At 71.9% G+C, this 56,515-nt stretch carries 49 protein-coding genes and 1 tRNA gene (1 of these 50 running past the window's edge); 14 read left to right on the top strand and 36 right to left on the bottom strand.

The window, feature by feature from the left end:
* A protein-coding gene (locus tag ACFXDJ_RS09880) for an exodeoxyribonuclease III (protein WP_384848695.1) crosses the window boundary here: on the bottom strand, nt 1-322 show its beginning. The gene continues 482 nt to the left of window position 1, outside the view; 322 of the gene's 804 nt are visible here — the first part of the coding sequence; its start codon is at nt 320-322; its stop codon lies off the left edge, out of view.
* 38 nt (nt 323-360) lie between these two features.
* On the opposite strand from ACFXDJ_RS09880, the gene ACFXDJ_RS09875 reads away from it, so the two are divergent.
* Together ACFXDJ_RS09875 and ACFXDJ_RS09870 are read left to right on the top strand one after the other, a co-directional pair.
* Complete coding sequence (locus ACFXDJ_RS09875) at nt 361-861, top strand: GNAT family N-acetyltransferase (protein WP_384848692.1); 501 nt, start codon at nt 361-363, stop codon at nt 859-861.
* A 50-nt stretch (nt 862-911) separates the two neighbouring features.
* Nucleotides 912-1,643, top strand: a complete 732-nt coding sequence (locus ACFXDJ_RS09870) for a hypothetical protein (protein ID WP_384848689.1) — start codon at nt 912-914, stop codon at nt 1,641-1,643.
* Between the two features lie 138 nt (nt 1,644-1,781).
* On the opposite strand, the gene ACFXDJ_RS09865 is transcribed toward ACFXDJ_RS09870, so the two are convergent.
* The 7 genes from ACFXDJ_RS09865 to galU all read right to left on the bottom strand — a co-directional run bounded on the left by ACFXDJ_RS09865 (nt 1,782) and on the right by galU (nt 7,223).
* Nucleotides 1,782-1,855, bottom strand: a tRNA-Ala gene (locus ACFXDJ_RS09865).
* A gap of 84 nt (nt 1,856-1,939) precedes the next feature.
* A complete protein-coding gene (locus ACFXDJ_RS09860) occupies nt 1,940-2,956 on the bottom strand; it encodes a hypothetical protein (protein WP_384848686.1) in 1,017 nt (338 codons plus the stop codon).
* A gap of 169 nt (nt 2,957-3,125) precedes the next feature.
* The gene (locus tag ACFXDJ_RS09855; RefSeq protein ID WP_384653889.1) at nt 3,126-3,746 is read right to left on the bottom strand and encodes a GNAT family N-acetyltransferase; all 621 of its coding nucleotides are present in this window, start codon (nt 3,744-3,746) and stop codon (nt 3,126-3,128) included.
* Between the two features lie 17 nt (nt 3,747-3,763).
* The gene (locus tag ACFXDJ_RS09850) at nt 3,764-4,369 is read right to left on the bottom strand and encodes a molybdenum cofactor biosynthesis protein B (RefSeq protein ID WP_384848683.1); all 606 of its coding nucleotides are present in this window, start codon (nt 4,367-4,369) and stop codon (nt 3,764-3,766) included.
* Complete coding sequence (moaC, locus tag ACFXDJ_RS09845; protein WP_384653893.1) at nt 4,366-4,902, bottom strand: cyclic pyranopterin monophosphate synthase MoaC; 537 nt, start codon at nt 4,900-4,902, stop codon at nt 4,366-4,368. The genes ACFXDJ_RS09850 and moaC overlap by 4 nt, the downstream gene beginning before the upstream one ends.
* Before the next feature lie 73 nt (nt 4,903-4,975).
* A complete protein-coding gene (gene glp, locus ACFXDJ_RS09840; protein WP_384653895.1) occupies nt 4,976-6,316 on the bottom strand; it encodes a gephyrin-like molybdotransferase Glp in 1,341 nt (446 codons plus the stop codon).
* Nucleotides 6,317-6,320: 4 nt separating this feature from the next.
* The gene (galU, locus tag ACFXDJ_RS09835; protein WP_384848680.1) at nt 6,321-7,223 is read right to left on the bottom strand and encodes a UTP--glucose-1-phosphate uridylyltransferase GalU; all 903 of its coding nucleotides are present in this window, start codon (nt 7,221-7,223) and stop codon (nt 6,321-6,323) included.
* 91 nt (nt 7,224-7,314) lie between these two features.
* Here galU and ACFXDJ_RS09830 point away from each other — a divergent pair, with 91 nt between their 5' ends.
* Nucleotides 7,315-7,965, top strand: coding sequence for a 5-formyltetrahydrofolate cyclo-ligase (locus ACFXDJ_RS09830; protein ID WP_384653899.1), 651 nt, complete (start codon nt 7,315-7,317; stop codon nt 7,963-7,965).
* Between the two features lie 42 nt (nt 7,966-8,007).
* Here ACFXDJ_RS09830 and ACFXDJ_RS09825 read toward each other — a convergent pair whose 3' ends face one another.
* Nucleotides 8,008-10,869: a penicillin acylase family protein gene (locus ACFXDJ_RS09825; RefSeq protein WP_384653900.1), complete on the bottom strand. Its 2,862-nt coding sequence runs from the start codon at nt 10,867-10,869 to the stop codon at nt 8,008-8,010.
* A 190-nt stretch (nt 10,870-11,059) separates the two neighbouring features.
* Here ACFXDJ_RS09825 and ACFXDJ_RS09820 point away from each other — a divergent pair, with 190 nt between their 5' ends.
* The 6 genes from ACFXDJ_RS09820 (at nt 11,060) to mscL (ending at nt 17,075) form a co-directional block, all read left to right on the top strand.
* Nucleotides 11,060-12,646 carry a potassium/proton antiporter gene (locus ACFXDJ_RS09820; protein WP_384848677.1) on the top strand — a complete coding sequence of 529 codons (1,587 nt, stop codon included), beginning with the start codon at nt 11,060-11,062 and terminating at the stop codon, nt 12,644-12,646.
* A gap of 366 nt (nt 12,647-13,012) precedes the next feature.
* A complete protein-coding gene (locus tag ACFXDJ_RS09815) occupies nt 13,013-14,368 on the top strand; it encodes an MFS transporter (protein ID WP_384653904.1) in 1,356 nt (451 codons plus the stop codon).
* 67 nt (nt 14,369-14,435) lie between these two features.
* Nucleotides 14,436-14,744 carry an FmdB family zinc ribbon protein gene (locus ACFXDJ_RS09810; protein ID WP_384848674.1) on the top strand — a complete coding sequence of 103 codons (309 nt, stop codon included), beginning with the start codon at nt 14,436-14,438 and terminating at the stop codon, nt 14,742-14,744.
* A 108-nt stretch (nt 14,745-14,852) separates the two neighbouring features.
* A complete protein-coding gene (locus ACFXDJ_RS09805) occupies nt 14,853-15,686 on the top strand; it encodes an S-methyl-5'-thioadenosine phosphorylase (RefSeq protein WP_384848671.1) in 834 nt (277 codons plus the stop codon).
* Between the two features lie 138 nt (nt 15,687-15,824).
* Complete coding sequence (locus tag ACFXDJ_RS09800) at nt 15,825-16,451, top strand: hypothetical protein (protein WP_384848668.1); 627 nt, start codon at nt 15,825-15,827, stop codon at nt 16,449-16,451.
* A 123-nt stretch (nt 16,452-16,574) separates the two neighbouring features.
* A complete protein-coding gene (mscL, locus tag ACFXDJ_RS09795; protein WP_384848665.1) occupies nt 16,575-17,075 on the top strand; it encodes a large conductance mechanosensitive channel protein MscL in 501 nt (166 codons plus the stop codon).
* A 73-nt stretch (nt 17,076-17,148) separates the two neighbouring features.
* Here mscL and ACFXDJ_RS09790 read toward each other — a convergent pair whose 3' ends face one another.
* The 12 genes from ACFXDJ_RS09790 to nirB form a co-directional block, all read right to left on the bottom strand.
* The gene (locus ACFXDJ_RS09790; RefSeq protein ID WP_384653913.1) at nt 17,149-17,379 is read right to left on the bottom strand and encodes a hypothetical protein; all 231 of its coding nucleotides are present in this window, start codon (nt 17,377-17,379) and stop codon (nt 17,149-17,151) included.
* 37 nt (nt 17,380-17,416) lie between these two features.
* Entirely contained in the window at nt 17,417-18,844 is a 1,428-nt protein-coding gene (locus ACFXDJ_RS09785) for a NarK family nitrate/nitrite MFS transporter (RefSeq protein WP_384848662.1), read from the bottom strand.
* A 2-nt stretch (nt 18,845-18,846) separates the two neighbouring features.
* On the bottom strand, nt 18,847-19,215 hold the full coding sequence (locus tag ACFXDJ_RS09780) for a DUF6755 family protein (protein WP_384848659.1): 369 nt from the start codon (nt 19,213-19,215) through the stop codon (nt 18,847-18,849).
* The gene (locus tag ACFXDJ_RS09775; protein ID WP_384653919.1) at nt 19,212-19,874 is read right to left on the bottom strand and encodes a ubiquinol-cytochrome c reductase iron-sulfur subunit; all 663 of its coding nucleotides are present in this window, start codon (nt 19,872-19,874) and stop codon (nt 19,212-19,214) included. The genes ACFXDJ_RS09780 and ACFXDJ_RS09775 overlap by 4 nt, the downstream gene beginning before the upstream one ends.
* Complete coding sequence (locus tag ACFXDJ_RS09770; protein WP_384653921.1) at nt 19,871-20,470, bottom strand: 4Fe-4S dicluster domain-containing protein; 600 nt, start codon at nt 20,468-20,470, stop codon at nt 19,871-19,873. Before ACFXDJ_RS09770 ends, ACFXDJ_RS09775 begins: the two co-directional genes overlap by 4 nt.
* A gap of 6 nt (nt 20,471-20,476) precedes the next feature.
* Nucleotides 20,477-22,801: a molybdopterin oxidoreductase family protein gene (locus tag ACFXDJ_RS09765; protein ID WP_384653922.1), complete on the bottom strand. Its 2,325-nt coding sequence runs from the start codon at nt 22,799-22,801 to the stop codon at nt 20,477-20,479.
* Entirely contained in the window at nt 22,798-23,892 is a 1,095-nt protein-coding gene (locus tag ACFXDJ_RS09760) for an MFS transporter (protein WP_384653924.1), read from the bottom strand. Before ACFXDJ_RS09760 ends, ACFXDJ_RS09765 begins: the two co-directional genes overlap by 4 nt.
* A gap of 104 nt (nt 23,893-23,996) precedes the next feature.
* Nucleotides 23,997-24,824 carry a pyruvate formate-lyase-activating protein gene (gene pflA, locus ACFXDJ_RS09755; RefSeq protein ID WP_384653926.1) on the bottom strand — a complete coding sequence of 276 codons (828 nt, stop codon included), beginning with the start codon at nt 24,822-24,824 and terminating at the stop codon, nt 23,997-23,999.
* Between the two features lie 109 nt (nt 24,825-24,933).
* A complete protein-coding gene (gene pflB, locus ACFXDJ_RS09750; protein ID WP_384653928.1) occupies nt 24,934-27,204 on the bottom strand; it encodes a formate C-acetyltransferase in 2,271 nt (756 codons plus the stop codon).
* Nucleotides 27,205-27,432: 228 nt separating this feature from the next.
* Nucleotides 27,433-28,737, bottom strand: a complete 1,305-nt coding sequence (locus ACFXDJ_RS09745; protein WP_384653930.1) for an anaerobic C4-dicarboxylate transporter family protein — start codon at nt 28,735-28,737, stop codon at nt 27,433-27,435.
* Nucleotides 28,738-29,050: 313 nt separating this feature from the next.
* Entirely contained in the window at nt 29,051-30,472 is a 1,422-nt protein-coding gene (locus ACFXDJ_RS09740) for an MFS transporter (protein WP_384656729.1), read from the bottom strand.
* A 163-nt stretch (nt 30,473-30,635) separates the two neighbouring features.
* The gene (gene nirB, locus ACFXDJ_RS09735) at nt 30,636-33,425 is read right to left on the bottom strand and encodes a nitrite reductase large subunit NirB (RefSeq protein WP_384656726.1); all 2,790 of its coding nucleotides are present in this window, start codon (nt 33,423-33,425) and stop codon (nt 30,636-30,638) included.
* Nucleotides 33,426-33,708: 283 nt separating this feature from the next.
* On the opposite strand from nirB, the gene ACFXDJ_RS09730 reads away from it, so the two are divergent.
* The 3 genes from ACFXDJ_RS09730 (at nt 33,709) to ACFXDJ_RS09720 (ending at nt 37,025) form a co-directional block, all read left to right on the top strand.
* Nucleotides 33,709-34,431, top strand: coding sequence for a sirohydrochlorin chelatase (locus ACFXDJ_RS09730; RefSeq protein WP_384848656.1), 723 nt, complete (start codon nt 33,709-33,711; stop codon nt 34,429-34,431).
* Nucleotides 34,432-34,459: 28 nt separating this feature from the next.
* Complete coding sequence (locus ACFXDJ_RS09725; protein WP_384848653.1) at nt 34,460-35,650, top strand: low temperature requirement protein A; 1,191 nt, start codon at nt 34,460-34,462, stop codon at nt 35,648-35,650.
* Between the two features lie 115 nt (nt 35,651-35,765).
* Nucleotides 35,766-37,025: a cytochrome P450 gene (locus tag ACFXDJ_RS09720; protein ID WP_384657583.1), complete on the top strand. Its 1,260-nt coding sequence runs from the start codon at nt 35,766-35,768 to the stop codon at nt 37,023-37,025.
* Nucleotides 37,026-37,061: 36 nt separating this feature from the next.
* Here ACFXDJ_RS09720 and ACFXDJ_RS09715 read toward each other — a convergent pair whose 3' ends face one another.
* The 4 genes from ACFXDJ_RS09715 to ACFXDJ_RS09700 all read right to left on the bottom strand — a co-directional run bounded on the left by ACFXDJ_RS09715 (nt 37,062) and on the right by ACFXDJ_RS09700 (nt 42,513).
* Nucleotides 37,062-39,032: a WD40 repeat domain-containing serine/threonine protein kinase gene (locus ACFXDJ_RS09715; protein ID WP_384848649.1), complete on the bottom strand. Its 1,971-nt coding sequence runs from the start codon at nt 39,030-39,032 to the stop codon at nt 37,062-37,064.
* Between the two features lie 36 nt (nt 39,033-39,068).
* Complete coding sequence (locus ACFXDJ_RS09710; RefSeq protein ID WP_384848646.1) at nt 39,069-41,150, bottom strand: WD40 repeat domain-containing serine/threonine protein kinase; 2,082 nt, start codon at nt 41,148-41,150, stop codon at nt 39,069-39,071.
* 136 nt (nt 41,151-41,286) lie between these two features.
* Nucleotides 41,287-41,781, bottom strand: a complete 495-nt coding sequence (locus ACFXDJ_RS09705; RefSeq protein WP_371616292.1) for a DUF5949 family protein — start codon at nt 41,779-41,781, stop codon at nt 41,287-41,289.
* A gap of 57 nt (nt 41,782-41,838) precedes the next feature.
* Nucleotides 41,839-42,513, bottom strand: coding sequence for a DUF4352 domain-containing protein (locus ACFXDJ_RS09700; RefSeq protein ID WP_384848643.1), 675 nt, complete (start codon nt 42,511-42,513; stop codon nt 41,839-41,841).
* A 174-nt stretch (nt 42,514-42,687) separates the two neighbouring features.
* Here ACFXDJ_RS09700 and ACFXDJ_RS09695 point away from each other — a divergent pair, with 174 nt between their 5' ends.
* Nucleotides 42,688-43,134 (top strand): DUF6299 family protein, encoded by a 447-nt coding sequence (locus ACFXDJ_RS09695; protein ID WP_384657572.1) that lies wholly within the window; start codon nt 42,688-42,690, stop codon nt 43,132-43,134.
* A 128-nt stretch (nt 43,135-43,262) separates the two neighbouring features.
* Here ACFXDJ_RS09695 and ACFXDJ_RS09690 read toward each other — a convergent pair whose 3' ends face one another.
* The 6 genes from ACFXDJ_RS09690 to ACFXDJ_RS09665 form a co-directional block, all read right to left on the bottom strand.
* On the bottom strand, nt 43,263-43,430 hold the full coding sequence (locus ACFXDJ_RS09690) for a hypothetical protein (protein ID WP_384657569.1): 168 nt from the start codon (nt 43,428-43,430) through the stop codon (nt 43,263-43,265).
* Between the two features lie 80 nt (nt 43,431-43,510).
* On the bottom strand, nt 43,511-45,517 hold the full coding sequence (locus ACFXDJ_RS09685; protein WP_384848640.1) for a SpoIIE family protein phosphatase: 2,007 nt from the start codon (nt 45,515-45,517) through the stop codon (nt 43,511-43,513).
* A 107-nt stretch (nt 45,518-45,624) separates the two neighbouring features.
* A complete protein-coding gene (locus ACFXDJ_RS09680) occupies nt 45,625-45,966 on the bottom strand; it encodes a hypothetical protein (RefSeq protein ID WP_384848637.1) in 342 nt (113 codons plus the stop codon).
* Nucleotides 45,967-45,997: 31 nt separating this feature from the next.
* Nucleotides 45,998-47,263, bottom strand: a complete 1,266-nt coding sequence (locus ACFXDJ_RS09675; RefSeq protein ID WP_384657561.1) for an NAD(P)-binding domain-containing protein — start codon at nt 47,261-47,263, stop codon at nt 45,998-46,000.
* A 108-nt stretch (nt 47,264-47,371) separates the two neighbouring features.
* On the bottom strand, nt 47,372-47,632 hold the full coding sequence (locus ACFXDJ_RS09670) for a hypothetical protein (protein WP_384848634.1): 261 nt from the start codon (nt 47,630-47,632) through the stop codon (nt 47,372-47,374).
* Nucleotides 47,599-48,801, bottom strand: coding sequence for an ATP-grasp domain-containing protein (locus tag ACFXDJ_RS09665; RefSeq protein WP_384848631.1), 1,203 nt, complete (start codon nt 48,799-48,801; stop codon nt 47,599-47,601). The genes ACFXDJ_RS09670 and ACFXDJ_RS09665 overlap by 34 nt, the downstream gene beginning before the upstream one ends.
* Nucleotides 48,802-49,095: 294 nt before the next feature.
* Between ACFXDJ_RS09665 and ACFXDJ_RS09660 the strand changes: the two genes are divergently transcribed.
* On the top strand, nt 49,096-50,700 hold the full coding sequence (locus tag ACFXDJ_RS09660; protein ID WP_384657553.1) for a glycoside hydrolase family 26 protein: 1,605 nt from the start codon (nt 49,096-49,098) through the stop codon (nt 50,698-50,700).
* A 14-nt stretch (nt 50,701-50,714) separates the two neighbouring features.
* Here the strand turns inward: ACFXDJ_RS09660 and ACFXDJ_RS09655 are convergent, their stop codons facing one another.
* The 5 genes from ACFXDJ_RS09655 to murJ form a co-directional block, all read right to left on the bottom strand.
* The gene (locus ACFXDJ_RS09655; protein ID WP_384657550.1) at nt 50,715-51,857 is read right to left on the bottom strand and encodes a GNAT family N-acetyltransferase; all 1,143 of its coding nucleotides are present in this window, start codon (nt 51,855-51,857) and stop codon (nt 50,715-50,717) included.
* Nucleotides 51,854-52,570: a lipopolysaccharide biosynthesis protein gene (locus ACFXDJ_RS09650; protein ID WP_384657548.1), complete on the bottom strand. Its 717-nt coding sequence runs from the start codon at nt 52,568-52,570 to the stop codon at nt 51,854-51,856. The genes ACFXDJ_RS09655 and ACFXDJ_RS09650 overlap by 4 nt, the downstream gene beginning before the upstream one ends.
* Nucleotides 52,571-52,641: 71 nt before the next feature.
* Complete coding sequence (locus ACFXDJ_RS09645; protein ID WP_384848718.1) at nt 52,642-53,949, bottom strand: glycosyltransferase; 1,308 nt, start codon at nt 53,947-53,949, stop codon at nt 52,642-52,644.
* Between the two features lie 11 nt (nt 53,950-53,960).
* Nucleotides 53,961-54,737: a polysaccharide deacetylase family protein gene (locus ACFXDJ_RS09640; protein ID WP_384663837.1), complete on the bottom strand. Its 777-nt coding sequence runs from the start codon at nt 54,735-54,737 to the stop codon at nt 53,961-53,963.
* A complete protein-coding gene (gene murJ, locus ACFXDJ_RS09635) occupies nt 54,727-56,439 on the bottom strand; it encodes a murein biosynthesis integral membrane protein MurJ (RefSeq protein ID WP_384848715.1) in 1,713 nt (570 codons plus the stop codon). The genes ACFXDJ_RS09640 and murJ overlap by 11 nt, the downstream gene beginning before the upstream one ends.
* Between the last annotated feature and the right edge of the window lie 76 nt (nt 56,440-56,515).

Raw genomic sequence — 56,515 nt, 5'->3', positions numbered from 1 at the left:
GACTGGCCACGGTCACACCGGGCAGGTCGATCTCCAGGTACCGCCCGGAGTCGTCGAACTCCTCGCTCCCGAATCCGACCTGCACCCGCTCCGGCTCCCGGCGCGTGTACACCGCGACCCCGGCCCGCCCCTTGGCGGCGGCCGGCGCGAACACGGTGTGCCACCCCTCGGGTGCCCGCACCTCCTCCGGAATCTGCCCCTCCTCGGCCCGCACTTCCTGCAGGCAGACGACGTCGGCGTCCGACCCGGCGAGCCACGGGGAGAAGCCCTTCTTGGCGGCGGCGCGGATCCCATTCACATTCACGGAGGTCACAGTGAGCATCCCTGCACGATAGCCCGAGCGTTCCGTAGGCTGTTCGGATGTCTCAGGAGATCCAGCTCCGCGCCGTGTCGTACGACCACCCGGACGCGGTCAAGCTCAACGACCAAGTGCAGATCGAATACCAGGAGCGCTACGACGGCGAGGGCGATGTCACATTCCTCGACCCGGCGATGTTCGCCCCGCCGAACGGCCTCTACCTCCTCGCCTACGACGCCTCGGGCACCCCGATAGCCAGCGGCGGCTGGCGCGGGCACGAGGCGAACGACGAGGGCTACGCGGACGGCGACGCCGAGCTGAAGCGCATGTACGTGATCCCCGAGGCCCGCGGCCTGGGCCTGGCCCGCCGCATCCTGGCCGCCCTCGAAGCCGACGCCCGCGCGGCGGGCCGCCTGCGCATGGTCCTGGAAACCGGTGACCAGCAGCCGGAGGCCATCGCCCTCTACCTCTCCGAGGGCTACACCCTGGCGGCCGCCAAGTTCGGCCACTACCGCTTCCACGACTCCAGCCGCTGCATGACCAAGCCCCTCCTCCCCGCCTGACGCGATCCGTCCACGCCCACCGTGGCGAACCCCGAAACCGGATGAGGTAAATGAGCAGCGAGGATTCCGGGGCGCGGCAGTGGCCGGGCTACCGCTCGAAGCCGTCCTGCGAGCCCGGCCGGAGCCTGGTCTTCCCCGCCCCGGTCCCCGCGGAGCTTCGGGCGCTCGGGCAAGAGGTCCGGGCGGCCGACTGGCCGGTGCGGCTGGGCTTCCGCGCCTCGCGGATCGCCCTGCTGGGCACCCTCTGCCGCTGGCAGACCCTGCGCGCGCTGGCCTACGTACACCTCCTGGCCGCCCGCCCCGCGCAGGCCACGGGGCTGCTCGACGACCTCCGGGTGGCCCCGGGCCCGCAGACGGCCGCGGACCCGTCCCTCCCCGAACTCCTGGCGCGCCTGCGGCACTACGCCCTGGCCCTCCCTCCGGACCTCGTGGACGCGGTCGTCAGCGACGCCGGCGGCCTCCTCGCGGACAACCGCTTCGCCGCGTCGGTCCTGTCCGCCGGCCTCACCGCCGACTCCCTCCCCACCGACACGGACGAGGCGGTCTCCCGCGCGGTGGTGCTCACCAGCTACTGGTACGAGACCCCGGACCAGCGCGGCGCCCTCGCCCTGGCGTGGAGCGCCGCCCTGTTCGTCCGCTCCTGGCTCGGCTGGTCGGCCCACTTCACCTACGGCGACCCGGCGGGCGGCATCGGCATCACCACGGACCCCCGCCCCACCCGCCCGTCCCCGTCCACCCTCCCGCCCTGGGCGGCCCCCCTGCTGGACCGGGCGGCCGGATAACCGCCGAGGCATGCGCCCGCGACCACTCGACCGGTGGGCGGGGCAGGGAAGTTGGGAAACGACGAAGATCCCGCCCGATCTTTCGATCGGACGGGATCTCGTCACCGTTCTCGGGAGCAACCCGTGAACTGTCGTTTGTGGACCTGTGGGGATTTGAACCCCAGACCCCCTCGATGCGAACGAGGTGCGCTACCAGACTGCGCCACAGGCCCTTGCGACGTGTGAAACATTAGCATCCCCTCGCGGGTGCTCCAAAACCGGTATCGGGGAGCGTCCGCGCAGGTCATCGATCTCGGTCATTCGTTCGCGGCGCGCGGGCGCTCGTCGCCCTCGTACTGGTCGAACAGCGGTGTGCGCGCCGCGTCGCGGGCGCGCGGGCGGGACTGCTGGGGGGCTGCGGGCTGGGCGCGCAGGCGGGGTTCCGTCGGCTCGGCCGTGCTGGAGCGGGTCGCGCTCCAGGAGTCCGGGGTCGCGGGGCCGCCGGTGGCGCGGGGGGCGACCGGGGCCGTCACGTACGTCGGCAGCGGGACCGGTACGGGCTCCCAGCTGTCACCGCGGGCCGGGCCGCGCTCGCGCTCGCGCTGCTGGTCCACCCATTCGGCGTGGTCGGTCTGCTCGACCAGGGCGCGCCGGCCGGCCTCCTGCGGGGAGACGGGTGGCGCGGGGTCCGGGTCGGAGCCCGCCGCCGCCTCGGGCTCACGGCGGCGGGGCCGGTTCTCGCGGAGCCGCCGGGCGGCCGCTTCGGCGCGCCGCCGGTCCATGGTGAACTCGTAGCGCCGCCGCTCCTGGACCCGCAGGTGCACGATGTACGTGCTCAGCAGCAGGGCGGGGACGGCGGGGGCCCACAGGTACTGGAGCCCGCCGACGGCGGCGACGACCGCGCCGAGGGTGAAGATCAGGAAGAGGAGCGCCGTGGTGCGCCGGCGGCGGGCCAGGACGACGAGGCGCTGCTCGCGGCGGGCCCGCTCGGCGCGGTCGGCCCGCTCGGAGGCGGCCGATCTCGGCTCGGCGCGGGTCGGCGGGGGCACGACGACGGCCCGGGCGTCGTCGACGTCCACGGAATTCACCGTTTCGGTCGCCGCGTCCGGGTCCGCGGGGGGCTGGGATCCCGCCTCCTCGTCACCGCGCTCACGCAGTCCCTTGGCGTAACGGCGCTCCATTCCCGCCCGGCCGGAAAGCAGCCGGATGGCGGTGGAGAAGCGTTCCGTCGGACGGGCTTCGTTCAGCTCGTCCTGCCTCCGGAGCCACATGGGCACCAAGTAGGCGGCCCAGGCCCCGACGATGACTGCATAGATGAGGCCGCTGCTGCTCACACCCCACACCGTAGAGGGGTACGGCCGGGGGCATCCGCCAATTGGGACGGCGTGTCGCGCGATCTCGCTGATATCACGGACTTTTTTTGTGATTCTTCGGATCAGGTTATGGGCGAATCGGTCACCGCTCGAAAGAATTCGAACAGATATCTGATTTCCGGGATTTCCGTTAAACCTGCGACGTAGGTCCGTGACCGTGCGGATGGTGCTCCCGGTGCCAGCGGTGCAGCAGCCCCTCCCGCACCTCCTCCACCGTCAGCGCGTACACGAGGTGGTCCCGCCACGCGCCGTCGATGTGCAGATAGCGCGGCCTCAGCCCTTCCTCGCGGAAACCGAGCTTCTCCACCACCCGCCGGCTCGGACCGTTCTCCGGACGGATGCAGACCTCGATCCGGTGCAGCCCGACCTTCGCGAAACAGTGGTCCACCGCGAGCGCGACCGCCGTGGGCATCACCCCGCGGCCCGCCACCTCGCGGTCCACCCAGTAGCCGACGTGGCCCGCGCACATCGAGCCCCAGGTGATCCCGGCGACCGTCAGCTGGCCCACCAGGCGCCCCTGGTACTCGATGACGAAGGGCAGCATGCGCCCCGCGTTCGCCTCCGCCCGCAGATGGCGGACCATCTGGCGGTACGTCGGCCGCTGGACCACCGGTCCCCAGGGCGCGGGCGGCGGAATCGTCGCCTCCCACGGGCGCAGCCAGTCGCGGTTGCGCCGGTTGACCTCGCGCCAGGCGGCCTGGTCCCGCAGCTTTATCGGCCGGAGCGTGACATCGCCGTCCGCCAGCACCACCGGCCAGGAGGGGCCGTTCAGCTCGTGCTCCCGGAAGGTCTGCCGGTGCCGGGGGGCGCCGGATGGTCGCCGCCCCGGATCTGGTCGACGGCGTGGAGCAGCATCCGGGACAGGACCGCGATCCCGTCGCGGACCCCGCCCGTGGAACCCGGCAGGTTCACGATCAGGGTGCGGCCCGCCACGCCCGCGAGGCCACGCGACAGCGCCGCGGTCGGCACCTTCGCCAGCGACTCGGCGCGAACGGCCTGCGGGATGCCCGGGATCTCGTAGTCCAGCACCCGGGCGGTGGCGTCCGGGGTCCGGTCGGTCGGCGAGATGCCGGTGCCGCCGGTGGTGAGGATGACGTCGTACCCGGCGGCCACTCCCTCGCGCAGGGCCGCCTCGACGGGGTCCCCGTCGGGAACCACGCGCGGACCGTCCACCGCGAAGCCGAGCGAGCGCAGCCCCTCGGCGAGCACCGGGCCGCCCCGGTCCTCGTACACGCCCGCGGAGGCCCGGTTCGAGGCAGTGACCACCAGCGCGCGCAGCTCGGGCCTGGCCGCCGGTGCCGGTGCCGGCGGGACGGAAGCGGACTCGGGCCCGTGGCTGTGGCTGTGGACCTCGCCGCCGCGCGGGGCGTTCACGAGCGCGCCCAGTCGCCGGACTTGCCGCCCGTCTTCTCCTCGACCCGCACGTCCGTGATGACCGCGCCCTTGTCGACGGCCTTCACCATGTCGATGACGGTGAGCCCGGCGACCGCGACGGCGGTCAGCGCCTCCATCTCGACACCCGTCCGGTCGGCCGTCTTGACGGTCGCGAGGATCTCGACGGCGTCGTCGGTGACCGTCAGGTCCACCTTCACGCCGGAGACCGCCAGCGGGTGGCACAGCGGGATCAGGTCGGGGGTCTTCTTCGCGCCCATGATCCCGGCGATCCGCGCGGTGGCGAGAGCATCCCCCTTGGGCACGCCCTCGCCGCGCAGCAGCTCGATCACCCGCGGGGAGACGAGCACGCGTCCGCTGGCCCGTGCCGTCCGCGTGGTGACGGCCTTCTCCGAGACGTCGACCATCCGAGCCGCGCCGGCCTCGTCGATGTGCGTCAGCTTGGTGCCACCGGCGCCGTTGGCGCCGCTCTGCTCAGGGGGTCCGGGGGTTTCCCCCCGGGAGATCGCTGCCATAAGTGCGTGCCGCTCCCGTCCGGGCCCCGCAAGGGCCTGTGTGGTGCAACACGCTACCCGCATCCGCCGGACCTCAGCCGAGCAGGACCACTTCGAGCTCGGCCCCGGGCTCCACCGAGGTGACGTCCTCCGGTACGACCATCAGGGAGTCGGCGTGTGCCAGCGCGGCGATCAGGTGCGAGCCCGATCCGCCGACCGGGCTGACCGTGCCGCTCCGGGCGTCGTACTTGCCGCGCAGGAACTGCCGGCGGCCGGCCGGGGAGCCGAGCGCCTTGTCGGCCTTCAGGACCGCGCGCACGCTCGGCCGGCTGACCTCGGAGGCCGGCAGGCCCATGAGGGCGCGGATCGCGGGGCGCACGAACAGCTCGAAGGAGACGTACGAGGACACCGGGTTGCCGGGCAGGGCCAGCAGGGGGGTGTGGTCGGGGCCGATGGTGCCGAAGCCCTGGGGCTTGCCGGGCTGCATGGCGAGCTTGCGGAAGTCGATCCCGGCGCCGTCCACCCCCTCCTCCCCGGTGGAGACGGCCGTGAGGGCCTCCTTGACCACGTCGTACGCGCCGACGCTGACCCCGCCCGTGGTGACCAGGAGGTCGGCCCGGATGAGCTGGTCCTCGATCGTGGAGCGCAGGGTCTCGGCGTCGTCGGCCACGGCGCCGACGCGGTAGGCGATGGCGCCGGCGTCCCGCGCGGCGGCGGCCAGCGCGAAGCTGTTGGAGTCGTAGATCGTGCCGGCCGTCAGCGCCTCGCCGGGCTGGACCAGCTCGCTGCCGGTGGACATCACGACGACGCGCGGCCGCGGCCGCACCCGTACGGCGGCGCGCCCGATGGCGGCCAGCAGGGCGATCTGCGGCGGGCCGAGCACGGTGCCCGCGGCGAGCGCGAGGTCCCCGGCCTGGACGTCGCTTCCGCGCGAGCGGACGTGCGCCCGCGCCTCGGCGGCGCGGTGGACCCGTACCTCGCCGGCGGCGCCCTCGGGCGACGCGCTGGCCGGGGTCATACCGGAGGCCGCGCCCCCGCCCGTACCGCCGTCGGTCCACTCGACCGGTACGACGGCTTCGGCGCCGGGCGGCAGCGGGGCGCCGGTCATGATGCGGGCGGCCTGGCCGGGGCCGACGGTCGGCAGGTCTCCGCTGCCGGCCGCCACGTCCCCGATGACCGTCAGCACCGCGGGGAACTCCTCGCTCGCGCCCTGGACATCGGCGGTCCGGACGGCGTAGCCGTCCATCGAGCTGTTGTCGAAGGGCGGGAGGGCGACGGGCACGGTGACGTCCTCGACCAGGACACACCCCTGGGCGTCCAGCAGCTGGAGCTCGATGGGCTCCAGCGGCCGGACGGTGGCGAGGACGTCCGCGAGGTGCTCGTCCACCGACCAGAGGCGTCGGCCAGTGTCCTGCGGTGCGTCGGGCTTGCTCAAGGTGCTACATCTCCTCCGTGACGTAACGGTGAAGCCAGGTGCGGAACTCCGGGCCCAGGTCCTCGCGCTCGCAGGCGAGTCGGACGATGGCCCGCAGGTAGTCCCCGCGGTCCCCGGTGTCGTAGCGGCGGCCCCGGAAGACCACGCCGTGCACCGGGCCTCCGACGGTCTCGTCGGCGGCCAGCTTCTGCAGGGCGTCGGTCAGCTGGATCTCACCGCCGCGGCCCGGCTCGGTCTCCCGCAGTATGCCGAAGATCGCGGGATTGAGGACGTACCGTCCGATCACGGCGAAGTTGCTGGGCGCGTCCGCCGCGTCCGGCTTCTCGACGAGACCCGTGACGCGGACGACCCCGTCCTCGTCGGTGGGCTCGACGGCGGCGCAGCCGTAGAGGTGCACCTGGGAGCGCTCGACCTCCATCAGCGCGACGACGGTGCCGCCGGTGCGCGCCTGGATCTCCACCATCTGACGCAGCAGCGGGTCGCGCGGGTCGATGAGGTCGTCGCCGAGGAGGACCGCGAAGGGCTCCTTGCCGACGTGCGGTTCGGCGCACAGCACGGCGTGGCCGAGGCCTCGCGGATCGCCCTGGCGGACGTAGTGCATGGTGGCCAGGTCGCTGGATTCCTGGACCTTCTTCAGCCGGTCCTCGTCGCCCTTGGCGATGAGCGCCGACTCCAGCTCGTAGTTCCGGTCGAAGTGGTCTTCCAGAGCACGCTTGTTACGCCCCGTGATCATGAGAACGTCGTCCAGGCCCGCCGAAACGGCTTCCTCGACCACGTACTGGATCGCCGGCTTGTCCACGACCGGAAGCATTTCCTTGGGCGTTGCCTTGGTTGCGGGGAGGAACCGAGTACCGAGTCCCGCGGCCGGAATGACCGCCTTCTTGATCACGGGGCGCAACTGAGTCATGGCCGAACGATAGTCGGTTACGGATCGCCTCAGATGAGATTCAGGTGAACATGATCAGGTATGCACCAATGGAAAGGGATACCAGCCAGCCGTGGTAGAGAACCAGCCGCCCGCACCCCCGCCCACCCCGTCTCCGGCGCCCCCGCCCGGCCCCTCGGCCGCCAAATCGGCCCTGCGCCGGGAACTCCTGGCCGCCCGCCGCGCCTTGTCCCCCGACATCCTTCGTACGTCGGCACGCGCACTCTCCCGCTCCGCCTGTGAACTGCCCGAACTGTCCGACGCGCACACGGTGGCGGCGTACGTCTCCATCGGAACCGAACCCGGCACCCGCGAACTGCTCGACGCGCTCCGGGCGGCCGGGAAGCGGGTGCTACTGCCCGTCCTGCTGCCCGACAACGACCTCGACTGGGCCGTGTACGAAGGCCCGGGGAGCCTGGCCGAGGCCGCGCACCCGGGGAAGATGACGCTCCTCGAACCCGCCGGTCCGCGCCTCGGCCCCGACGCGGTGACCGGCGCCGACGCCGTGCTGCTGCCCGGACTGGCCGTGGACCGGCGCGGGATGCGGCTCGGGCGGGGCGGAGGCTCGTACGACCGGGTGCTGGAGCGGCTGGAGCGCGCCGGGGCGGATCCCGCGCTGGTGGTGCTCCTCTACGACCACGAGGTGGTCGCGCGGGTCCCGGAGGAACCGCACGACCACCCCGTGCGGGCGGTGGCCACCCCGTCGGGGGTGGTGCGCTTCTGAGCTGTGCTTCTGAGCTGTGGTTCTGAACCGTGCTTCCGAAAGCTACGGCGTCAGTTGCAGGGTCTCGACCGTGGCCTTGTCCACGGCCTCCTTGCCGAAGGGCCACTCCAGCAGTTCGCCCTTGGCCCACATGGTCGTCTGGTCCGTGTAGTGCGAGTGGTAGGCGTGCCCCGAGGCGCCCGTCAGGTTGATCCAGCGCGACTTGTCGAGGTCGTTGAGGTTCACGACCATCCGCATCGAGGGCACCCAGGTGACCCCGTACCCGCTGGAGGCGTTCCAGCCGGTCGCGTTGACGGTGGCCTCGCCGCCGCCCAGGTTCCACGGACCCCGGTTGAGGAGCCACTGCATGTAGCCGGGGCCCTCGGAGCCGATCGTCTGGTTCTTCAGCATCAGCTGGTGCAGCCGGCCCCAGCTCCAGGTGGACTGGTCCTTGCCGAGCTTGGCGGTCAGCTCCCAGCGGGCGTCGGTCATGGCCCGCGCGAAGAGCTGGTCGCGGCTGGTGGTGGCCGGCTCGTTGCGGCCGGCGGCGGGCGCCTGCCACCACTTCGAGTTCTCGTCCTTGACCAGCCGGCGGACCACCTCGAACCAGCGGTCGCCGCCGTCCGGCTGCGCCGAGTCCGAACCGCGCGTGCCGCACTCGCGGACCATCTTCGCGAGGTCGTCGGCCGGTCCGGTCGACTGCTCGCGGACGTTCATGCAGCTGCCCTCGACGCGCAGCTCCTTCGGCATCTTGTCGCCGAAGGCCAGCTCCAGGATGTTGCGCCAGACCGCGTTGAAGTAGGCGGCGGCCGCCGAGTCGGGCTCCTGGGTGTAGTTCCAGCCCTCCAGCAGCTTCTGCGCGGAGCGGACGTCCGGGTCCGAGACGTCGATCTTGGCCAGCATCGGGGTCAGCAGCGCGGCGATCTCGCTGCTGTTGTCCATCTGCATGGTGCGCATGTCATCGGTGGAGATCTTGCCGCTGTCCTTGATCTTCGCCTCGATGAGGTCGTTGATCCGCTGGCTGCGGGCGCCGTAGCCCCAGTCGGTGGTCAGCAGGTTCGGGTACTTGCCCGCACCGGTGCCGGGCTCGGCGACGGCCTGGTTCGCCGTCACGATGAAGCCGCGGGCCGGGTTGGCGTCGTAGGGCATCTCGTCCTGCGGGATGAAGCCCTTCCAGGCGTACTTCGAGTCCCAGCCGGGCGCCGGCATGCGGCCGTCGCCCGCACCGCGGACCGGGATGCGGCCGGGGGCCTGGTAGCCGATGTTGCCGGTGGCGCCCTTGTTGTCGGCGTAGATCAGGTTCTGGGACGGGACCTCGAAGTCGCGGGCCGCGGCGCGGAAGCCCGCGAAGTCCTTGGCCCGGTCGAGCTTGAAGACCGCGTCCATCGACTTGCCGGGGTCCAGCGCGGTCCAGCGCAGGGCGACCCCGTAGCCGTTGCCGCGGTCGGGGGCGGAGCTGGCGACGGGGGCGCGGGCGCCGGCCGCGGTGATCTCGCTGCTGCGGTCGGAGATCAGCGGGCCGTTGTTGGTGCTGCGGACCGTGATCTTCTTCTCACCGCCGCCCGCGATCTTGATGACCTCTTCGCGGGTGGTGAAGGGGAGCACCTTGTTGTCGTAGACGTAGCCCTCGGGCTTGACCTGCTCCAGGTAGAGGTCGGTGACGTCGGCGCCGAGGTTGGTCATGCCCCAGGCGATGTCGGCGTTGTGGCCGATGACCACGCCGGGCATGCCGGAGAAGGTCTGGCCGGCCACGTCGTACTGGCAGGAGGCCGAGACCGTGCGGCAGTGCAGGCCCATCTGGTACCAGACCGAGGGGAGCTGCGGGGCGAGGTGCGGGTCGTTCGCGAGCAGCGGCTTGCCGGTGGTCGTGTACGTGCCCGAGACGACCCAGGAGTTCGATCCGATGCCGCTGCCGGCCGGGCCGAGGATCGCGGGGATCTGGTCGAGGGTGTCGGCGAGGGCGCTCAGGTGGGTGCGCAGGCCCACGGTCGCACCCTGGGCGGTGGCGTTGCCCGCCAGGCCGGTCGGCTCGGAGGCCGGCTCGGAGGTGTCGCTCCCGCCCGTCCGGAGGGAGGCCTGGGAGCCGGTGGCGCTGCCCTGGCCGCCGGAGCCGTTGGAACCCTTGGAGCCCGTAGAGCTGCCGGAACCCGAGCCGGAACCCGCGGCGGGGACGTACTTCCCGCCCGTGACCGAGCCGCCTTCGACGATCGGCTTGTTCCGGTCGAAGGGGTACGGCGGGTAGAGGTCGTCGATCTGCGCCGGCGAGAGCTTGCCCGTCATCAGCGCGCGGTCGATCTCGTCCTGCATGTTGCCGCGCAGGTCCCACGCCATCGCCTTGAGCCAGGCCACCGAGTCCACCGGGGTCCACTGCTCGGGCTGGTAGTCGTCGCTGAGCTTGAGGGCGGCGTGCTCGACGGAGAGGTCCTTGCCGGACTTCCCCTTGAGGTACGCGTTGACCCCGTCGGCGTAGGCCTGGAGGTTCTTCTTCGTCTCGGGCGAGAGCTTGGTGTCGTACTCCTGCTGCGCGACCTGGCGCCAGCCGAGCGTCCGCAGGAAGGCGTCGGTCTCGACCTGGCCGGCGCCGAACATCTCCGAGAGCCGCCCGGAGGTCATGTGGCGGCGCACGTCCATCTCCCAGAACCTGTCCTGCGCGTGCACGAAGCCCTGCGCGCGGAAGAGGTCCTCGTCGGTGTCGGCGTAGAGCTGCGGGATTCCGTGGGCGTCGCGCTTGACGTCCACGGCCGCGGTCAGGCCGGGGACCTTGAGGGAGCCGGTGGTCTGCGGGAACGAGCCCCGCACACTGTCCAGGGTCCAGTAGCCCCCGTAGCCGAAGCCCGCGAGGAGCCCCAGGACCAGGACGAGCACGATCAGACGGGCGCGTCGTCCCTTCTTCTTGACGGAAGGGGCGGTTTCGTTGGCGGGCATCGCTGTCCTTAGAGGGGCAGGGTGGTCCTGGGAGTGCTGGGAGCAACCATAGGCGCAGGACCGGGTGCGTTGATCCGCCAGGGGTCATGGTCATGAGGACAGGGCCCCGTCGGCGTTTCACAATGTGGTTGTCGAGTAAAGGGCGCGTCAAAGATTAGGTAAGGTAACGAAGTACTTGCCGTCCGTGCCCGTGCCGGAACGATCCGTCATCCCACCCGATGCGATCCTTCGTCCGCCATCGCAGGCACGTCGAGGAAAGGGCCGCCCGCTGACTGTCCACACGCTCAACGAGCTACTGCTGGTCTGCTCGCTCGTGCTGCTCGTCGCCGTCGCGGCGGTACGCATCTCTTCACGCAGCGGCCTCCCCAGCCTGCTCATCTACCTCGGCATAGGCATCGCGATAGGCCAGGACGGCATAGGCAACGTCGTGTTCGACAACGCCGAGCTGACCCAGGTGATCGGCTACGCCGCACTCGTCGTGATCCTCGCCGAGGGTGGTCTGGGCACCAAGTGGAAAGAGATCAAGCCGGCCCTGCCGGCCGCGATCGTGCTGTCGCTGGTCGGCGTCGCCGTCAGCGTGAGCGTGACCGCGGCGGGCGCGCACTACCTGGTCGGACTCGAATGGCGGCAAGCCCTGCTGATCGGCGCGGTCGTCTCCTCGACCGACGCGGCGGCGGTCTTCTCCGTCCTGCGCAAGGTCCCACTCCCCTCCCGGGTGACGGGCGTGCTGGAGGCCGAGTCCGGCTTCAACGACGCCCCCGTGGTCATCCTGGTCGTGGCCTTCGCGGCCGTCGGACCGGTCGACGAGTGGTACGTCCTCATCGGCAAGATCGCCCTGGAGCTGACGATCGGCGCCGCCATCGGCCTGGCCGTGGGCTTCCTGGGCTCGTACGGGCTGCGGCACGTGGCCCTGCCCGCCTCCGGCCTCTACCCGATCGCGGTCATGGCGATCGCCATCACGGCCTACGCGGCCGGCGCGATGGCGCACGGCTCCGGCTTCCTCGCCGTGTACCTGGCGGCGATGGTCCTCGGCAACGCCAAGCTGCCGCACTGGCCGGCCACCCGGGGGTTCGCGGACGGGCTCGGCTGGATCGCCCAGATCGGCATGTTCGTCCTGCTCGGCCTGCTGGTCACCCCGCACGAGCTGGCCGGGGACTTCTGGCCGGCGGTCACCATCGGGCTCGTGCTGACCATGGTGGCGCGGCCGCTGGAGGTCTTCGTCTCGCTGCTGCCGTTCCGGCTGCCCTGGCAGGAGCAGGCCCTGATGTCCTGGGCGGGCCTGCGCGGGGCCGTGCCCATCATCCTGGCGACCATCCCCATGGTGACCGGGATCGAGGGCAGCGAGCGCGTCTTCAACATCGTCTTCATCCTGGTCGTCGTCTACACCCTGATCCAGGGTCCGACCCTGCCCTGGCTGGCGGGCAAGCTGAACCTCGGCGACAGCGACGAGACCGCCTCCGACCTGGGGATCGAGTCGGCGCCGCTGGAGAAGCTGCGCGGGCACCTGCTGTCCTTCGCCATCCCGCCGGCCTCGCGCATGCACGGCGTGGAGGTGAGCGAGCTGCGGCTGCCGCCGGGGGCCTCCGTGACGCTGGTCGTACGGGACGCGAAGAGCTTCGTACCGGCTCCGTCGACCGTGCTGCGGCGCGGGGACGAACTGCTGGTGGTGGCCACGGACCCGGTCCGCGACGCGGCGGAGGCGCGGCTTCGGGCGGTGGCCCGGGGCGGCAAGCTGGCGGGTTGGCTGGGGACCGGCGGGAACGGGCCCAAGGGTTAGAGCGGCACTCTAATTCGGCCATCTTCGATGGCGTATGCCCTGATTTACCCCTGTTTAGCCGAGGCCTGAATGCGAAGTTCCAGTTAATCGCAGGTGAAGACACGCCCTGTAGCCCTAATCACAGGGCATGGACGCCGATCCACCTGTACGATAAAGGGACAACACATCGAACCAACTCTGTCTGACGCAGAGCTGGCGCGACCGCAAAGCGGCCGTGGCTCCCTCCCGCAGTGGGTGCCCAGGTATCACTCGGTTCGGCGCAAGAGGACAGCTCTCGGGGCTCCCACATGTACGGGTGCGATCGCTCACAAAGCGGTGCATCGTCCGCAGACGGGGAGTTCTACCAGGCAGCGGAAAGGCCAGGCCGTGACATCCGCGGTCACGACCGAAAAGTCCGCCAAGTCCACCCGACCCGGCTACGGGCAGCTCCTGCGCACGCCCGGCGCCCTCGGCTTCGTTCTCCCGGGATTCGCCGCGCGTCTCCCCTTCGGCATGCTGACGATCAGCATCCTGCTGCTCGTCCAGCACACCACCGGCTCCTACGGCAGCGCCGGCATCGTCGCCGCCGTCACCGGTATCTCCATGGCGCTGTTCGCTCCCGTCATGGGCAAGCTCATCGACCGCCACGGCCAGAGCGCCGTGCTGGTCCCGGTGGCCCTCACGCACGCCACCGCCGTCAGCTCCCTGGCGGCGCTCGCGCTGCTGGGTGCGCCCGTCTGGGCGCTCGCACTGGCGGCCGTCCCCGCCGGTGCATCCGTCCCGCAGGTCGGGCCCATGGTCCGGTCCCGCTGGGCGGCCAAGCTGGAGGGCTCCCCGCTGCTGCCCACGGCCGCCGCGTTCGAGTCCGTCACCGACGAGTTCACCTTCGTCGTCGGCCCGGTGCTCGCCACCGCGCTGTGCACCGGCGTCAACCCGGCCGCCGGCCTGGTCACCGAGGCCGCGCTGACCCTGATCGGCGGCCTGCTCTTCGCCGCCCAGCGCGCCACGCAGCCCAAGCCCGTCGCCCGCCCGGCGAACGGCGAGAAGCACGCCTCGGCCCTGTCGTTCCACGGCCTGCGCGTCCTGATCGTCGCCTTCATCGGCATCGGCGCCGTCTTCGGCGGCATGCAGGTGTCGCTCGCCGCCTTCTCCGAGGAGATCGGCAACCCCGGCGCCAACGGCCTGCTCTACGGCGTCTTCGCCGCGGGCAACATGATCGCCGGCATCGCCTGCGGTGCGATCGCCTGGAAGATCGGCCCCCGCCGCCGCCTGATCCTCGGCTACATCGGCCTCACCGCGGCAGCCTCGGTCCTCTGGGCCGCGAACTCGATGATCCTGCTCGGCGCGCTCGGCCTGGTCGTCGGCCTGTGCATCGCCCCCGCGCTGATCACCGGCTACACCATGATCGAGCAGCTGATCCCGGCCACCTCGCGCACCGAGGCCTTCACCTGGCTCACCGGAGCGGTCGCCTTCGGGCAGGCCGGCGCCGTGACCCTGGCCGGGCGCCTGACGGACGCCCACGGGTCCTCGTACGGCTTCCTCGTGCCGCTGGTGGCCACCGCGCTCGCGCTGACCATCCTGTTGACGCTGCGTGCGAAGCTGGCTCCGAAGGCCCCGAGCCGGATCGTCAGCTCGTCCAAGCCGGCTGCCGCCCAGGCAGCCGCCCCTGCCGCCTCGAAGGCACCCTCCGCGGGTGTGAACGAGCGTGGTCTGGGTCACCGCGTGCCGGTGACGGTGGACTGATCCGCCGGAATACGTCACCATGGAGCGTCGTTAGCACTCATTGAGTGAGAGTGCCAGGAGGAAATTCGTGCCGACCTACCAGTACCAGTGCACCGAGTGCGGTGAGGGCCTTGAGGCCGTGCAGAAGTTCACCGATGACGCACTGACCGTGTGCCCGAGCTGTGACGGACGCCTGAAGAAGGTGTTCTCCGCGGTCGGCATCGTCTTCAAGGGCTCCGGTTTCTACCGGAACGACAGCCGTGGCGCCTCGTCGAGCAGCACCCCTGCCTCGAAGCCCGCGTCCACGTCGGCCGCCACCCCGGCCGCGTCGTCGACGTCTTCGTCGTCCTCGTCGAGCTCTTCTTCCTCGTCGTCGTCGAGCACCTCGGCCGCCTGACCGCGGCTTCACACGCTTCATCCGAGGCCCCGTCGTCCTTCCGGACCCGGGGCCTTCGGCGTGCCGCCCCGGGGCGGGACGAAACGGGCCCCCTTTAGGGTGGGGCGCATGGCGAATGCAGACATCGGTGTCATCGGCGGATCGGGCTTCTACTCCTTCCTGGAGGACGTCTCCGAAATCCAGGTCGAGACCCCCTACGGGCCCCCGAGCGACTCCTTGTACCTGGGCGAGCTGGCGGGCCGGACCGTGGCGTTCCTGCCCCGGCACGGGCGCAGCCACACCGTGCCCCCGCACAAGATCAACTACCGGGCCAACCTGTGGGCCCTGCGCTCGGTCGGCGTCCGCCAGGTGCTGGGCCCGTGCGCGGTCGGCGGCCTGCGCCCCGAGTACGGTCCGGGCACGCTGCTCGTCCCCGACCAGCTGGTCGACCGTACGAAGGCCCGCGCGCAGACCTTCTTCGACGGCGAGCCCCTGCCCGACGGATCGGTCCCGAACGTCGTGCACACCACCTTCGCCGACCCGTACTGCCCGGTCGGCCGGTCCGTCGCCCTGGCTGCGGCGCGCGGCCGCGCGTGGGAGCCGGTGGACGGCGGCACCATGGTCGTCGTCGAAGGCCCGCGCTTCTCGACCCGCGCCGAATCCCGGTGGCACGCGGCGGCGGGCTGGTCGGTCGTCGGCATGACCGGCCACCCGGAGGCGGTCCTCGCGCGCGAGCTGGGGCTCTGCTACACCTCGATGGCCCTGGTCACCGACCTGGACGCGGGCGCCGAGACGGGCGAGGGGGTCTCCCACACGGAGGTCCTGAAGGTCTTCGGCGAGAACGTCGGCCGTCTGCGCGAGGTCCTCTTCGACGCGGTGGCCGCCCTGCCCCCGACGGAATCCCGCGACTGCCTGTGCACGCACGCCCACGACGGCTGGGACCTGGGCATCGAGCTGCCTTAAGGCGGGTGGGTGACGGCGATATCCACAAGCTGGGGACCGTCCACAGGGCGGAGCGGGATTCGGCGGGGCGGTGGATCGTGAGGGGTGTCCGGGCGCTGGGTCCGGGCATCGGATCTCACTCCGTCTGGTGGAGGCGTCATGACCGCGAAGTCCCGTACCCCGTCCCCGAATCCCACCCTCGCCCCCGCCCTCGCCCGCGTCTCCTCCCCCGCCCCCGTCCCCGTCCCCTCACACGCGGCCTGCCCCGGCGGGCTCGTCTCCCGCTCCCCTTCCGCTACGTGTCCCCCCGCGCGCTCCGTTCCGCTCTTCCCCCCGCTCCGGGCGGGGCGGGGCGGGGACCGGCTGCGCAGAGCCGTGCGGCGTCGGCGGCGTGGTGCCGCGGCGGGGCTGGCCGTCGCCGCGGCCGCGCTGGCGGTGGGCGGCACCGAGGCCCAGGCCTCGTGGGGCTCCGGACCGCCCGAGGTCCGGGTCTCCCGGGGAGCGGCGCCCGCGGTGGCGGTGCGGCTGGTATCGGCGCCGGTGCGGATCGCCGACGCGGCCACCGTGAGGCTGCTGCGGCCCGGCGACCGGGTGGACGTGGTCGCGGCGGAGCGCGGCGGGCCACCCCGGGTGGTTGCCGCGGGGGCCCGGGTAGCCGAAGTACCCGCTCCGGAGAAGGGGGTTGGGGACGAAGGGGCCCTGGTGGTCCTGTCCGTGCCCCGGGAGACCGCGCGGGACCTGGTGGGGGCGGGCACTGTATCCCGACTGGCGGTGACCCTGTGCTGAATCGCACAGACGCGCAGTCAAGTCACCTCAAGGTGGGCGTCGATTGGACACGCCGGGCCCGGACTGCCGTAGCTTTCGGAACCGTTGGCTCCATGTTCGGCAGATGCGAAGAAAGGCTCAGTGGTGAGCGAGAAGAAGAAGGAGAGCGTACTGGCAGGCTTCAAGGCCTTCCTGATGCGCGGCAACGTGGTCGACCTGGCGGTCGCCGTGGTCATCGGTGCCGCGTTCACGAACATCGTGAACTCCGTGGTGAAGGGCATCATCAGCCCGCTGATCGGCGCCATCGGGACGAAGAGCCTGGACGTCTACTCCTCGTGCCTGAAGGGCCCTTGCAGCGTGGACGCGAAGGGGGATCCCGTCGGCGTCAACATCATGTGGGGCTCGGTGCTCAACGCGGCGCTCACCTTCCTGATCACCGCGGCGGTCGTCTACTTCCTGATGGTCCTGCCGATGGCGAAGTACCTCGCCAAGGTGGAGCAGCGCCGCAGGGCGAAGGAAGGCGTTCAGGAGACCATGGAGATCACCGAGCTGGTGGTCCTCAAGGAGATCCGCGACGAGCTGGTCGCCCAGCGCGCGGCGGGTGGCGGCAACGGCGCCTCCGGCGGCTACGGCCCCCGGGTCTAGCGGGTCCGGGTCTAGCGGGTCCGGGCCTGACGGGTCCGGGCCTAACGGGTCCGGCTCTGCCGGGCCGGCCGGATCAGACGTGGTGCGGAGGCTTCTCGTCGAGGAAGCGGGCCAGGTCGGCCGCGCTTCCGCCGGCGGGGGGCCGCTCGCCCCAGCCCCGGTCGGTGTCGTCCGAGGACTGCTGGTCCAGCGGGTCGTCGAAGACCAGTCGCGGCTTCGGCTTCGCGGGCTTCGGGGCCTGCGGGGCCCGGGAATCCTGCGCGGCCGGTGAGTCCTGCGGGTCGGTGGCGGGGGCGTTGCTCATGCCTCCAGGGTACGGCCGCCCCCGCCACCGGTCCCGATCAGCTCGGGGCCTCGGCGCCCTTGCGGGCGTAGAACCACCAGCACACCGCCAGGCAGGTGGCATAGAAGCCGATGAAGATCCACAGGGCGTTGGTGACGGCCATGGCCGCGAACATCGCGGGGATGAAGAAGAAGCCGTAGGCGGCGATCGCCGAGGAGAAGCCGGTCACGGCCCCCGCCTCCATCTCCGACTGCTTCAGCGCCGCGGCCTGCGCCTCGGAGCCCTGTCCCTCGGCCGCCTTCATGTGCTGGTCCCGGAAGATGACCGGGATCTGCCGGAAGGTCGAGCCGTTGCCCAGGCCCGAGAAGGCGAAGGCCACCAGGAAGCCGACGTAGAAGGCCCAGAAGTTGCCCTCCTTGCCGCCGGACGGCAGCGCGAAGATCACCACGACCAGGGCCGCGGCCATGCCGACGAAGGACAGCAGGGTGACCCTGGCTCCGCCGATCTTGTCCGAGAGCCAGCCGCCGCCCCAGCGTGTGATCGCCCCGACGAACGGGCCGATCCAGGCGTAGGTGGTGGCCTGGTAGCCCTGCGCCTCGAAGTTGTTCTTGATCAGCAAGGGCAGACCGGCGGCGAAGCCGATGAAGGACCCGAAGGTGCCGACGTAGAGCCAGGTCATCAGCCAGTTGTGCTTGCGCTTGAAGATGATCTTCTGCTGGCTGAAGGGGGCCGCCGCCACCTTGAGGTCGTTCATCAGGAACCAGGCGGCCAGCGCCATGATGACCAGCAGCGGCACCCAGAGGAAGGCGCCGTTCTGCAGCCAGATGTCCGTGTTCTTCTTCCCGTCGTGCTGGGGACCGCCCGCGGGGGCGCCCAGGACGGCGGCGGTGACCACCAGCGGGGCGATCAGCTGGACCACGCTCACGCCGAGGTTGCCGAGGCCACCGTTGAGGCCGTTGGCACTGCCCTTCTCCCGCTTGGGGAAGAAGAAGCCGATGTTGGCCATCGAGGAGGCGAAGTTCGCGCCGCCGATACCGCAGACGGCCGCGATCAGCGCCAGCTCCCAGTACGGGGTGCTGCTCTTCTGGAGCGCGAAGCCCAGCCACAGCATCGGCACGACCAGGATGATCGTGCTGAACGCGGTGAACTTCCGCTCGCCGAAGATCGGCCCGATGAAGGTGTACAGGATCCGGAAGGTGCCGCCGGTGATGCCGGGGATGGCGGTCAGCCAGAACAGCTGCGACTTCGAGAAGTCGAAGCCGACGTCGTTCAGCTTGACCACGGTCACGGACCAGACCTGCCAGACCACGAACCCCAGCATCAGCGCGGGGATCGAGACCCAGAGGTTGCGTTGGGCGACCCGGTGGCCGGTGGACTGCCAGAAGCCCTCGTCCTCGGGCCGCCAGTCGGCGATGGTGGCCCCGGGCTTGTAGGTCTCCGCCCGGTGGCTGCGGGGCACCGACGGGGTCGGCGTGGGTATCGACATGGTCATCGGTCCTTCGGGTCGAGGAGCCACAGTCCGAGCACGGCGAAGAAGGACAGGATCAGGAATCCCGCCCCCCACCAGGCCGTGCCGGTGTTTCCCTTCATCCACTCGTTGACGGTCACCGTCAGCGCCCAGAGCTGGCCGATTACGACGGTGAGGGCCAGTGCCAGACGCGCGTTGAGCTTCGAGGAGCGCTCGGGCTCCTGCTCGGTGCCGGCTCCGGGCCCCGGGCCCGTGTGCCGGATCCGGGGGTCCCCGTACCCGCTGGTGGAGCGGATCTGGGGGTACCTCTCGTGCACCGGACGGTTGAGCCGTGGTTCCGCACTGCCCGGGTGGTACTCCGGCCGGGGAGGCAGGGGCGTATCGCTCATGTGGGCCGCCTCTCGGGGGCTCCGGCGCGGCCCGCCCCGGGGCAGCCCAGGCGGGCGGCCTCGTCCGGGCGGGATTCGCTGAACTGCCGGCACAGCGCTTCCTTGGCCGGCTCTCCCGACCGGGCGGTGGCGACGGCCCAGACACTGCCGTCGGACTGCTCGGTCAGGAAGATCCTGGGCAGCGGGCGCGGCGGCGGACCGGCCGTCACCTCGCCGGTGCGGACGTCGAAGACGCCCTCGTGGCAGGGGCAGTACAGCTCCCCGTCGGCGCCCCGGTCCTCGCGCCACAGCACGCCGCAGGCCAGGTGGGTGCAGACGGCGGAGTAGCCCACGAGGGAGCCGTCGCCGAGCCGCACCGCCAGGGCCCGGTCCTCCTCGCCGGGGAAGCGGAAGGCCACGGACTGGCCGGGTGCCAGCCGGTCGGTGACCTTCTTCGCCTCGGGCAGGTGCTCGCTGTCGCCGTGCCGGTGCAGGATGCCGGCCGCGACCCCGACCCCGCCGATGGCCAGGCCGCCGGAGACGGTGGCGACGATGCGCAGGTAGTCGCGGCGGGTGGTGAGGGAGTCGGCGCTGATCCGGTCGCGCAGCTGCTCGATGGCGGCGTCGGCGGCGGCTCCGTCCCGGCCGGGTGGCGGTGGCGTCTGTTCGGTCACGCTCATCGCACATCCACTCCATTGATCTCGACGACGGGCAGGCCGCCGGGGACCGGCCACTGGACCTTGTCGGCGGGCACGACCATGGCCACGCCGGTCTGGACGACGACGTCGCCGAAGACGAAGGAGTCGGCGACCTGGACCCCGGGGCGCTCCGCCTGGAGCTCTTCGAGGGTTCCGTAGAAAAGGGCGCCGGTCGGGCAGACGGTCGCGCACATGGGGGCGAGGCCGTAGGCGGTGCGGTCGTAGCAGAGGTTGCACTTCATCTGCAGCTTCGCCTGGAGGTCGATCTTCGGGATGCCGAAGGGGCAGGCGTTGACGCAGTTGGAGCAGCCGATGCAACGGGTGGTGTCGGCCTGCTGGACCACCCCGTCGGCGGTCACCAGGATCGCGTCGGCGGGGCAGACCTCGGCGCAGGGAGCGACCGGGTCCTCGCAGTGCATGCAGACGGACGGAAGGGAGGCGACGGACATGCCGGGGTCGGTGTAGTCCAGGTGGATCATCGACTTGCCGCGGTGCGAATCGCACTCGCGGCAGGCCGATACGCAGGCCTGGCAGCCGATGCAGCGACCCGGGTCGATGAAGATCGTGCGGCCCATCATGGCGGGTCAGCTCCTCTCCGCCGTGCCACGGCCCTGCGGGGACGTGGGGGGCAGGGGGTCGGTGCGGGAGGCCTGGGCCTCCGGATAGGCCTCGTGGCCCGGGGCGGTGGGCGGCGCGGGCACCTCGTCCACCCGCTCGGCGGCTTCGATCCGGGCGGCGCAGACCTTGTACTCGGGGATCTTCGAGCGCGGGTCGAGGGCGTCGATGGTCAGGGCGTTCGCAGCCGTCGGGACGGGCCAGTGGTACGGGATGAAGACGGTGTCGGGGCGGATGGCCTCGGTGACCAGGGCCGGGAAGACCTCGCTGCCGCGGCGGGTGACCACCCGGACCGGGTCTCCGTTCCTGAACCCGTGCGAGGGGTGGACCTCCACCCAGGGACGGGGGGTCTGCTCGACGAGGGCGCCCAGGCGCCGGGTCTGGTTGCCCGAGAGGAAGTGCGCGACGGTACGGCCGGTGGTGAGGGAGAGGGGGAACTCCTCGGTGTAGGCGTCCATGGGCGGATGCCACTCCACGACTTGCAGGTGGATCTTGCCGTCGGCGTGGTAGCTCCGGCCGTCCTCGAACAGCCGGGGGGTGCCGGGGTGTTCGGTGGTCGGGCAGGGCCAGGCGATCCCGCCGGTCTCGTCCAGCCGGTCGTAGGTGATGCCGTAGTAGTCGTTGACCGTTCCGGCGGAGGCGATGCGCAGCTCCTCGAACACTTCGCGGGAGCCGGGGAAGTCGAAGTGCTCCCCCGCGCCGAGCCGGCGGGCGAGCTCGCAGATGACCCAGGTGTCGGTGCGCACCCCGGCGGGGGGTTCCTGGGCCTTGTTGTGCTTGACCACGCGGGCCTCGGCGTTGGCCATCACGCCCTCGTCCTCGGCCCAGGTGGTGACGGGGAAGACCACGTGCGCGTTGGCCGCGGTCTCGGAGAGGAAGAAGTCGAACTGGGCGTGGAACTCGGCGGTGTCGTAGCCGTCCTTGACCACCGCGTAGTTGGGGAGGGAGACGAAGGGGTTGTTGCAGATGCCGATGAGTCCGCGGATCTCCTTGCGCTGCATCTGCCAGACCATCTCCATCATGGAGGTGCCGGCGCCGGGGAGTTCGGACTCCTCGATGCCCCAGATCTGGCAGATCTGCCTGCGGTGCTCGGGGTTGGTGATGGAGCGGCCGCCGGGCAGGAGGTCGGACTTCTGGCCGTGTTCGCGGCCGCCCTGACCGTTGCCCTGCCCGGTGATGGTGCCGTAGCCGGCGCCGGGCTTGCCGATGTTGCCGGTGGCGACGCACAGGTTGATGACGGAGAGGCAGTTCTCGACGCCCTGGGAGTGGTGCTCGATGCCCCGGGCGTGCCAGGCCATGGCCTTGCCCGCGCCCGCGAAGACGCGTGCCACCTGGACGATCTGGGAGGCCGGGACCCCGCAGATCTCGGCGGAGCGGGCGGGCGGGTACTCGGCGACGGTCTTCTTGACCTCGGCCCAGCCGGTGGTGTTGGCGGCGAGGTAGGCCTCGTCGGTGAGTCCCTCTTCGATGACCACGTTCAGCACGGCGTTGAAGAAGGCCGAGTCGGTGCCGGGCTTGATCGCGACGTGGATGTCGGCGGTGCGGGCGATGGCCGTCTCGCGCGGGTCGATCACGATCAGGGAGGCCCCCCGGTCCCGCGCGCCCCACAGGTACTGGGTCATCACGGGGAAGCACTCCCCCACGTTGGACCCGGCGATGAGCAGGCAGTCGGAGAGGAGGATGTCGGAGAAGGGGTTGCCGGCCCGGTCGATGCCGAAGGCCAGCTTGTTGGCCCCGGCGGCGCTGACCATGCACAGGCGGCCGTTGTAGTCGACGTGCTTGGTCTTGAGCGCGACCCGCGCGAACTTGCCGACCAGGTAGGTCTTCTCGGAGAAGAGGCTGGCCCCGCCGAGCAGCCCGAAGGCGTCGTTGCCGTACTCGGCCTGGATCCGCCGGATCTCGGAGACGGTGTGGTCGAGGGCCTCGTCCCAGGAAACCTCCTTGAACTCCTCGTCGCGCGAGCGCCTCATCAGCGGAGCGGTCAGCCGGTCGGGGTGGTTGACCTGCTGGTAGGCGTTGATGCCCTTGGGGCACAGCCGCATCCGGTTGATGTCGTGGTTGCGGGGTTCCACTCCGAAGACCTTGCCGCCCTTGTCGACGCGCAGGTACATCCCGCACTGCACTCCGCAGAAGCAGCAGTGGGTGGGGACGAGGGTCTCGCCGTTCTGGTCGGCGTGCCATTTGTCGGCCGGGATGCCGCCCGCGTCGCGGAAGTTGCGCGTGCCGGGCGGGGCGATCGAGGGGTCGATGGACACCGGCACCGGCCGCGAGGCCGGCTGGGGGGCGGCGGTCACTGGAAGCCCTTCTTGACGTGGGTCAGGTAGGCGCTGCCGCGCAGCACCCGCTTGCAGCGGGGGCAGTACTCGGCCCAGGCGTCGAAGTCGAGCTTCAGGTCCTTCATGGTGCCGCGCAGGTTCTCCACGTAGGGGGCGGTGTCGATGGCCTCCCCGCAGCGCTTGCAGGCGAAGGGCTCCTCGCCCTGCCGGGAGGTGTACTTGAACAGCTGCATGCCGACGGCGGCCGGGCGCTGCACGATGTGGAAGAACTTCCCGAACGGGATGTAGATGAGGGTGAACACCACCGACACCATGTGCAGGATCGCGAGGAACTGGTATCCGCCGCCGTGCAGGAAGATCGACGAGAAGGTCAGCAGCAGACCGGTCACGGAGATCACGATCAGGCAGATCAGCGGCAGCAGGTCGTAGGCGAAGCGCTGGCCGGTGATGGCGCCGCGGTCCTTCATGCGGCGCCACAGGAAGTACGAGGCTCCGGGGATGACGAGCACGGCGGCGATGTCCAGGCCGTGGAACATCAGCCAGCCCAGGATGTTCAGCGAGTTGAAGCCGAGGACCTTGACGCCCCAGATCCGCATGTCGTACCCGGGGCCCGGGCCGCTGTCCGCGGTGAAGGTGAACCAGCCCCAGGTCAGCGGGAAGGTGATCGCCGCGGCGAGGAGGCAGCCCCAGAACATGAGCTGGTGGGCGATCCAGCGGGGGCGCGAGCGGGCGCCGAGGAACTTCTGGAAGCCGAGGTAGGTGGCGATCATCTTCGGCAGGGCGGTGGGTGCCTTGCGGAAGTTGTCGGCCGAGAAGAAGCTGCCGAAGCCCTTTTTGAAGAGTCGGCGCGCGCCGGGAGCCGAGACCCACACGGTGTACCGGTAGGCCACGCCGAAGGCCAGGAAGACGGTGGCGACGGTGTAGGGCAGCAGGGCGGAGTCGAAGTCGCGCAGCAGCCGGCTGCCCAGCACGATCGCGACGATGAGCAGGAGCGAGACGACGGCGCCGGCCAGGGTGGCCCGTGCGGTCACGGACCGCCCGGCCGGCGGCGGGGTCTCGGGCACCGGTGGGGGCGGCGCGGCGTCGATGACATCTGAGGGCTCGGACACAGCACCACGCTAGGTGGTCTGTACCGTTTCAGCCCGTTTTGACGAGTCTTCGAGTGCGCCGTACGGGTGACAACCCGCCCCGGGGCCCGGGCCACCCGGACGGCTCAGACCGCGTTCAGCCCCTGCGCGGCGAAGATCGCCTTCGCCTCGGCGACCTGCCCGGCGGTCGGCGACGGCGTGTCGTGGAGGGTGAACTTCATGTCCAGCGCCTCCCACTTGCTCTCGCCCAGCTTGTGGAAGGGCAGTACGTCGACCCGCGAGACGTTGCCGAGGGTGCCCCCGAAGGCGGCGACGCCCTCGATGTTCTCCCGGGCGTCGGTCAGCCCCGGCACCAGCACGAAGCGCAGGTGCACCTCCTTGCCGAGGTCGGCGAGGCGGCGGGCGAAGTCCAGGGTGGGCTCCAGGGGCCGGCCGGTCACCTTCTTGTACGTCTCCCGGTCCCAGGACTTGATGTCCAGCAGGACCAGGTCCACGTCGCGCAGCAGCGCGTCGGTGGCGCGGGCCCCGAGGAAGCCGGAGGTGTCCAGGGCGGTGTGCAGCCCGAGGTCGTTCTTCATCCGGTGCAGCAGCTCGCCCGCGAACACCGGCTGGAGCAGCGGCTCGCCGCCGGAGATGGTGGCGCCGCCCCCGGAGGCGGAGATGAACTTGGTGTACTTGGCGGCCTCGGCGATGACGTCGTCGGCCGAGGTGCGCTTCCCGTTGCGCATCCGCATGGTGTCGGGGTTGTGGCAGTACAGACAGGTCAGCGGGCAGCCGGACAGGAAGGTCACGAACCTGGTCCCGGGGCCGTCGACCCCGGTGGACAGGTCCCAGGAGTGCACCGTGCCCTCGCTCGGCCGCTGGGTCGCGGCGGCGGCGGGGGTCTGGCCCGCGCTCACGCTGACGGCGTTGGCGTGGCCGATGGGAAGGCTCGTACCGAAGAGGACGGTCATGGCAGGTGCTCCAGCTTCCAGATTCCGGTGTCTGATCTGGTGACGCGCGGTCCCGGGGCCGGGTGAGGGCCGGCCCCGGGCCGCGCGGTTCGTGGGTCTCCCTTAAAGGTCAGAGAGAGCCGTGGAAGGTGCGGTTCAGCACGTCGAGCTGCTGAGCGCGCGTGAGGCGGACGAAGTTCACCGCGTAGCCGCTGACGCGGATGGTCAGCTGCGGGTAGTTCTCCGGGTGCTCCATGGCGTCCATGAGCGTGTCGCGGTTGAGCACGTTCACGTTCATGTGGAAGCCGTCGACCGCCATGTAGCCGTCGAGGACGCCCGCCAGGTTCTTGATCCGCTCCTCGGGGGTGCGGCCCAGGCCGTCGGGGGTGACGGTGTTGGTCAGCGAGATGCCGTCCTCGGCGTCCTCGTACGGGAGCTTCGCGACCGACAGCGCCGAGGTGACGTAGCCGTGGGTGTCGCGGCCGTTCATCGGGTTGGCGCCCGGGGAGAACGGCTCGCCGGCGCGGCGTCCGTCCGGCGTGTTGCCGGTCTTCTTGCCGTAGACCACGTTCGAGGTGATGGTCAGCACCGACTGGGTGTGCTCGGCATTGCGGTAGGTCGGGTGCTTGCGCACCTTCTTCATGAACTCCTCGACCAGCCAGACGGCGATCGAGTCGACCCGGTCGTCGTTGTTGCCGTAGGCCGGGTAGTCGCCCTCGATGGTGTAGTCGGTGGCGAGGCCGGTCTCGTCGCGGTGCGCGGTGACCTTGGCGTACTTGATGGCGGCCAGCGAGTCGGCGGCGACCGAGAGGCCGGCGATGCCGCAGGCCATGGTGCGGCGCACGTCGCGGTCGTGGAGCGCCATCTCGATGCGCTCGTACGCGTACTTGTCGTGCATGTAGTGGATGACGTTCAGCGCGTGGACGTAGGTGTCCGCGAGCCACTCCATCTGCTCGTCGAACTTGACCATGACCTGGTCGTAGTCGAGCACCTCGGCGGTGATCGCACCGGTGGACGGGCCGACCTGGGCGCCGGACTTCTCGTCGCGGCCGCCGTTGATCGCGTAGAGCAGGGTCTTGGCGAGGTTCACCCGGGCGCCGAAGAACTGCATCTGCTTGCCGACCGGCATCGCCGAGACGCAGCAGGCGATGGCGGTGTCGTCGCCGAAGCGCGGACGCATCAGCTCGTCGGACTCGTACTGCACCGAGGAGGTGTCGATCGAGACCCGGGCGCAGAACTCCTTGAAGCCCTGCGGCAGCTGGGGCGACCAGAAGACGGTCATGTTCGGCTCGGGGGCCGGGCCGAGGTTGTAGAGGGTGTGGAGGTAGCGGAACGAGGTCTTGGTGACCAGCGGACGGCCGTCCTCGCCCATGCCGGCGATCGACTCGGTGACCCAGGTGGGGTCGCCGGAGAAGAGCTCGTCGTACTCCGGGGTGCGCAGGAAGCGCACGATGCGGAGCTTGATGATGAAGTCGTCGACCAGCTCCTGGGCCTGCTCCTCGGTGAGGAGGCCGGCCTCGATGTCGCGCTGGAGGTAGACGTCGATGAAGGTGGAGGTGCGGCCGAGCGACATGGCCGCGCCGTTCTGCTCCTTCACGGCGGCCAGGTACGCGAAGTACAGCCACTGGATGGCCTCGCGGCCGGTCTTGGCCGGGCCGGAGATGTCGTAGCCGTAGGAGGCGGCCATCGCCTTGAGCTCGGCGAGGGCGCGGATCTGCTCGGAGAGCTCCTCGCGCAGGCGGATCGTCTCCTCCAGCGAGCGGTTGCCCGCGGGAAGGGAGTTGATCTCCTCCTTCTCCTCCTTCTTGAAGGCGATGAGGCGGTCCACACCGTAGAGGGCCACGCGGCGGTAGTCGCCGATGATGCGGCCGCGGCCGTACGCGTCCGGCAGGCCGGTCACGATGCCGGCCTTGCGGGCGGCGCGGATGTCGGGGGTGTAGGCGTCGAAGACACCGGCGTTGTGGGTCTTGCGGTACTCCGTGAAGACCTTCTCCAGGTCGTCGGAGACCGGGTAGCCGTAGGTCTCCAGGGCGCCGGCGACCATGCGCCAGCCGCCGTAGGGCATGATCGCGCGCTTGAGCGGGGCGTCCGTCTGGAGGCCGACGATCAGGTCCTTGTCGCGGTCGATGTAACCGGGGGCGTGCGCGGTGATCGTCGACGGGACGTCGTACGCGACGTCGTAGACGCCCTTCTCGCGCTCCTCCGGGAACTTGTCCGTGATCGCCTTCCACACGGCGGTGGTGCGCTCGGTGGGGCCCGCGAGGAAGGTGTCGTCACCCTCGTACGGCGTGTAGTTCTGCTGGATGAAGTCGCGGACGTCGATGGCGTCACGCCACAGACCGCCCTTGAAGCCCTCCCAGGCCTCGCCGTTCTTCGTGGTTTCCGCAGGGGTGGCAGTCATCGCCCGCACCTTCCGAGTCGCCTCATTGCTTGTATCCATTGCACGCCTTTTGATCGATCATTTGGCGCCGCGTTGGTCCTGAGCTGGGGCCCGAAAGTCCCATGATCCCCAGCCCCAAGGGTCTCCCATCCCTGCTGACCTGGCACTTTGAGCAGGTCAAAGGTCCGTCGTGCGCTTGTGAAAGCTTTCACAAGAATCTCGGAAAGGCGGCCCAGGAGGCTTGACCGGTCAGATGATCTGAACCAGAGCGAAGCCTGTGGATACCGCGACGCACGTCGTGATCAGGCCCGGCAGCATGAAGGAGTGGTTGACGACGAAGCGGCCGACACGGGTGGTGCCGGTCCTGTCGAAGTTGATCGCCGCGATGAAGGTGCCGTAGGTGGGGAGGAGGAAATAGCCGTTCACGGCGGGCCACATCGCGATGAGGAGGGGGGCCGGGATACCGAGGGCGAGCCCGAGGGGCATCAGCGCCTTGGTGGTCGTGGCCTGACTGAACAGCAGCGCGGAGAGGAGCAGCAGCATGATGGCGAAGAACCAGGGGTGGTCCTGCGCGACGCCGCCGAGCGCACCGGTGATCCGGGCCTCGTTGGCGCCGATGAAGGACAGCCCCAGCCAGGACAGTCCGAAGACTCCGATGACGGCGACGAGCCCGGACTTGGCGACGTCCGTGCCCGGTATCCGCTTGGCGTCGACCTTGCACAGCAGCAGGATCAGCGCGGCCACGGCCATCATCAGGATCTCGATGGTGGCGGGCATCGACAGCGGCCCCTTGGCCGTCTCGGGGCGCAGCCCCGGAAAGAGCCCGCTGAGTACCACGCCGACGGTCCCACCCAGAAAGAGGTACGCGGACCAGCGCGCCCGCGGCCGCAGCGGCGGGGCGGCTTCGGCCGGGGCGGGGGCCTCGATCTCCCCGGCGGCCAGCCGTCGCAGGTACTCGGCGTCCTGTCCCAGCTCCTTGCCGACCCGGGACTGCACGGTGGCTGCGACGAGCACCCCGAGCAGCGTGGCGGGCACGGCGACGGCCATGATCCGCGGCAGGTTCCAGCCGTCCCCGTCGAACATAACGATCATGGCGGCCATAGCGGCGGAGACGGGCGAGGCGGTGATACCGAAGGTGGCCGCGATGGAGGCGACGGCGATGGGCCGCTCCGGGCGGACCCCGCCCTCCCGGGCGACATCGTGGATCACGGGGAGCAGGGGGTAGAACACGTGGGCGGTCCCCGCCCCCAGGGTGAAGGCCCACGACACGAGGGGAGCCACGTAGACCACACGGCTGGGCTTGCGCCGGATCGCCTTCTCGGCGAGCCCGACGAGGTAGTCGATGCCCCCGGCCGCCTCCATCGCGGCAGCGGCCATGATCACCGCGAGGATGATCAGCATGACGTCGACGATGCCCGAGGTGTCGGCGGGCGTCACCCCGAAGAACGTCGCGAGCACGAACACCCCAACGGCCCCCCAGAGCCCCATGGCGACCCCACCCTTGCGCGACCCAAGCGCAATGGCCCCCACCATGACAGCGAGCTGCAGAAACATGCCGAGCACTGGCGTGCCCTTTCAGTCAGTACGAGCGCCGAAGTCCAGGCGGAGCCACATTCAGCCCCGCCGGCGTTTGAGGCGCGGGGGTCCGGGGCGAGCCGAATCCAGCCCCGCCCGAAGTCGAGGCCGAGGTCCGGGCGGAGCCAAATCCAGCCCCGCCGGCGTTTGAGGCGCGGGGGTCCGGGGGCTGGTCCCCGGGAACGGCGCCGCAGGTGACCACGGACTCGGCGCGGCCGGACCCCGCGAGGGGTCCGGGGCGGGAGCCCCGGAGGCCCGGGCGGGGTCCGGGCCGACCGGCGACGGCTACCGGCTAGCTGGGCGCCTCCGCGCCACGGCGGGCGTAGAACCACCAGGCCACGACGACGCAGCTGGCGTAGAAGGCGACGAAGCCCCACATCGCGCTGGTCACGGCGAAGTTGGCGAACATCGCCGGGATGAAGAAGAAGCCGTAGGCGGCGATGGCCGCGGTGAAGCCGGTCACCGCGCCGGACTCGATCTCCGCCTGCTTCAGGCCCTTCGCGTACTCCGGGGTGCCCTCCGTCAGGCCGGCCAGGTGCTGGCCGCGGAAGATCACCGGGATCTGGCGGAAGGTCGAGCCGTTGCCGATGCCCGAGAAGAAGAACGCCGACAGGAAGCAGAAGAAGAACCCGTAGAAGGATCCGGTGTCAGAGCCGGCCGGCAGGAAGGTGATCACGCCGATGATCGACGCGCCCATGCCCACGAAGGACAGGATCGTCACCCGCGCTCCGCCGAACTTGTCCGCGATCCAGCCGCCGGCCCAGCGGGCCAGCGCGCCGAGCGCCGGGCCCATCCAGGCGTAGGTGGCCACGGAGTACGCCGGGAAGGTGGTCTTGATCAGCAGCGGGAGCGCCGCCGCGAAACCGATGAAGGAGCCGAAGGTGCCGACGTAGAGCCAGGTCATCAGCCAGTTGTGCTTGCGCTGGAAGATGATCTTCTGCTGGCTGAAGGGGGTGGAGGCGACCTTCAGGTCGTTCTGGCCGAACCAGGAGACGGCGGCCAGGACGATCAGGACCGGGACCCAGACGAACGCGGCGTTCTGGAGGTAGATCTCCGAGCCGTTGGCCTTCTTCTGGCCCGCGCCGATCGCCAGGACCGAGGAGGTGATCAGGATCGGGGTGAGCAGCTGGACCACGGAGACGCCCAGGTTGCCCAGGCCGCCGTTGATGCCGGTCGCGTTGCCCTTCTCCTGCTTCGGGTAGAAGAAGCCGATGTTGGCCAGGGAGGAGGAGAAGTTGGCGCCGCCGATGCCGCAGAGCGCGGCGATGGCGACCATCGTGCCGTAGGAGGTGTCCGGGTTCTGCACCGCGAAGCCCAGCCACAGCAGCGGCACGATCAGCACGACGGTGGAGACCGCCGTGAAGCGGCGCTGGCCGATCATCGGGCCGATGAAGGTGTAGAAGATGCGGGCGGTTCCGCCGGTGATGCCGGGGACGGCCGTCAGCCAGAACAGCTGCGACTGCGAGAAACCGAAGCCGACGTCCTTCAGGTTGGTCGCCGTGATGCTCCAGACCTGCCAGACCACGAAGGCCACCAGCAGGGCCGGCACCGCGATCCACAGGTTGCGGGTGGCGACCTTCTTGCCGGTGGACTGCCAGAAGGACGGATCCTCCGGCGTCCACTCCGTGATGGTGCGGCCGGGGCGGTACTGCGCCGGATCGGGCGCCTGCACTCGGCCGGTCGCCGAGCGCACGTCCTGCTTGGCGGAACTCATGACATGTCCTGAACGTTCGGAGGAGTTGAGAAGAATGAAGCTGAGAGTCCTGACCTTCTTAGGGTCCGCCTACCGGGGCGTCCTCCGTCAGGGGAGAACGTCGTGTGGGCGACAGGACAAAGTCCCATCGCCCACAGTGCGTTGGTACGCCGCCCGCAGAGCCCTACGGCTTGAGCTCCACCAGGGGCAGGGACACCTCGGGGTCGTCCAGGCAGATGCCCGTCCGCAGGTCGAAGACCTGCTTGTGCATCGGCGAGGCCACGACCGGCACCCCATCGCGCGAGCCCATGATCCCGTTGGCGATGACGTCGGCGCCCGAGAAGGGGTCCCGGTTGCCCACCGCATAGACCTCGCCCGCGCGGTCCTTGAAGACCGCTGCCTGAGTGCCGTCGGGAAGAACCGCCGTGCGCCCGCGGCCCGGCTCCAGGGAGTCCGCCACCGACGCCCCCGCGGTCCCGGCCGCCCCGAAGTCCACGGTCCCGAAGCGCTCCAGCGCCGCCGGGTCCTCCAGGACCGCCGACCACTCGTCCTCGTACGCCGCTACGTGGCGCTCCATCTGCGCCTCCAGCTCCGCGCAGATCCCGAGCGAGTCCTCGATCAGCACCGCCTTGAGGTGCTCCATCCCGGCCGTGCTGCCGCCGAGCCGCTCCAGCCAGGCCGCCGTGCGCTCCAGGCGCTCGCCCGTGCGGATGTAGTACATGAGGAACCGGTCGAGCAGCGCGAACAGTTCGGCCGTGTTCAGGTCCGAGGCCAGCAGGTCCGCGTGGCGCGGGGTCGCGCCGCCGTTCCCGCTGACGTAGAGGTTCCAGCCGTTGGCGGTGGCGATGACGCCGATGTCCTTGCCCCGCGCCTCCGCGCACTCGCGCAGGCAGCCGGAGACCCCGCCCTTGAACTTGTGCGGGGTGCGCAGACCCCGGTAGCGCAGCTCCAGGTCGATCGCGAGCTGGATCGAGTCGCCCTGCCCGAAGCGGCAGAAGCGGGCTCCCACGCACGACTTCACCGCGCGCAGGGACTTCCCGTAGGCCTGCCCGGATTCGAAGCCGGCCCCGCCGAGCCGCCGCCAGATGTCGGGCAGCTGCTCTTTGCGGACGCCGAAGAGGCCGATCCGCTGCGCGCCGGTGATCTTCGTGTAGAGGCCGTAGTCCCGGGCCACCTCGCCCAGCGCGATGACCTGCTCGGCCGAGATCTCGCCGCCCGCGACGCGCGGGATCACCGAGTAGGTGCCGTCCTTCTGGAGGTTGGCGAGGAAGAGGTCGTTGGAGTCCTGAAGGGCGGCCTGCTCGCCCGCGAGGATGTGTCCGATGCCGAGGTCAGGGGCGAGGGTGCCGAGCACGTTAGCGACGACCGGCTTGCAGACGGCGCAGCCTTCGCCGCCCTCGCCGTAGGTCTCCAGCAGTTCGCTGAAGCCGCGGATGCGCTCGGTGCGGATCTTCTCGTAGATCTCCGCCCGGGTGAGGGTGAAGTGCTCGCACAGTCCGCGCGGCTTCTCGATGCCCGCCGCGGCCAGTTCGGCGTCCAGGACCGCCTGCAGCGTGCCGATGCAGCCGCCGCAGCCCGTGCCCGCCTTGGTGCACTTCTTGATGCCGCCGATGTCGGTGAGGGAGTCCGCGGCCACGGCGCCCCGTACCTGCCCCTTGGTGACGTTGTGGCAGCTGCACACCACCGCGTCGTCGGGCAGGGCGTCCGCGCCGGGCAGTGCCACGCCTTCGGTGGACGGCAGGATGAAGGCCTCCGGCGGAGCCGGCAGCTGACGGCCCGCGTGCGGCTTCAGCGAGCCGTACGCCTCCGCGTCGCCGACCAGGATGCCGCCGAGGAGGGCGCCGTCGGGGCCGAGGAGCAGCTTCTTGTACACGCCTTCGCGGGCGTCGGAGAAGACCACCGAGACGGCCCCGTCGCGGCCCTCGGGGGCGAACGGGTCGCCGAAGGAGGCCACGTCGGCGCCCATCAGCTTGAGCTTGGTGGAGGTGTCGGCCCCGGTGAAGGTCAGCTCGCCGGCGCCCGCGAGGGCCTCGGCCACCGTCTCGGCCATCTGGTAGCCGGGCGCGACCAGCCCGTACACCTTGCCGTCGACGGTCTGCGCGCACTCGCCGATCGCGTAGACGTACGGGTCGCTGGTGCGGCAGTGGGCGTCCACGACGACTCCGCCGCGGTCGCCGACGGCCAGGCCGCACTCGCGGGCCAGGCGGTCGCGCGGGCGCACACCGGCGGAGAAGACCACGACGTCGGAGCTGATCTCCTCGCCGTTGGTGAGCCGCAGCGCCTGCGCCCGCCCGTCGGGGTGGATCTGCACCCCGGCCGCGCCGACGCCCGTGTGCACGGCCACGCCCATGGACTCGATGGTGGCCCGCAGGGCGGCCGCACCGCCGTCGTCCACCTGGAGCGGCATCAACCGCGGGGCGAACTCCACGACGTGCGTGGTCAGTCCGAGGGTGCGCAGCGCGCCCGCCGCCTCCAGGCCGAGGAGCCCGCCGCCGATGACCACACCCGTGCGGGCCCCGCCGTCGGCGGCATAGGCGGTCAGGGCCTCGACGTCGTCGAGCGTGCGGTACGTGAAACAGCCCTCCGCGTCGGCGCCGTCGATCGGCGGTACGAAGGGGTAGGAGCCGGTCGCCAGCACCAGCGCGTCGTAGGGAAAGACCTTTCCGGAGCGGGCGGTGACGGTGCGGGCGGCGGTGTCGACCAGTTCGGCCGGGTCGCCGAGCCGCAGGTCGATGCCGTACCGCTCCAGGAAACCGGGCTCGACCAGGGAGAGTTCGGCGCCGGTGGAGCCGGTGAACGCGGCGGACAGGTGGACGCGGTCGTAGGCCGGGCGCTCCTCCTCCGCGAGGACGGTGACCTGCCAGCCACCGCGTTCGGGGCGGGCGGGGTCGGCGAGCGCGTCGCGCTCGGCGAGCGCCTCCAGCAGGCGGTGTCCCACCATGCCGTGGCCGATGACAACCAGCGTCTGCCCCATGGATCTCACTCCGTGTCCCTGTGCCGCGCGCTCCCCGGCGGCCGGGAAGGCCGGGCCAGGAGGTCACGCGTACATACATTCCGACCTTTCGACGGTAGGTCCGCTCCCCGGCCCCTACCGACCGAAAAGGACCCCTCGGGACGGGGAGTCGGACCTTTTCCACACAGGACCTCTGACCTGCGACGCGGGCCCTTGGCCGGGCTCCCCGCGGCCTCCTGCCCGCCTAGCGTGGAAGGCGGGGACACGGGTGGATCACCGGGGCGGGACCAGGGAGACAGACCACATGCTCGTACTCGCCGTCCACGGCAGCGCGGCCGCGGCCGCCGCCGCGACCATCGCCCGCCTGACCGCCGCCATCGAGGCCGTCAGCGGGGTCCACGCGCTCGTCGGCCACCTCGACGTGCAGCGCCCCTCCCTCGCCGAGGTCGTACGGGAACACCCGCACTCGGTGGTCGTCCCGCTGCTCCTCGGCGACGGCTTCCACCGCCGCGTCGACATCCCCGCCGTCCTGGAGGGCTCCGGCTGCGTGCTCACCGAGGGGCTCAGCGGAGAGCGCGACATAGCCCGCGCCGTGCACAGCCGTCTGCGCGAGGCCGAGCGCCGCCGCGGCCCCTACACCCGGGCCGACGCGGTGATCGTGGCCGGTGCGGGCTCCTCCCGCCCCGGGGGCAATGCCGGTACGCAGATCTGCGCGGCCCAGCTGGCCGACCTGCTGGAGTACGACGGCGGCCCCGACCCCGTCCCGGTGGTCCCCGCCTACCTCACCTCGGCCGGTCCCACCGTCCCCGAGGCACTGGCCTCCCTCCAGGCGGCCGGGCACCGCCGGATCGCGGTCGCGGCGCACCTGCTGGCCCCGGGCCGGTTCACGCACGCGCTGAACGGCTCGGGCGCCTGGACGGTCTCGGAGCCGCTGGCCGACCATCCGCGCCTGGCCCGGCTGGTGCTGAGCCGCTACGAGTCCGCCCGGGGCACACGGGCGCTGAGGGCCGCGCGCCTCGCCTGCTGAGCCTCGTAGGGCTGCTGTCCTGGACGGCATGGCTCTGTCTTACGTACCCATGACCGCCCGAAGCCGGGACGAGGGCCACCGGGCCTCGACCCCGCTGGAGCTGTTCTTCGACCTCTGCTTCGTCGTCGCGATCGCGCAGGCGGGCGCCCGGCTCGTGCACGCCCTGGCCGAAGGCCATCCCGGGACCGGCGTGATCGGCTACTTCTTCGTCTTCTTCGGCGTGTGGTGGGCGTGGATGAACTTCACGTGGTTCGCCTCCGCCTACGACTGCGACGACGTGCCGTACCGGATCGCGACGCTCGTCCAGATCGCCGGCGTGCTCGTCTACGCGGCGGGCGTGAGCCGGGCGTTCGACCAGAACGACTGGACGGTGGCCGTCGTCGGCTACCTGATCATGCGCGTGGCGCTCACCGCCCAGTGGCTGCGGGCCGCCGCCGGCGAGAGCGGCGAGGCCCGCGCGGCGGCCCTGAAGTACGCGGCCGGGCTGGTCGTCTGCCAGGCCGGCTGGGTGGGCCTGCTGTTCGCACCGGACGACATCAAGCGCTGGCTGTTCCTGGTCGTGGCCGCGGCGGAGCTGCTGGTACCGGTGGTGGCCGAGCACGGTCACCAGACCCCGTGGCACGCCCACCACATCGTGGAGCGCTACGGCCTGTTCACGATCATCGTGCTGGGCGAGACGATCGCGGCGAGCACGGTGGCCGTGAAGTCGGCGATCGACGAGCACGATGCCCTGGGCGAGCTGCTGCCCATCGCCGCCGGCGGTCTGCTGATCGTCTTCGCCGCCTGGTGGATCTACTTCGCGGTGCCGATGCACGAGCGGCTGACCTCCAACCGGGAGGCGATCCCGTGGGGTTACGGGCACCTGCTGATCTTCGGCTCGGGCGCGGCGATCGGCGCGGGCATCGAGGTCGCCGTCGAACACGCGGTCGGCAAGGCACACATCTCGCAGCTCGCCGCGAACGCCGCCGTCACCGTCCCGGCCGCGGTCTTCCTGCTGATGGTCTGGCTGCTGCACTCCCGCCACTTCAAGCGGGGCCTCGCCCAGCAGCTGACCCTGCCGGTCTCCGCCCTCGCGGTGCTCGCCTGCTCATGGGCGGGTACGTACGCCGTCCTCTACGCGGGCCTGGTCGCGGCGGCCACGGTGGTCGTCGGCATGACCCTGTCCGTACGCGGCACCCAACCGGCCCCGCCGGTCAATTCCAGCCCCGCCGGCGTTTGAGGCGCGGGGGTCCGGGGGCTGGTCCCCGGCAACGGCGCCGCGCCGAACCGTCACTCCCGCACCCCCACCACCGTTCTCCACCGCAGAGCGACACGCAGCAACTGGAGGCACGGCCATGACACTCCCCGCACAACGCCCCGGCCAGGACCCAGGCCAAGCCTCCGGCAGGGAACTGGCCGACCCCGCGTTCTGGCAGGCGCCCCCCGCCCACCGGCTGGCCGCCTTCGCCCGACTGCGGGCCCTCGACTCCCCCGTGTTCGTCCCCGAAGGGACCGGGCACTGGGCCCTCGTACGCCACGCGGACGTGCAGGAGGCGAGCCGGCTCCCCAAGGTGTTCGCCAGCGCGCCCGGGGTGACGACGCCCGAGCCGGCCCGGTGGGTGCGTGCGCTGTTCGGGGATTCGATGGTCAACCTGGACGGCGCGGACCACGCGCAGCTGCGCAAGATCGTGCAGCGGGCCTTCACCCCCCGGCTGCTGGCGGCGGCCGAGGAGGACATCCACGCGGTGGCGGCCCGCATCGTGGACGACGTACTGGACCAGCGGCCGGACGAGTTCGTCACGGCGGTGGCCTCCCGGCTGCCCCTGGAGGTCATCTGCAACATGATGGGCATCCCGGAGCACTACCGCGCCGAGATCGCCGACCGCGTCAACCACGCCTCCGAGAACATCGGCGTGGAGCGGGGCCTGGCGTCCCGGCTGCGGATGCCCGGGCGCGGGCTGCGGGCACTCGCCAGGATGCAGCGGATGGTGGCGGGGATCGGGCGGGAGCGGCGCAAGAACCCGACGGACGACCTGATCTCGGCGCTGGTCACCGCGAACGTGGACGGCCAGGCACTCGGCGCCCGCCAGCTCGGCGCGTTCTTCTCCCTGCTGATGGTGGCCGGGGTGGAGACCACCCGCAACGCCATCACCCACGGGCTGACGCTGCTCACCGACCACCCGGACCAACGCGACCTGCTGCTCGGCGACTTCGAGAAGCACGCGGACGGCGCGGTGGACGAGATGATCCGCCACTCCACGCCGATCATCCAGTTCCGCCGGACGGTGGCCGCCGAGCACACCCTGGGCGGGCACCTGTTCACCCCGGGCGACAAGGTGGTGCTGTACTACGCCTCCGCCAACCGCGACGAGGCCGTCTTCCCCGACCCGGACGCCTTCGACATCACCCGCTCCCCCAACCCCCACCTGGGCTTCGGCGGCGGCGGACCGCACTTCTGCCTGGGCGCGCACCTGGCCCGGGTGGAGATGAAGGCGCTCTTCCGCGAGCTCCTGACCCGCCCGGTCGGCCTGCGCGCGGTCGGCCTGCCGGACCTGGCCGGGTCCAACTTCGACAACCGGGTCCGCTCCCTGCGCTTCGCCTTCGAGCGGCCCTAGGGACGCAGCGCAAGGTCGCAGCCCGGCCCAAGGCCCTCAGGGAACGTTCCAGAGGCGGATGGCGCCGTCCCGGATCCCCGCCGCGAGGGTCTTGCCGTCGGGGCTGAACGCCAGCGCTTCGATGCGGCTGCCGCCGTCGAACTCGGCGGTGGTCGATCCCGAGGCCGTGTCCCACAAGTAGGCCTTCCCGTCCCCGTCGGCGCTGGCCATGATCCTGCCGCCCGGGTGGAACGCGAGGGCCTCGATCTGGGTCCCGTGGCGGTCCAGGGCGGCGATGTCCTGACGGGAAGCGGTGTTCCAGAGCCGCACCTTGTGGTCCGTCTGCGTGACGGCCAGGATCTGGCCGTCCGGGCTGAACACCGCGAGGTTCGAGAAGTCGTTCTGCTCGCCGGCGAGCTTGGCCACGACCTGGTCGGCGGGCATCTGCCGCACCTCGACGGGGGCGCCGATGGCCAGTAGGCCGCCGTCCGGGGCGAACGCCGCGGGCCCGCGCGTCACGTCCTCGCGGAAGGCGTGGGCGCGGCCCGAGGGCAGGCTCCACACGTACACCCCCTTGCGGCTGGTCCCCGCCAGCGCCCCGTTGTCGGGGCTGAGGGCGACGGAGTCGAAGAAACTCTGTTGGAGCTCGTCCGACGCGGCCCCGGTGAAGATGCCCGCGCTACGGCCGGTGGCCACGTCCCACAGCTGGATCCGGTTCTCCTCCGCTCTCGCGAGGAGTTTGAGGTCCCGGCTGAACGCGTTGGCCTGGGTGTACCTGGCGATCTCGATGCGGGTGACCGTGCTGCGCCGGCTGGGCATCTCCCACCGCCAGATCGTCCCGTCCGGGCTGGCGGCGGCCAGTGTCCCGCCGTCCGGGCTGAAGGCGAGTGCGTTGATGCCGTCGGGGCCCTTGAGGGAGCCGTCGTCCCGGCTCAGGTAGAGCGGTACGCCCACCGCCGCGGCCACGGCGACCCCGAGACCGCCGAGCACCAGCGCACGCCGTGACACCCGGGCCGCGGCCGGCTCGGGGGCGGTCAGGGCGGGGACGGACGGCACCGGCGTGGCCAGGACCTCGGGCGTCGCCGGGGCGAGGCCCGTCCGCGTGGCAGCGTACGGATCCGCCGGCGCGGCCGGATCCTCCACCGTCGCGGCCTGCGTCGGAGCCGGGGCCGGAGCCGGGGCCGGGGCAGGAACCGCCGCCTCCGGCCGGGGGGCGCCGGAGCTCGCGGGGGCTCCCGCGAACCGGGCGGGCAGCTCCGAGACGGAGGGCCGGTCGGCCGGGTCCTTGGCGAGGCAGGAGTCCAGGAGGTGGCGGAGCTCGCCGTCGAGGCCACCGAGCGCGGGCGGTTCGTCCAAGATCCGCTGCACCACCGTCAGGAGGGTGGGCGCGTCGAAGGGGCTGTGGCCGGTGCCCGCGAAGGCCAGTACCGAGCCGAGTGCGAAGACGTCGCTGGCGGGCCCGGCCTTGTCAGCACGGATCTGCTCGGGCGACATGTAGGCGTAGGTACCGAAGACCGCACCGGTGGCGGTGAGCGAACTGGCGTCCACGGCGCGGGCGATGCCGAAGTCGATGATGCGGGGGCCGTCCTCGGCGAGGATCACGTTGCCGGGCTTCAAGTCCCGGTGGACCAGGCCACAACGGTGGATGGCATCGAGCCCCTCCGCCAGCCCCGCACCCAGCCGCAGAACCTCATCAGAGGCCAGCGGGCCCCGCTGGGCCACGACCTGCTGCAAGGTCGGCCCCGGTATGTACGCGGTGACCAGCCAAGGAGAATCCGCCCCGGGATCCGCGTCCACCACCTGCGCCGTATGGAACCCGCCCACCTGACGAGCCGCCTCCACCTCACGCGCGAACCGGACCCGGAACTGCGGGGTTTCCGCCAGCTCGGGCCGGACCACCTTCACGGCCACCTTGCGACCCCCCGGCGAGGTCGCGAGGTAGACAACACCCATGCCCCCCGCACCCAGCCGCCCCTCCAGCCGGTAGGGGCCGACCCATTGGGGGTCGTCCGGTGACAACGCGTCCATGAATACCGTCCGTTGAAGAAGTCGAGAGGTGGTGAGCTAGGAGAGCTTCCAGAGCTGGATCGAGTGGCCGGACTCGTCGGGCGTGCCGACTTGGTTGAGGCTCGCCGCCAGAGTCCTGCCGTCCGGGCTGAAGGCCACCGCCGTGGTGTACGTGTCCATCCGGGACTTGGGCATGGTGCCGGTCAGAGTCTTGGTGACGCTCCCCGTGGACAGGTCCCAGAGGCTGACGGTCTTACCGGTGTTGTCCGCGGTGTTGGGCTCGCGCACGCCTCCGGCTCCCGCGATCATCGTGCCGCCCGGGCGGTACGCCGCCGTGTCGACGTACGGATGGGGGTCGGTGAGGGTCGCCGTGGGCTTCCCGGTGGCCAGGTCCCACAGCTGGACCCCGGGGCCCGCGCCGGCGACGGTCTTGCCGTCCGGGCTGAACATCACCGCGTTGAAGTGGTCCTTGCTCTCACCGGTGAGCGTCTTGAGGAGACGGCCGGTGGCGACGTCCCAGAGCCAGATCTTGGCGCCTATCTCGGAAGCCACGCTGGCCACGAGCTTGCCGTCCGGGCTGAACGCGAGGTCGTTGAGGCTGCCGCCGTGCCCGGTGAGGGTGGCGGAGGAGTGGCCGGTGGAGACCGCCACGAGCTCGACCCGGCTCCCGACGCCCACGGCGAGCGTCTCACCGTCCGGGCTGACGGCCAGGGAGCAGACATAGTCGTACTCGCCGTTGTACGAGGCCACGAGGCTCATCGGCTTGCCGGTGCGCAGGTCCCAACGCCGCAGGGTCTTGTCGAAGCCGCCGGAGTACAGGGTCTTGCCGTCCGGGCTGTGGGCCAGCGACATGACGTTGTCCGTGTGCCCCCTGTACGTCGTGATCGTGCGGCCGGTGGCGACGTCCCACAGCCGTACCGTGTGGTCGTCGCTTCCGCTGGCCAGGGTCTTGCCGTCGGGCCCGAAGGCGAGGGATGTGATCTCGTTGGTGTGGCCGGCGAGGCGCGCGACGGGCCCGCCGGGATCCGCGTCCGTCCCCGACCCCGGCCACAGGAAGTAGGCGGGTACGGCGACCGCCGTCGCCGCGGCGGCGGCGATCCCGCCGATCAGCAGCGTGCGCCGGGGGAGCGTCCTCGCGGCGGCGGCGACGGGCAGGGTACCGGGCTCGGGCTCGACCGTGGGCTGAGGCTGGGGCTGGGGCTGGGGCTGAAGCTGGGGCTGAAGCTGGGCCTCGGGGGAACCCGGCGCGGTGGGCAGGTCGTTGAACGGGACCGAGGGCGCCGCGTCGACAGCCGTACCGCCCGCACCACCCGTACCGCCCCCACTTCCCCGGCCTCCGGTGACCGAGAGCCGGGTCAGGACCTCGCCGGTGGACGGGCGGCCCGCGGGCTCCTTGGCCAGGCAGGCGACGACCAGGTCGTACAGGCCGCCGGAGAGCCCGTCGAGCCGGGGAGCTTCGCTGGTGACCCGGTGGACGATGGCCGGCACGGTCGTCGCGTCGAAGGGACTGTGGCCGGCGGCGGCGAAGGCCAGCACCGACCCGAAGGCGAACACGTCGCTGGCGGGCGAGACCGGGGCGGACCGTATCTGCTCGGGGGACATGTAGGCGTAGGTGCCTATGACCGTCCCGGTACGGGTCATCCCGTCGGCCCCCTGGTCGTGCACGACGCCGAAGTCGATGATGCGGGGGCCGTCTTCGGCGAGGATCACGTTGCCGGGCTTCAAGTCCCGGTGGACCAGGCCACAACGGTGGATCGCGTCGAGCCCCTCCGCCAGACCGGCACCCAGCCGCAGGACCTCATCAGCACCGAGCGGACCCCGCTGAGCCACCACCTGCTGCAAGGTCGGCCCCGGTATGTACGCGGTGACCAGCCAAGGAGAATCCGCCCCGGGATCCGCGTCCACCACCTGCGCCGTATGGAACCCGCCCACCTGACGAGCCGCCTCCACCTCACGCGCGAACCGCACCCGGAACTGCGGGGTTTCCGCCAGCTCGGGCCGGATGACCTTCACGGCGACCTTCCGGCCGCCCGGCGAGGTCGCGAGGTAGACAACACCCATGCCCCCCGCACCCAGCCGGCCCACCAGCCGGTAGGAGCCGACCCATTGGGGGTCTCGGGGGCCCAGGGGCTCGACCATGAGCTACTCGAATCTGCCGGGGATCACGGGCTGCGTCTCGGACGGCATTGAACCATGATCCAGCGCGCCGGATCCCGGAAACCCGGACCGGCCACCGGGCAGGCTGGGAGCCCGGCGGCCGGCGCGAGGCGCGCGACTACCGCTTCAGGCGGGTCACCTGGAGCAGGAAGTGGGCGCAGCTGTTGAGCACCTCGGGGTCACCCGCGAACGCCTGGAGCACCTCCGGCGCGACGGGGGCGCCGGGCGCCGCCTCCGGCCAGGCGCGGGTGGCGAAGAGGAAGTAGACCTGGCCGCCCTCGTCGGCGGCGGCGACCCACTCGTCCGGGGCGGTGCACCGGGCGTTCATCCCGGGCAGGGTGAGCGCGATCTGGTTCCCCTCCAGGAGGACCTGTACGGGGAACTTCCTGACCGGGTCGCGGCCGTCCAGGACCACGTCGCCGATGGGCAGGCCGCCCTCCTCCAGCAGCCCGCGCGCGGCGGCCTCGCTCGCCTCTCGGCCTCCGGGACCGTCGCCGAGGGTGTAGGCGATGAGGTAGGGGAGGTCGTGGCCTTCGGAGGGGTCGCCGATCCACGCCAGCACCGAAAGGGTGCCGAGCTGGGAACGGTCGATTTCGGCTTGGGTAGAAGTCATGCGCCGCACCTTAGTGGTCCATACCCCGGCCTTTTGACGCCGTTTCACCCGGGCGGGCTAGACCGCCCAGAATCCACCTCCGGAATTCGCCTGGATGTTCGCGTCCTGGTACTGGAGCCGTACGATCCGAGCGTTTTCCGGAATTTCGAACACCACCCATCCTTCGGCCCGCTCACCCACCGCGAGGGAATCGAAGACGAGTGGTTTGCCGGTCGTGAGTTCCCCGGTGGGCACCACCCCGTGGCGCTGCCCCGCGCTGTCGAGCGCCCACATGCGCCCGAGGGCCCCGTACGAGGCTCCGCCGATGTTGACGAACGACATCGAGGCGGCCACCCAGCGCTTGCCGGCCGCCGGGGCGAAGTTCTTCTCGACGGTGACCGCCGGGTCCACGTAGGCGTTGAGGACCACCTGGAGGTGGCGGCCGACCTCCCGCCCGTTGACCCGTACGGAGTCACCCACATGGGCATCTTTCGAGGCCGCCCGCGCCGTCCCCTCGCGCTCCGCCCCGGGCTCCTCCCCGGCACCCGGCGCTCCGTCGTCCACCGGTACGGCGGCCACCGCGGCGGGGGCTTGCGCGCCGCCCTCGGAGGCACCGGAGCAGCCCGTGGCGCCGAACAGCAGGAGCGGGAGGAGGGCGGCGGAGGCGGCGAGCACGGAGGCGGAACGGGCGGCGGGGCGGGCGCAGGAACGCGGGACGCGGCGGGCGGAGCGCGGGGCGGCGGGCTGACGCATGCGGGATCCCTTCGGGGATCTTCGGGGACGTATTCCGGCCAGTCTCACGCGCCCGGGCGGGGAATTGCACACACCGACACGAGCACGCGGAACACATGGGACCCCATATGCCAGCACAATGCGTTCCGGCGGAATTCCGCAACCCCTTGCAACCCCCGTCCAACTGGAGGAACGATGGCCGCGACCGGCCCCCGCATGGCCTTGGCCGCACTCGCCGCACTGGGCGCCACGGCGGTATTCACCGCCCCGGCGAATGCCGCCGCCCACGGCAATGGAATTTACGTATCTTCGGAAGCTCACATCGCCGAGGACGGAACGATCCACCTTTTCGGGTCCTACGCGTGCACCGACCCGTCACTCTCGGGAGCGGTTCAGATCAAGGCGACCGTGATCCAGGACGACGTCCGCCTCAGCATCGGCGGCGGCGACGCCGTGTGCGACGGCGTCGAGCACGGCTGGTCGGCCCACGGCACGCTCCGGTTCACCCCGAACGTGCACGCGGGCGAGGCGCTGGCGGAGGCCCAGCTGCAGAGGCTCCACTTCGGCGGCGGACTGCTGCCGCGGTCGATCGACACGGTCGCGCGGGACAGCCACCCGGTCACGGTGATCGACCACCGGTAGCCGCCGCACGCATGCGCGAGGACGCCCCGTCCGGTAGCCGCCGCTACCCGGACCCGGGCGTCAGCGGCACGCGGGCGTCAGCGGCGGGCGGACGTCAGCAGCAGGCGGACGTCCGCAGCAGGCCGGCGTCAGCGGCACGCCGGCGCCTCGCCCGTCATCGACATGAAGGCCACCGTCTGGCACCCGGGGGCCGCGTGCGGACGCCCGGTCGTCCAGTCCACCACCTTCGGCGCCCCGGCGGCGAACAGCAGCAGCGCCAGGACACCCGTCACCGCGCCCTTGCTCAGACGGCGCACGGCGAAATCCACAGAATCCGTTCCATGGTCCGCATCATCACCCCGCCCCGCGGGCTCCACAACTCGGCGTGTCCGTCCGGTCACGGCGCGCTGCGGGCGGCGCTGCCCGCCGCGTCGAACTCGCACCACACCGCCTTGCCGTCGCCCCGGGACTCCACCCCCCAGTGCGTGGCCAGCGCGTCCACCAGGAGCAGCCCGCGCCCCGTGGTCGCCGACTCCCCCGGGGTGCGCCTGCGCGGCCACACGCTGGAACGGTCCTTGACCCAGAGCCGGATCCGCCGGACCGGCTCGGGCAGTACCTCCATCGTCAGCACCGCTCCGCCGTCGGTGTGCAGCAGGGCGTTGACCAGCAGCTCTCCCGCCGCCAGCTCCACGTCGTCGGCGAGCTCGGGCATGCCCCAGTCGCGCAGCGCCTGCCGCAGGGCGTAGCGGGCCTCCGAGAGCCCTTCGGGGTCCGCCTGGTGCACGTACTGGTGGATGCGCGGGGCCCGGTGGGTGCCCGGGTCGGGGGCCCGGCGCAGCACCAGCAGGGCCACGTCGTCGCCGGAGCCCCAGCGCTCCCACAGCCGGTCGGAGAGGTGGTCGGCGAGCGCCCCGGCCTCCTGGGGGCCGCTGCGGACCGCGTGGGCGAGGGCCTCCATGCCCTGGGTGATGGCGGTGCCGGGCTCCTCCACGAGTCCGTCGGTGCACAGCACCAGCGTCTCCCCGGGAACCAGGTCGAGCCGGGTCTCGGGGAACTCCTCCTGCTCGAACACCGTGGCCAGCCCGAGCGGCAGGCCGCCGCGCACGTTGGGCCAGCCGGTTCGCCCGTCCGTGTGCCGGATCAGCGGTCCGAGGTGGCCCGCGCGGACCGCTCGTACCCCTCCGGTCTCCAGGTCCACCTGCGCGTACATGCAGGTGGCGAACCGTTCGGTGTCCAGCTCGGCGAGGAACCGCGAGGCGCGCGCCAGCACCGTGGACGGCGGATGGCCCTCGCCCGCGTACGCGCGCAGCGCGATGCGGAGCTGGCCCATGATGGCGGCGGCGTGCGTGTCGTGGCCCTGTACGTCGCCCACCACGATCCCGACGCGGTCGCGGGGCAGGGAGATCACGTCGTACCAGTCACCGCCGACCTCGCGCCCGCTCCAGGCGGAGTGGTAGCGCACGGCGATCTCCCCGCCGCTGATCTCGGGGATCCGGCGGGGCAGCATGGCGGCCTGGAGCATGGTGGCGAACTCGCGCTCCTGGTCGAAGAGGAGCGCCCGCTGGAGCGACTGGGCGACGATGCCGGCCAGGCCGAGGCAGAGGTTCTGCTCCTCGGGGCTGAACTCGGTGCGCCGCCGGTAGAAGAGCACCAGCCCGCCGATGGCCTTGGCCTGCGCGATGAGCGGCAGGTAGGCGGCCGCGTCGAACTGGATGCGGCGGAGGTAGTCGGCGAGCAGCGGGAACTCGTCCGAGAGCTCGGCGAGCGAGGTGACGAAACGTGCCTTCCTGGTGAGCACCGCCTGGGACAGCGGCAGCGAGCCGTCCAGCCGGGTGAACTTGCGCTCGCTGAGGATCTCCAGGGATTCCCCGCTCAGCGCGATGATCTTCATGGTGCCGCCCTCGACCAGCCCGAGCGCGAGCCCCTCCGCACCGAGCCGTTCCAGGGCGCCCGCGCCCGTCAGGGTGGCCGTCACGTCGTCCACCGTCACCGCCCGCGACAGGGCCTCGGTGGTCCGCTGCACGATGGTGGCCTGCTGGGCGCGGGCCGATTCCAGCTTCCGCAGCGCGTTGAGGTGGGCGAGCTCGGCCGTCGCGTCCCGGACGATGCCGAGGATCCGTACGGGCCGCCCGTCCTCGTCCCGGACCACCCGGCCCTGGGTGTGCGTCCACTGGTCGCGGCCGTCGCGCCGCTGGACCGTGAAGTACTGGCCGTACGCCTCCTCCCCGCCGTCCAGCACCGCCAGCACGGTCTCCCGCAGCCGTGCGGCGTCGTCGGCCGGGATCCGCAGCCCCAGGGCCTCGGGGGTGTGGTCGAACTCCGCCGGCTCCAGGTCGAAGACCTTCATCCCGGCCTCGTCCAGGACCAGGGTCCCGTCGGTGAGGTCCCACTCGAAACTGCCCATGCCGTTGAGCGCGAGCCGCTCGCCCGGCCCGGTACGGGGGTTTCCCGGGCTCTTCCCGCCCGGTCTCCGATCGTGTCGCTCCGCCGCTGCCACGAGACTCACACCACCTAACGGCCGGGCCAGCACGGCTGGGAAATGAGCCGCTCCCACTCCTCGTCAGGATGCCCCGGAAGGGTCCGTCCGGCCTCCCGCCAGCGCTTGACGAGCGAGAGGTAGATCATCGAGGGGTCGTACGGGGCCTGCGGGTACGGGGTGCTCGGATACGAGGCGGCGTGGACGTGCGCGTGCGCGTACCCGGCAAGCGGCTGCTGCGCGTACGGGGCCTGCGCGTACGGGGCCTGCCCGCGCACGGCCTGCGGGGGCGCCGGCCTCGGCGCGGCGGGCTGCTGTTCCGCGCGGCTGGCGGGAATCCTGACCCAGCCGCGGCCCTGTGCTCGCTCAGCGCCCATCGCGACACCTCTCACTTGATGTGACTGGCTCTCACGCTCTGTGCCCGGCCGCCGGAGTCCGGTCGGCCCGCGGCGCACCGGCGGAACCCGCCAGCGGGCCCCTGGTGCCCAGGCGCTTGCGGACTCCTGCCACCAGTCTCCCCGCCGTGAAGCCGGCGCCGTGCACGAATCGCATGGAAGGGCCGAATGAGGGAGCCGTCAGCAGCCCCGCGAAGAACAGCCCCGGCCACGAGGACTCGAACCCGGGGCTCAGCTCCGGGGTCCCGCTCTCCCCCACGGTGGCCAGCGCGGCCCGCAGCCCCGCGTCGAGCAGCTCCAGCCGGTCCAGGGCCGGGGTGAACCCGGTCGCCGCGATGACATGGGCGGTGTCCAGCACGACGGACTCCCCGGCCGCGGTGGTCAGCCCCAGCCGGGTCCGCTCCCCGGCCGGAACCGCCCGGTGCAGCCGGTGCCCCAGCAGTACGGGGACCCGCCGCTCGAAGCGTTCGCGCAGCCACCAGGCTCCGGCCGGGCCCAGCGCGGTGGCCGCGATCCGCTCCCGGGTCGGCGCGGGCAGCCTGCGCACCGCCCAAGGCAGCTCCGACCAGGCCCAGCTGCGCCAGCCGGTGCCCAGTCCGCTGTGCGGTGCGCGCAGGGCCCGCAGCGGGGGCCGGCGCAGCGGCTGCGGCACGGTGTTCCAGTTCAGCCGGGACCGCCGGGCCACCAGGCAGGGGCGGGCTCCGCCCTCGGCGAGCAGGGCTGCGGTTTCCAGGGCCGCCTGCCCGGCGCCGAGCACGGCGACCTCGCGGCCGGCGAAGCGGGTCAGGTCGCGGTGGCCGCTGCTGTGCGAGTAGTGGTGCGCGGGCAGGTCCCGTAGCGCCCCGGGGTACCGGACGAAGGGCATGACGCCGACGGCCAGCGCCACCGTCCGGGCCAGCAGGGGCGGCCCCTCGGCGGTGCGGACGCGGAACCCGTCGCCCTGCGGGGTGACTTCGGTGACGGTCGCCTCCTCCACCGGGGGTGCGGCATGCCGGGCGAACCAGAGCCCGTACGCGCTGAACGTCCCGATGGGCAGCGGAGTTCCGTGTTCGGCGGGGATCCCGCGGCCTTCGCAGTACTCGGCCAGCGTGTAACGCCCGCCGGGCGCCGACAGGTTGGAGGACCACGGCTCCGACTTCAGGTACATGCCCTCGGGCATGTGATCCCGCCAGGAGGCCATGGGCCGCCCGAGTACCCGTACTCCGAGCCCCGCGCCCGCGGCGTGGGCAGCGATCGACAGCCCGTACGGGCCCGCTCCGATCACCACGAGATCGTCCATCCGTGTCACCGCTGTCCCTCCAGTCCCGTTCCCATGGTTCGTCCACCGCCTCCTGCGCCCGGGATCCGCCCGGGGATCCGACCCGGGAGGGGTTACCCCGTCATCCCTTCACCGCGTCACCAGCTCGTCCGGCTCCGCCGAGGCCTCCGGCGGGGCGGTCCGGGAGGCCGCCGGTCCGCCGGAGGCGGCCGGGGGAAGACCTCGGCCGCGCTGGCGCGGCGCCCGGACCACCGCCCGGGCCCTGCGGCGCCCGTGCGCGGGGACCCCGCGCAGCACCCGCGCGGCCTTCCCGGCGCCCCGGCCCAGGAACGCGGTGAGCATCGCGAGGAACGGCATCAGGTCATCGGCGGCGAACCAGGCCGCCTCCACCCGGACCCGCTCCCCGCGCGGCAGCGCCCGTACGGCCCGGCCCGGTTCCGCCGCGGCGCCGCCCGCGGGCGCCGGGCCCCCCCCGGACCGGCGGCCGCCCGCCGGCCGGGCGCCCGCGCGGGGGGCCGGCGGGGGCGGGGCGGGGGGGCGCGGCCCGGGGGGCCCCGCGGGGGCCGCCGCCCCCCGCCGGTACCGGAGGCGGCCGTCGGGACGGCGGCCGGAGCGGGCGGCGGGCGGCGCGGGAGCGAGCGGGAGCGGATGGCCGACAGCAGGGCGTAGTTCTCCGCCACGAAGATCCGGCCCGGACCGCCGGACGGCTCCGGGACCCGCTGCCCCGTCAGGTCCAGGTACATCGCCTGGACCACGTCCAGCCCGGCCGAGTCCGTGAACAGCCGGAACTGCGCCCCCGGCCGGGGGTTGAAGTCCACCAGCCGGAAGACTCCCCGCTCGTCCCGGCGGAAGTCCAGGTCCAGGATGCCCTGGTAGGCCAGCCGCTCGGCGAGCCGCAGCCCCGCCTCCTCGACCGCCGGATCCGGCAGCCACCGGCCGACCGCCGTCAGCCCCGTCCGCACCGGCCAGGACATCTCCTTGCGGCCCGACCCGGTGATCAGCGGATGCCCGCCCCGGCCGAACGCGCCGTGGAAGAACCAGTCGGTGTCCGGCCCCGCCGGCAGGAACCGCTGGAGCAGCAGCCGGCTGCCCGCCTGCGCCGAGCGCTCGTAGAGCCGCCGCGCCTCGGCGGCCGCGTGGACCAGGGTGGTGCTGCGCAGGTCCGTGCCCGAGGGCAGCAGCCACGGCCGGCTCCACTTGGCGATCACCGGCAGCCCCAGCCGCCACGCGGCCTCCGCCGCCTCGGCCCCGCTCGCCGGGATCACCGTCTCCGGGTGCGGGACGTCCCACCGGGCGCACAGCCGGGACAGCTCGGCCTTGTCCGCCACCCGCGCGGGCAGGTTGTCGGGCTGATGGGGGATCCGGAAACGGCCGCCCAGCATCGGTGCGGCCCGGGACACCGCGATCGCGCTCAGGTCGTCCATCGCGATGAGCACCGCCGGGCGGCCGATCCGCTCGGACACCCCGGTCAGGCACTCCAGCAGCGCTCCGGGCGCCTCGGCGTCCAGGCCCTCGGGCGGCCCGGGATGCACGGCATGCAGGTAGCGCGAACGCCCCATGGGACCTCCCCCGGCCTCGACGACGGCATGGACCTCCACGCCCTTGCGCCCGAGGGATCTGACGGCGCCGAGGGTTCCGTGGTGGAACGGATTCCGATCGAGTCTGAGCAGAACTGCGGGCACTTGGTTGGGATGCGCGTGCATGGAAACGGTGTCTTTCACCTAGTCGGACCAAGCGGGGAGGGTGCGCAGCTGCGAATGGCCTACGTGGACGTCACCGGACAGGCCATTCGTCAGATGTGATGTCTAACGTCTTTGGTAAGCACACCGATTCAGGAAAGCTCGGGAGACGCCATGCCCAGACCACGTCGCCGACTGGCGAGCACCTGCATCGGTACGGTCACGGCCGGACTGCTCGCCACCGGGGCCGCCCTCGCGGCACCCGAGGAACAGAACGCGGGCTCCGACATCGCCATGGGCGCCTATCTCGACTACGGGCCGCCGGGAGTGGCCCGGATCCCGTTCCTGTCGCACTGGCTGGGCGGCAAGGAGATCCGGGTCGGGCACACCTATCTGCCCGGTGACCAGTGGGCGGGCATCGAAGGCAACGTCAGCTTCCTGGAGAACTGGGCCGAATGGCGCCAGGCCAAGGACGACCGGATGTTCGTCCTCAACGTGCCCATGCAGGAGCGCAACGAGGCCCGGATCCCGGACTACCAGGTGACCCAGCTGATCCGGGCCGGCGCGGACGGCCAGTACGACCGGCACTTCAAGAAGCTCGCCGAGCGGCTGGTGTCGCTGGGCGTCCCTGACACGGTGATCGTGCTCGGCTGGGAGATGAACGGCACCACGTACACCCACCGGTGCGGGCCTGATCCGGAGAACTGGAAGGCGTACTGGAAGCGGATCGTCAACGTGATGCGCTCCGTGCCCGGCCAGGAGTTCAAGTTCGATTTCACCCCGAACCGCGGCACGGACGCGATCGGCTGGACCAAGTGCTACCCGGGCGACGACGTGGTCGACATCGTCGGGATGGATTCGTACGACCAGGCCCCCGGCCGCACCTTCGACGACCAGATCAGCCAGCCGTACGGGCTCCGGCAGCACGTCGACTTCGCGAAGGCACACGGCAAGCGGATCTCGTACCCGGAGTGGGGCCTGTACCGCAACGGGGACAACCCGGAGTACGTGCGGCGCATGCTCAAGTGGATCGAGCAGCAGAAGCCGCTCTACCACACCATCACCGACTACTGCCCGCACGGCGTCTGGCAGTGCAAGCAGAACCCGGAGTCGGCGAAGGCCTTCCGGGACGCGCTGACCCCGCAGAAGCCCGGCCCGGTGATCCCGACGCCCGTGATCCCGACGCCGGTGATCCCGACCCCCGTCGTCCCGACCCCCGTGGTCCCGACGCCGCCCGTGATCCCGACGCCCGTGGTCCCGACCCCGCAGATCCCCACACCGGAGATCCCGATCCCGGTCGTCACCCCGCCGCCGATCGTCCTCCCGAGCCCGCTGGTCCCGTCCCCCGAGGTGCCGAGCCCGGTCGCTCCGAGCCCGGTCGCGCCCAGCCCGGTCGCGCCCAGCCCGGAGGCCCCGGTCCCGGTCGTCCCCAGTCCCGTCGTCCCGAGCCCGGTGGTCCCGAGCCCTGTGGTCCCGGCCCCCGAGGTGAGCCCGGTCGCCCCGAGCCCGGAAGTCCCGGTGGATCCGAGCCCCAGCGCCAGCCCCGCCCCCGTGGTGCCCAAGCCCGACCCCGTGGTCCCGTCCCCGCAGGTCCCGTCCCCGGTGCCCTCGCCGGTCGTGCCGAAGCCCCAGCCGACCGTTCCGGCGGAGCCGCCCGTCAACAGCAAGCAGTGGTGCGTGCCGCTCAACTTCGGCGAGTGGCTCTCCAAGCTGGTCGGCAAGCAGTCGGTCTGCGTCAAGGTCGACTGGGGCAGGGACTCCGGCTACTGGCCCTTCTAGACGGGGCGGTCGGGTCATCGGACCCGCAGTTCGTTGAGCCGCGCCCGCCAGTCCCTGGCGGCCGGCAGCGCCTCCCGCAGCGCGTCCACCGCCCGCTCGCGCCCCGTCACCTGCGACTCGTGCAGTCGCAGCAGGGGCGCGAGCGCGGAAGTGGCCAGCAGGAAGCGCTGGTTGACCACCGTCTGCGGCCGCCAGTGGTTCTTGTACGGTTCGTCGCCGCGCAGGAAGCTCACCACCGGGCGGCCTTCGGCGTGCGCGCGGCCGGTCTCGTAGCGCAGCAGCAGCGTCGCCACGTCGACCTTCCGGTCCCGCAGGTCCGGGTCGGCCCCGTAGAGGTAGCCGCCGCTCAACGCGCCGGAGAGCAGGGTGAGGTTGGCGGCCACCACCTTTCCGTCCAGCCGGAACTCGGCCAGCCGCCCCTCCCCGGCCCGCACCATCCGCCGGGTGGCCCGGGTCAGGTGTTCGGCGAACCGCGGCTTGAGGTGCTCGGGGGTCACCCCGCGGCCGCGCCACTGCTTCTCGTGCAGCCGCAGCAACGTCCGTACGGCACGCGGCACTTCCTGCTCGGTGACCTCGTGCTCCTCGATCCCGGCCGCGTCGGTCTTGCGGAGCTTGGCCCGCACCCGCTGGGCGCTGGAGGCCGGCATCCGCTTGACGAGCTCGTCGAACGGCATGGTCGGCAGCTCCATGCAGGTGGAGTCGGCGAGCTTGGTGCCGATCCCGGGCCACGCCGCGCAGACCGCCTCGGCGGCGGCCCCGGGCCGCACCTCGCGCAGGTCGACGACGGCACCCCGGGCGGCCCGGTACAGGCCGTTGGCCAGCGCCGGGACGACCTGGTCGCGATGGTCCGCGGCCACGAGCACGTCGAAGTAGTCGGTGATGCCCCCGCCGAGCGGCACCAGCAGCGGCAGCGGCCGGTGTACGAGCATCAGCGCGGCCGCACCGACCAGTTCCCCGCCGCGCCGCACGAGGACGATCCGGAGCCGGCCGTCCTTGCCGTAGGACAGCCACCAGGAGTGGAGCCAGGCGTGGCTCTGGAACGGGGTGGCGGTGGGACACTCCCGGACGAGCCGGTTCCACGGCTCTTCCAGCGCGGCGAACTGCCGGGGATCGCGGCACAGCGTCACCGACAGCGCCGCTGCCGGGCCCGAAGTCATCGGACGGACTCCTTCTCCTTGGATTCGCTGTGGTCACCCTGCGCGGGCAGCGAGGCGAACTCCCCGGCGGCGACGGCGGCCACGGGGACGACGGGGACATCGGTGTCCGCCGCCTCTTCCCGGGTCCTGCGCCGCGCGGGCCGGGCCAGCATCCACAGCCCGCCCAGCAGCCCGCCCGCGCACAGCCCGACGGCCCCGCTGAGGGGGGCGGACGCGGAGGCCGGGTCGGTCGGCGCGACGGCCTGGCTGAACAGCAGCAGCTGCACGCCGGTGTTCTTGGCGGCCTGGTTGCTGCTCAGCGACAGGGCGTCGGCCACCGCGTTCGCGATGTCGGCGGCCCCGCTCGCGCTCTTCGAGGTGCCCGTGATGGCGATCATCGGGGACTCGGGGGAGGTTTCGGCGCGGACCTGCGTGCGGAGCTGCGCCACGCCGATGCCCGCGCGGGGCTGGGCGTACGCGAGGGTCGAACTGCTGGTGGCGATGCGGGCGTAGGCCTGGGCGAAGCCGAGGGCGGTGGCCGGCTCGGTGCTGTCGTTCGGGACGGCGACGACGTAGCTGGTGGCGGCGTACTCGGGCGCCTTGAGCACCCCGTACGCCCCGCCCGCGGCCAGCCCCAGCAGCGCGGCGGCCGGCAAGGGCCACCACACGGGCGGCGGCGCCAGCCGTACCCGGCGACGGCGGGTGGACTTCTTCTGATCGGCGGTGTCAGCCATGTACGTGCCTCTGTTCTCTGGACGGGTGGGTTGGTTCGGGTCTCTGTACGGGGACCCCCGCGGGGGCCGGCTCAGCTGCTCTCACCGCCACGGACCGCTCCGGGCGGCTCGCCCTCGGCCCGGCCCGCGACGCGCGTCGCCGCCGGGGCCAAATCCGGCGCAGCGGGCGCGTCCAGCCCCGCCGGAGGCAGATCCAGCCCCTCCCGGGGGCCCCTCCCAGCGGTAGCTGGGAGAGTTTGAGGAGCGGGGGTCCGGGCCCTGGCCGGAGCGCCGGCCAGCGCGAGCTCGTACACGTCAAGCAGCCGCGCAGCGCTGCGCACGATGTCGTACCGGCGCACCACCGCGGGCGGCGGGAGCCTGCGCACGCCCGCCTCCATGTGCCCCCGCAGCGCGGCGACGAGCTCCTCGGTGCCCGTGCCGATCCGCCGCGCCCCCGGGGCCTGCGCCGCCGGGAGGTCGTCGATCGCCGGGCAGGTGACGTGCAGGACGGGCAGGCCCGCAGCCAGGGCTTCCACGACGGCCAGCCCGAACGCCTCCTCCCGCGACGGGGACACGAAGACGTCCATCGCGGCGAGCAGCGCCGGGATCCCGGGCGTGCGCCCGTCCGCGCTGTCGCCCAGCGGATCCCGCTCCCCCAGCAGGTGGATCCGGCCCTGCGCCCCCAGCTCCGCGGCCAGCCGGCGCAGCATCGCCCGCTCCGGCCCGTCACCGGCGAGCAGCAGGTGCGCGCCCGGCAGCGCCGCCACCGCCCGGACCAGTACGTCGAACCGCTTGCCCGGAACCAGCCGCCCGACCCCGCCGACGACGAACGCCCGCTCGGGCAGCCCGGTCCGGGCCCGGGTGGCCCGGCGTACGCCTTCGTCGAAGCGGAACCGCACGGCCTCGATCCCGTTCGGCACCACGTGGACCCGCGCGGCCGGCACGCCCCAGGCCTCCAGCCGGGCCGCCACCGTGTCGGACACGGCCACCGTGGCCGCGCCGAGCCGCTCGCTCGCCAGGTACAGCGCCCGTACCCCGGCCGACAGCGGCCGGCCCTCGATCTCGCCGTCTCCCAGCGAGTGCTCGGTGGCCACGGTCCGGCCCACGCCCGCGAGGCGGGCCGCGAAGCGCCCGTACACGCAGGCCCGGTAGAGGTGGGTGTGCACGAGGTCGTAGCGGCCCCGCCGGATGAACCTGGCCATCCTCGGCAGCGCCCCGAGGTCGCGGTTGCCGCGCATCCCGAGGTGGACGACCCGGACTCCGTCGGCGCGCAGTCCTTCCGCCACCGGGCCGGGGTTGGTCAGCGTCAGCACGTCGCACCGCATCGGCATGTGCCGCAGCAGCAGCCGCAGTTGCTGTTCGGCGCCGCCGACGCCCAGGCCCGTGATGATGTGCAGCATCTTCTGCGCGCTCACCAGTGCACCGCCCGACGCAGCTCCCGGACCTGGTGCCGGGCCCGCTTGACGAGCAGCCGCGGGCCGCCGTCGGCCTGGCTGATGTGCGTACGGGGCATCGCGTGCGGCCCGGCGAGGCGTCCGGGGGAGATCGCGCAGGCGTACGCGTATCCGGCGTCCCGGGTCGCGTTGACGACCCGGGCGTCGAGGTGCCCGTACGGGTAGCAGAACCCGGCGGGCAGGGTCCCGGTGAGCTCCCGGATCAGCTCGCGGCTGCCGCGCAGCTCCTGCTGGAGCACGTCGTCGGGGGCCGCGGTGAGGTCCTGGTGGAGCAGCCCGTGCGAGCCGATCTCCTGTCCGGCGGCGGCGACTTCGCGGATGCCCTCGGCGGTGAGCAGGGACTTGCGGGGGCCGAGCGGGTCCCACACGTTGTCGACGCCGAGCCGCCCCGGCAGGACGAAGAGGGTGGCGGTGCAGTCGTAGCGGCGCAGCAGCGGCAGCGCCCGGGTCAGGAAGTCGGTGTAGCCGTCGTCGAAGGTCAGGCCGACCAGTCCGGCGCCGCGCCCGGCCGCGCGGGCCCGGAGCAGCTCGCCGACGGACACCCCGCGCAGGCCGCGGGAGCGCAGCCACAGCAGCTGGGCCTCCAGCGCGTGCGGGGTGACGGTGATGCCGTACGGGTCCTCGGCGGGATCGGTGAACTCGGCGACGGAGTGGTACATCAGGACCCACGGGGATGCGGCCCGGCGCGGGTGGACCACTGCGGCGGGGGGCGCCGTTTCGGTGTCAGCGGACATTGCGGAACCTCTGGGTGAGCTGGGTGAGCTGGGAGGTGAGCTGAGCGGTGAGCTGGGCGAGCTGGCCCGGCAGGGCGGTGACTTCCAGCGCTCGTATGGCCATCCCGGTGGCCCCGAACATGGCGGGGACGAGCAGGCAGCCGAGCGCGGCGCTGACCAGCGGGTCGGGGATCATCGGCCCGGCGATCCAGCCGGTGACGCAGGCCGCGAGGGCGGCGACGGAGAGCCGTCCGATGCTGACGGCGACCCGGCGGACCTGGATGGCGATGATCCGCGTGCCGAGTCCGGTGAGCAGGAGTGCGGCGGTGGTGGAGATCCCGGCCGCGTTGGCGGCGGCGATCCCGTAGGTGCCCCACCAGCCGACGGCGAAGGCTCCGGCGACGATGTTGACGAGGAGCCCGGCGCCCATCGCGAGCGCCGGGAACCAGGTGGGCCGGGCGGTCGAGAAGAAGGGCCGGGACAGCGCCCCGACGAGGCAGTGGCCGAGCAGCCCGAGACCGTAGACCCGCATGACGGAGGCGGTGGCGAGGGTGTCCTGATGGGTGAAGGCACCGCGTTCGAAGAGCACTTGGATGATCTGGGGCGCGTACCCGATGACGAGCGCGGTCCCCATGAGCACGGCGAGCGAGGCCAGCGCGAGGTCCTGTTCGACCCGCCGCCGGGCCTTCTCCCGCTCCCCGCCGGCCATGGCCTGGGCGACGACGGGAAAGGTGACGGTGCAGATCATCAGGGACAGCACCATCGGCATCTGCGCGACCTTCTGCGCGTAGTTCAGGTGCGAGATGGCGCCCGGGGGCAGCGAGGCGGCGAGGAACCGCTCGACCAGGACCTGCGACTGCCGGAAGACGGCGAAGAAGATGACCGGGGCGATGACCCCGAAGGCGATCAGCGTCGGCCGGTCCCGGTCCCGCTGGCTGCGCGGGGCGCCCTTGGCGCGGGGCGGGCCGAAGCCCACGTTGCGGATGAAGGCGGGCAGTTGGACCAGCGCCATCAGCATCCCGCCGACGGCCACCCCCGCGGCGGCGGCGCGCACCCCCCACAGGGCGTGCAGGGCCACCATGGTCCCGATGATGCCGACGTTGTACGAGACGTAGATCGCGGCGGGCGGCACGAAGGACCGGTGCGCCCTGAGCGCGGCGCTGAAGTATCCGGCGACCCCGAAGGACAGCACGGTCAGGGCGGTCATCCGGGTGCATTCGACGGCCAGCCCCGGATCGGGCAGCCCCGGCGCGAGGATCCCCACGACGAGGGGCGCGGCGACGATGAGCACGGACGCCACGGCGGCCAGCAGCACGGCCAGCCGGGGCAGGGTCGCCCCGACGAGAAGCCGTACGGGGTCCTGCGCGCGGGCCTCCCGGCGGGTGAGCCCGGCCCGGCTGGCGGCCCGGCGGGCCAGGGCGTGGCTGAAGGCGGGCACCATCAGCAACGCCATGGCGTCCTCGATGAGCAGCGTCGAGGCCATCTCGGGGACGGTCCAGGAGATCAGGAAGGCATCGCTGTCGTGCCCGGCCCCGAAGAGGTGCGCGATGGTCTGGTCCCGGACCAGTCCGAACACCGCCCCGGCGGCGGTCAGTCCGGCGGTCACGGCGGCCGCCTTCGCCAGTCCGCTCCCGGCGTTGCCGCTCGCAGAACGGGACGGCCCGGCACCGGCCTCGGCGGAGCCGGGAGGCGCGAGCGCCGGGACCGCCGGGTGCGGCGGAATTCCCGCCGCTGGCGGGGGGGGGTGTGGGGGGGGAGGGGGGGTCTGCGGCCCCCGCCGCGAGGGGGGACCAACAACA

Source organism: Streptomyces sp. NPDC059443, assembly GCF_042750105.1.
In the GTDB taxonomy this organism is placed as follows: Bacteria; Actinomycetota; Actinomycetes; order Streptomycetales; family Streptomycetaceae; genus Streptomyces.
Note: the sequence above shows the minus strand (reverse complement) of the source record. Positions and strands in the feature narration are given on the sequence as shown.

Excerpts from the sequence above, each read along its gene's own strand:
- ACFXDJ_RS09665 (WP_384848631.1), bottom strand. The coding sequence starts at position 48,801 with ATGGGGCGTTCGCGCTACCTGCATGCCGTGCATCCCGGGCCGCCCGAG.
- ACFXDJ_RS09770 (WP_384653921.1), bottom strand. The coding sequence starts at position 20,470 with ATGATGGGCCGCACGATCTTCATCGACCCGGGTCGCTGCATCGGCTGC.
- ACFXDJ_RS09685 (WP_384848640.1), bottom strand. The coding sequence starts at position 45,517 with ATGGGCAGTTTCGAGTGGGACCTCACCGACGGGACCCTGGTCCTGGAC.
- ACFXDJ_RS09695 (WP_384657572.1), top strand. The coding sequence starts at position 42,688 with ATGGCCGCGACCGGCCCCCGCATGGCCTTGGCCGCACTCGCCGCACTG.
- ACFXDJ_RS09715 (WP_384848649.1), bottom strand. The coding sequence starts at position 39,032 with ATGGACGCGTTGTCACCGGACGACCCCCAATGGGTCGGCCCCTACCGG.
- ACFXDJ_RS09870 (WP_384848689.1), top strand. The coding sequence starts at position 912 with ATGAGCAGCGAGGATTCCGGGGCGCGGCAGTGGCCGGGCTACCGCTCG.
- ACFXDJ_RS09645 (WP_384848718.1), bottom strand. The coding sequence starts at position 53,949 with ATGCTGCACATCATCACGGGCCTGGGCGTCGGCGGCGCCGAACAGCAA.
- ACFXDJ_RS09655 (WP_384657550.1), bottom strand. The coding sequence starts at position 51,857 with ATGACTTCGGGCCCGGCAGCGGCGCTGTCGGTGACGCTGTGCCGCGAT.
- nirB (WP_384656726.1), bottom strand. The coding sequence starts at position 33,425 with ATGGGGCAGACGCTGGTTGTCATCGGCCACGGCATGGTGGGACACCGC.
- ACFXDJ_RS09785 (WP_384848662.1), bottom strand. The coding sequence starts at position 18,844 with ATGTCGATACCCACGCCGACCCCGTCGGTGCCCCGCAGCCACCGGGCG.
- pflA (WP_384653926.1), bottom strand. The coding sequence starts at position 24,824 with ATGACCGTCCTCTTCGGTACGAGCCTTCCCATCGGCCACGCCAACGCC.
- ACFXDJ_RS09705 (WP_371616292.1), bottom strand. The coding sequence starts at position 41,781 with ATGACTTCTACCCAAGCCGAAATCGACCGTTCCCAGCTCGGCACCCTT.
- ACFXDJ_RS09720 (WP_384657583.1), top strand. The coding sequence starts at position 35,766 with ATGACACTCCCCGCACAACGCCCCGGCCAGGACCCAGGCCAAGCCTCC.
- ACFXDJ_RS09725 (WP_384848653.1), top strand. The coding sequence starts at position 34,460 with ATGGCTCTGTCTTACGTACCCATGACCGCCCGAAGCCGGGACGAGGGC.
- ACFXDJ_RS09650 (WP_384657548.1), bottom strand. The coding sequence starts at position 52,570 with ATGGCTGACACCGCCGATCAGAAGAAGTCCACCCGCCGTCGCCGGGTA.
- ACFXDJ_RS09875 (WP_384848692.1), top strand. The coding sequence starts at position 361 with ATGTCTCAGGAGATCCAGCTCCGCGCCGTGTCGTACGACCACCCGGAC.
- ACFXDJ_RS09730 (WP_384848656.1), top strand. The coding sequence starts at position 33,709 with ATGCTCGTACTCGCCGTCCACGGCAGCGCGGCCGCGGCCGCCGCCGCG.
- pflB (WP_384653928.1), bottom strand. The coding sequence starts at position 27,204 with ATGACTGCCACCCCTGCGGAAACCACGAAGAACGGCGAGGCCTGGGAG.
- ACFXDJ_RS09745 (WP_384653930.1), bottom strand. The coding sequence starts at position 28,737 with ATGTTTCTGCAGCTCGCTGTCATGGTGGGGGCCATTGCGCTTGGGTCG.
- ACFXDJ_RS09680 (WP_384848637.1), bottom strand. The coding sequence starts at position 45,966 with ATGGGCGCTGAGCGAGCACAGGGCCGCGGCTGGGTCAGGATTCCCGCC.
- ACFXDJ_RS09825 (WP_384653900.1), bottom strand. The coding sequence starts at position 10,869 with ATGCCCGCCAACGAAACCGCCCCTTCCGTCAAGAAGAAGGGACGACGC.
- ACFXDJ_RS09640 (WP_384663837.1), bottom strand. The coding sequence starts at position 54,737 with ATGTCCGCTGACACCGAAACGGCGCCCCCCGCCGCAGTGGTCCACCCG.
- ACFXDJ_RS09740 (WP_384656729.1), bottom strand. The coding sequence starts at position 30,472 with ATGAGTTCCGCCAAGCAGGACGTGCGCTCGGCGACCGGCCGAGTGCAG.
- ACFXDJ_RS09805 (WP_384848671.1), top strand. The coding sequence starts at position 14,853 with ATGGCGAATGCAGACATCGGTGTCATCGGCGGATCGGGCTTCTACTCC.
- ACFXDJ_RS09675 (WP_384657561.1), bottom strand. The coding sequence starts at position 47,263 with ATGGACGATCTCGTGGTGATCGGAGCGGGCCCGTACGGGCTGTCGATC.
- ACFXDJ_RS09775 (WP_384653919.1), bottom strand. The coding sequence starts at position 19,874 with ATGAGCGTGACCGAACAGACGCCACCGCCACCCGGCCGGGACGGAGCC.
- ACFXDJ_RS09700 (WP_384848643.1), bottom strand. The coding sequence starts at position 42,513 with ATGCGTCAGCCCGCCGCCCCGCGCTCCGCCCGCCGCGTCCCGCGTTCC.
- ACFXDJ_RS09790 (WP_384653913.1), bottom strand. The coding sequence starts at position 17,379 with ATGAGCAACGCCCCCGCCACCGACCCGCAGGACTCACCGGCCGCGCAG.
- galU (WP_384848680.1), bottom strand. The coding sequence starts at position 7,223 with ATGACTCAGTTGCGCCCCGTGATCAAGAAGGCGGTCATTCCGGCCGCG.
- ACFXDJ_RS09800 (WP_384848668.1), top strand. The coding sequence starts at position 15,825 with ATGACCGCGAAGTCCCGTACCCCGTCCCCGAATCCCACCCTCGCCCCC.
- moaC (WP_384653893.1), bottom strand. The coding sequence starts at position 4,902 with ATGGCAGCGATCTCCCGGGGGGAAACCCCCGGACCCCCTGAGCAGAGC.
- ACFXDJ_RS09660 (WP_384657553.1), top strand. The coding sequence starts at position 49,096 with ATGCCCAGACCACGTCGCCGACTGGCGAGCACCTGCATCGGTACGGTC.
- ACFXDJ_RS09780 (WP_384848659.1), bottom strand. The coding sequence starts at position 19,215 with ATGAGCGATACGCCCCTGCCTCCCCGGCCGGAGTACCACCCGGGCAGT.
- ACFXDJ_RS09710 (WP_384848646.1), bottom strand. The coding sequence starts at position 41,150 with ATGGTCGAGCCCCTGGGCCCCCGAGACCCCCAATGGGTCGGCTCCTAC.